General features: G+C 74.2%; 43 protein-coding genes and 1 pseudogene (1 of these 44 running past the window's edge). 20 read left to right on the top strand and 24 right to left on the bottom strand.

From position 1 onward, the window contains the following. Together Saso_RS22630 and Saso_RS22625 are read right to left on the bottom strand one after the other, a co-directional pair. Nucleotides 1–1,225, bottom strand: the 5' portion of a protein-coding gene (locus tag Saso_RS22630; RefSeq protein WP_189928711.1) for a GMC family oxidoreductase. 308 nt of this gene lie to the left of the window's left edge; the window shows 1,225 of its 1,533 coding nt (coding positions 1–1,225); its start codon is at nt 1,223–1,225; its stop codon lies off the left edge, out of view. 100 nt (nt 1,226–1,325) lie between these two features. After that, nucleotides 1,326–2,855, bottom strand: coding sequence for an aldehyde dehydrogenase family protein (locus Saso_RS22625; RefSeq protein ID WP_189928712.1), 1,530 nt, complete (start codon nt 2,853–2,855; stop codon nt 1,326–1,328). Nucleotides 2,856–3,076: 221 nt separating this feature from the next. Between Saso_RS22625 and Saso_RS22620 the strand changes: the two genes are divergently transcribed. Then, complete coding sequence (locus Saso_RS22620; protein ID WP_189928717.1) at nt 3,077–4,006, top strand: helix-turn-helix domain-containing GNAT family N-acetyltransferase; 930 nt, start codon at nt 3,077–3,079, stop codon at nt 4,004–4,006. Here Saso_RS22620 and Saso_RS22615 read toward each other — a convergent pair. Then, nucleotides 3,989–4,939, bottom strand: a complete 951-nt coding sequence (locus Saso_RS22615; protein WP_372442466.1) for a LysR family transcriptional regulator — start codon at nt 4,937–4,939, stop codon at nt 3,989–3,991. The genes Saso_RS22620 and Saso_RS22615 overlap by 18 nt on opposite strands. A gap of 98 nt (nt 4,940–5,037) precedes the next feature. Between Saso_RS22615 and Saso_RS22610 the strand changes: the two genes are divergently transcribed. From Saso_RS22610 to Saso_RS22580, 7 genes are all read left to right on the top strand, one after another. Continuing rightward, nucleotides 5,038–6,438: an MFS transporter gene (locus Saso_RS22610; RefSeq protein WP_189928714.1), complete on the top strand. Its 1,401-nt coding sequence runs from the start codon at nt 5,038–5,040 to the stop codon at nt 6,436–6,438. A 76-nt stretch (nt 6,439–6,514) separates the two neighbouring features. Further along, a complete protein-coding gene (locus tag Saso_RS22605) occupies nt 6,515–7,357 on the top strand; it encodes a helix-turn-helix domain-containing protein (protein ID WP_189928715.1) in 843 nt (280 codons plus the stop codon). Next, a complete protein-coding gene (locus Saso_RS22600; protein ID WP_200746600.1) occupies nt 7,339–7,548 on the top strand; it encodes a DUF397 domain-containing protein in 210 nt (69 codons plus the stop codon). Before Saso_RS22605 ends, Saso_RS22600 begins: the two co-directional genes overlap by 19 nt. Further along, complete coding sequence (locus Saso_RS22595) at nt 7,545–7,910, top strand: CU044_2847 family protein (protein ID WP_189925532.1); 366 nt, start codon at nt 7,545–7,547, stop codon at nt 7,908–7,910. The genes Saso_RS22600 and Saso_RS22595 overlap by 4 nt, the downstream gene beginning before the upstream one ends. A gap of 3 nt (nt 7,911–7,913) precedes the next feature. Next, the gene (locus tag Saso_RS22590; RefSeq protein ID WP_189925085.1) at nt 7,914–10,241 is read left to right on the top strand and encodes a VMAP-C domain-containing protein; all 2,328 of its coding nucleotides are present in this window, start codon (nt 7,914–7,916) and stop codon (nt 10,239–10,241) included. Beyond that, on the top strand, nt 10,238–11,200 hold the full coding sequence (locus Saso_RS22585) for an AAA family ATPase (RefSeq protein WP_189925086.1): 963 nt from the start codon (nt 10,238–10,240) through the stop codon (nt 11,198–11,200). The genes Saso_RS22590 and Saso_RS22585 overlap by 4 nt, the downstream gene beginning before the upstream one ends. A gap of 21 nt (nt 11,201–11,221) precedes the next feature. After that, complete coding sequence (locus Saso_RS22580) at nt 11,222–14,620, top strand: SAV_2336 N-terminal domain-related protein (RefSeq protein WP_189925087.1); 3,399 nt, start codon at nt 11,222–11,224, stop codon at nt 14,618–14,620. A 62-nt stretch (nt 14,621–14,682) separates the two neighbouring features. Here Saso_RS22580 and Saso_RS22575 read toward each other — a convergent pair whose 3' ends face one another. From Saso_RS22575 to Saso_RS22555, 5 genes are all read right to left on the bottom strand, one after another. Beyond that, nucleotides 14,683–15,672, bottom strand: a complete 990-nt coding sequence (locus Saso_RS22575; RefSeq protein ID WP_189925088.1) for a malate dehydrogenase — start codon at nt 15,670–15,672, stop codon at nt 14,683–14,685. 374 nt (nt 15,673–16,046) lie between these two features. Beyond that, nucleotides 16,047–16,979 (bottom strand): helix-turn-helix domain-containing protein, encoded by a 933-nt coding sequence (locus Saso_RS22570; protein ID WP_189925089.1) that lies wholly within the window; start codon nt 16,977–16,979, stop codon nt 16,047–16,049. A gap of 126 nt (nt 16,980–17,105) precedes the next feature. Beyond that, nucleotides 17,106–17,576 carry a helix-turn-helix domain-containing protein gene (locus tag Saso_RS22565; RefSeq protein WP_189925091.1) on the bottom strand — a complete coding sequence of 157 codons (471 nt, stop codon included), beginning with the start codon at nt 17,574–17,576 and terminating at the stop codon, nt 17,106–17,108. Between the two features lie 237 nt (nt 17,577–17,813). Continuing rightward, nucleotides 17,814–18,509: a DUF3017 domain-containing protein gene (locus tag Saso_RS39075; RefSeq protein ID WP_229901415.1), complete on the bottom strand. Its 696-nt coding sequence runs from the start codon at nt 18,507–18,509 to the stop codon at nt 17,814–17,816. Beyond that, entirely contained in the window at nt 18,499–19,353 is an 855-nt protein-coding gene (locus Saso_RS22555; protein WP_189925093.1) for a bifunctional methylenetetrahydrofolate dehydrogenase/methenyltetrahydrofolate cyclohydrolase, read from the bottom strand. The genes Saso_RS39075 and Saso_RS22555 overlap by 11 nt, the downstream gene beginning before the upstream one ends. A 293-nt stretch (nt 19,354–19,646) precedes the next feature. Here Saso_RS22555 and Saso_RS22550 point away from each other — a divergent pair, with 293 nt between their 5' ends. Continuing rightward, nucleotides 19,647–20,261: an RDD family protein gene (locus Saso_RS22550; protein ID WP_189925095.1), complete on the top strand. Its 615-nt coding sequence runs from the start codon at nt 19,647–19,649 to the stop codon at nt 20,259–20,261. Between the two features lie 98 nt (nt 20,262–20,359). Here the strand turns inward: Saso_RS22550 and purH are convergent, their stop codons facing one another. Both purH and purN read right to left on the bottom strand, forming a co-directional pair. Next, a complete protein-coding gene (purH, locus tag Saso_RS22545) occupies nt 20,360–21,943 on the bottom strand; it encodes a bifunctional phosphoribosylaminoimidazolecarboxamide formyltransferase/IMP cyclohydrolase (RefSeq protein ID WP_189925097.1) in 1,584 nt (527 codons plus the stop codon). Next, a complete protein-coding gene (gene purN / locus Saso_RS22540; RefSeq protein ID WP_189925099.1) occupies nt 21,940–22,569 on the bottom strand; it encodes a phosphoribosylglycinamide formyltransferase in 630 nt (209 codons plus the stop codon). The genes purH and purN overlap by 4 nt, the downstream gene beginning before the upstream one ends. Nucleotides 22,570–22,911: 342 nt before the next feature. Between purN and Saso_RS22535 the strand changes: the two genes are divergently transcribed. Then, nucleotides 22,912–23,658 (top strand): hypothetical protein, encoded by a 747-nt coding sequence (locus Saso_RS22535; protein ID WP_189925101.1) that lies wholly within the window; start codon nt 22,912–22,914, stop codon nt 23,656–23,658. Nucleotides 23,659–23,819: 161 nt separating this feature from the next. On the opposite strand, the gene Saso_RS22530 is transcribed toward Saso_RS22535, so the two are convergent. Beyond that, entirely contained in the window at nt 23,820–25,676 is a 1,857-nt protein-coding gene (locus Saso_RS22530; protein WP_203833538.1) for a cell division protein PerM, read from the bottom strand. A gap of 96 nt (nt 25,677–25,772) precedes the next feature. Here Saso_RS22530 and Saso_RS22525 point away from each other — a divergent pair, with 96 nt between their 5' ends. After that, nucleotides 25,773–26,924 carry a helix-turn-helix domain-containing protein gene (locus Saso_RS22525; protein WP_189925105.1) on the top strand — a complete coding sequence of 384 codons (1,152 nt, stop codon included), beginning with the start codon at nt 25,773–25,775 and terminating at the stop codon, nt 26,922–26,924. 88 nt (nt 26,925–27,012) lie between these two features. On the opposite strand, the gene sucD is transcribed toward Saso_RS22525, so the two are convergent. From sucD to Saso_RS22495, 6 genes are all read right to left on the bottom strand, one after another. Next, the gene (gene sucD, locus Saso_RS22520) at nt 27,013–27,900 is read right to left on the bottom strand and encodes a succinate--CoA ligase subunit alpha (protein ID WP_189925107.1); all 888 of its coding nucleotides are present in this window, start codon (nt 27,898–27,900) and stop codon (nt 27,013–27,015) included. 21 nt (nt 27,901–27,921) lie between these two features. Further along, entirely contained in the window at nt 27,922–29,100 is a 1,179-nt protein-coding gene (sucC, locus tag Saso_RS22515) for an ADP-forming succinate--CoA ligase subunit beta (RefSeq protein ID WP_189925109.1), read from the bottom strand. A 690-nt stretch (nt 29,101–29,790) separates the two neighbouring features. Continuing rightward, a complete protein-coding gene (locus tag Saso_RS22510) occupies nt 29,791–30,813 on the bottom strand; it encodes a hypothetical protein (RefSeq protein ID WP_189925111.1) in 1,023 nt (340 codons plus the stop codon). A gap of 65 nt (nt 30,814–30,878) precedes the next feature. Continuing rightward, nucleotides 30,879–32,126: a VWA domain-containing protein gene (locus tag Saso_RS22505; RefSeq protein WP_372442478.1), complete on the bottom strand. Its 1,248-nt coding sequence runs from the start codon at nt 32,124–32,126 to the stop codon at nt 30,879–30,881. Between the two features lie 167 nt (nt 32,127–32,293). Beyond that, on the bottom strand, nt 32,294–34,771 hold the full coding sequence (locus Saso_RS22500; protein ID WP_189925113.1) for a DUF5682 family protein: 2,478 nt from the start codon (nt 34,769–34,771) through the stop codon (nt 32,294–32,296). Between the two features lie 139 nt (nt 34,772–34,910). Then, on the bottom strand, nt 34,911–36,041 hold the full coding sequence (locus Saso_RS22495; RefSeq protein ID WP_189925115.1) for an ATP-binding protein: 1,131 nt from the start codon (nt 36,039–36,041) through the stop codon (nt 34,911–34,913). Between the two features lie 146 nt (nt 36,042–36,187). Here Saso_RS22495 and Saso_RS22490 point away from each other — a divergent pair, with 146 nt between their 5' ends. Both Saso_RS22490 and Saso_RS22485 read left to right on the top strand, forming a co-directional pair. Then, nucleotides 36,188–37,540 carry an SWIM zinc finger family protein gene (locus tag Saso_RS22490; protein ID WP_189925117.1) on the top strand — a complete coding sequence of 451 codons (1,353 nt, stop codon included), beginning with the start codon at nt 36,188–36,190 and terminating at the stop codon, nt 37,538–37,540. A 143-nt stretch (nt 37,541–37,683) separates the two neighbouring features. After that, nucleotides 37,684–39,333 (top strand): DUF5691 domain-containing protein, encoded by a 1,650-nt coding sequence (locus Saso_RS22485; protein ID WP_189925119.1) that lies wholly within the window; start codon nt 37,684–37,686, stop codon nt 39,331–39,333. Nucleotides 39,334–39,566: 233 nt separating this feature from the next. Here Saso_RS22485 and Saso_RS22480 read toward each other — a convergent pair whose 3' ends face one another. Beyond that, a complete protein-coding gene (locus Saso_RS22480) occupies nt 39,567–39,983 on the bottom strand; it encodes a cobalamin B12-binding domain-containing protein (protein ID WP_020132112.1) in 417 nt (138 codons plus the stop codon). Nucleotides 39,984–40,477: 494 nt separating this feature from the next. Between Saso_RS22480 and Saso_RS22475 the strand changes: the two genes are divergently transcribed. Next, the gene (locus Saso_RS22475; protein WP_229901417.1) at nt 40,478–41,485 is read left to right on the top strand and encodes an esterase/lipase family protein; all 1,008 of its coding nucleotides are present in this window, start codon (nt 40,478–40,480) and stop codon (nt 41,483–41,485) included. 261 nt (nt 41,486–41,746) lie between these two features. Continuing rightward, nucleotides 41,747–43,273 (top strand): M23 family metallopeptidase, encoded by a 1,527-nt coding sequence (locus Saso_RS22470; RefSeq protein WP_229901418.1) that lies wholly within the window; start codon nt 41,747–41,749, stop codon nt 43,271–43,273. 60 nt (nt 43,274–43,333) lie between these two features. On the opposite strand, the gene pcrA is transcribed toward Saso_RS22470, so the two are convergent. After that, nucleotides 43,334–45,829: a DNA helicase PcrA gene (pcrA, locus tag Saso_RS22465; RefSeq protein WP_189925121.1), complete on the bottom strand. Its 2,496-nt coding sequence runs from the start codon at nt 45,827–45,829 to the stop codon at nt 43,334–43,336. Nucleotides 45,830–47,679: 1,850 nt separating this feature from the next. Here pcrA and Saso_RS38370 point away from each other — a divergent pair. Together Saso_RS38370 and Saso_RS22455 are read left to right on the top strand one after the other, a co-directional pair. Then, nucleotides 47,680–48,105 (top strand): annotated as a pseudogene (locus Saso_RS38370) (C40 family peptidase); the annotation flags it as partial. Nucleotides 48,106–48,236: 131 nt separating this feature from the next. Continuing rightward, nucleotides 48,237–49,256: a tellurite resistance/C4-dicarboxylate transporter family protein gene (locus Saso_RS22455; RefSeq protein WP_189925123.1), complete on the top strand. Its 1,020-nt coding sequence runs from the start codon at nt 48,237–48,239 to the stop codon at nt 49,254–49,256. Here the strand turns inward: Saso_RS22455 and Saso_RS22450 are convergent. Next, nucleotides 49,234–49,587 carry a hypothetical protein gene (locus tag Saso_RS22450; RefSeq protein ID WP_189925125.1) on the bottom strand — a complete coding sequence of 118 codons (354 nt, stop codon included), beginning with the start codon at nt 49,585–49,587 and terminating at the stop codon, nt 49,234–49,236. The two genes, Saso_RS22455 and Saso_RS22450, sit on opposite strands and share 23 nt — an antisense overlap. 525 nt (nt 49,588–50,112) lie before the next feature. Between Saso_RS22450 and Saso_RS22445 the strand changes: the two genes are divergently transcribed. Then, nucleotides 50,113–51,195: a C40 family peptidase gene (locus tag Saso_RS22445; RefSeq protein ID WP_189925126.1), complete on the top strand. Its 1,083-nt coding sequence runs from the start codon at nt 50,113–50,115 to the stop codon at nt 51,193–51,195. Between the two features lie 14 nt (nt 51,196–51,209). Here the strand turns inward: Saso_RS22445 and Saso_RS22440 are convergent, their stop codons facing one another. After that, a complete protein-coding gene (locus Saso_RS22440; protein WP_189925127.1) occupies nt 51,210–51,956 on the bottom strand; it encodes a LuxR C-terminal-related transcriptional regulator in 747 nt (248 codons plus the stop codon). Beyond that, nucleotides 51,953–53,245, bottom strand: coding sequence for an ATP-binding protein (locus Saso_RS22435; RefSeq protein WP_189925128.1), 1,293 nt, complete (start codon nt 53,243–53,245; stop codon nt 51,953–51,955). The genes Saso_RS22440 and Saso_RS22435 overlap by 4 nt, the downstream gene beginning before the upstream one ends. Before the next feature lie 677 nt (nt 53,246–53,922). Here Saso_RS22435 and Saso_RS22430 point away from each other — a divergent pair. Next, entirely contained in the window at nt 53,923–55,155 is a 1,233-nt protein-coding gene (locus Saso_RS22430) for a PspC domain-containing protein (protein WP_229901434.1), read from the top strand. Further along, nucleotides 55,142–55,390, top strand: coding sequence for a hypothetical protein (locus Saso_RS22425; protein WP_189925129.1), 249 nt, complete (start codon nt 55,142–55,144; stop codon nt 55,388–55,390). Before Saso_RS22430 ends, Saso_RS22425 begins: the two co-directional genes overlap by 14 nt. A gap of 179 nt (nt 55,391–55,569) precedes the next feature. Here the strand turns inward: Saso_RS22425 and Saso_RS22420 are convergent, their stop codons facing one another. Beyond that, on the bottom strand, nt 55,570–56,106 hold the full coding sequence (locus tag Saso_RS22420; RefSeq protein WP_189925130.1) for a DoxX family protein: 537 nt from the start codon (nt 56,104–56,106) through the stop codon (nt 55,570–55,572). 129 nt (nt 56,107–56,235) lie between these two features. Continuing rightward, the gene (locus Saso_RS22415) at nt 56,236–57,525 is read right to left on the bottom strand and encodes a hypothetical protein (RefSeq protein WP_189925131.1); all 1,290 of its coding nucleotides are present in this window, start codon (nt 57,523–57,525) and stop codon (nt 56,236–56,238) included. Nucleotides 57,526–57,671 lie beyond the last annotated feature (146 nt).

Below are 57,671 nucleotides of genomic sequence, written 5' to 3'. Positions count from 1 at the left end.
TCTTCGCGATCTCGCGGGCGATCCTGATCCCGTCGACGAGGGTGCGGGCGTCGTGATCGCCCTCGTCGGTGAAGTAGCGGAAGTCGAGGGCGGGCTTCACGGACGGGTCTGCGCTCTGGAGGTAGAGCCGGCCCCGCGACCTGGGCTTGGGGATGTTCGGGGTCATGGAGACGCCGTACGGCGGGCGTTCGTAGCCCAGGCGTTCCGGGTTGTCCGTGAAGGGGACCTGGTAGAAGTGGAACATCAGGTCCGGTCCCCGGTGGCCGGGGTCGCGGCGCACGAAGAGGCCGGCGTCGGAGTCCATCGCGGAGTTCTCCGGGAGCGGCCCGTGGGTCTCCCAGACGATCACCGACTCGGGGTGGTCGAGGAGGTTCTCGCCGACGCCCGGCAGGTCGTGCGCGACGGGTATGCCGAGCGCGTCCAGGTCGGCCTTCGGGCCGATGCCGGAGTGCAGCAGGAGGCGGGGCGAGTCGACGGCGCCCGCGCACAGCACGACCTCGTGGCGGGCCCGGACGAGGATCTCCTCGCCGTCCTTCGTGCGCACGTGCACCCCCTGCGCGCGGGTGCCGTCCAGCTCCAGCCGGTACGCCCAGGTCTCCAGCAGGATCGTCAGGTTGGGGCGCTCGTCCATCACCGGGTGCAGATAGGCCACCGAGGCGCTCGACCGCTTGTTGGTCTCCGGGTGGTAGGCGAGGTCGAAGAAGCCGACGCCGTCGTCGAAGGGCTTCTGGTTGAAGCCGTCGACGTGGGGCACTCCGGTCGCCTTCTGCGCCGCGTCGACGAAGTCGCGGGCGATGGCGTTGCGGTCCTTCTCGTCCACCGGGACGATGTTGTTCAGCAGCCGCGCGTAGTAGGCCTCCATCGGGACAGCGCCCCAGCCCCGGGCTCCGGCCGCCTCCCACTCGTCGAAGTCGGAGGGCAGCGGCTTGAAGGCGATGAGCGTGTTGTGGGAGGAGCATCCGCCGAGGACGCGCGCCCGGCTGTGCCGGATGTGGGAGTTGCCGCGCGGCTGCTCGGTGGTCGGGTAGTCGTAGTCGAGTTCGCCGCCGAGCAGGCCCATCCAGCGGCGCAGGGTGAGGACGTCGTCGCGGCCGACGTCGCTGGGGCCGCCCTCGATGACGGCGACGGTGGTGTCGGGGTTCTCGGTGAGGCGGGAGGCGATGACGGAACCGGCGGTTCCGCCTCCGATGACGACGTAGTCGTAGACGTGTGTGCTCTCTGGCATGGGGGGTACTCCAGGGGCGTACGAAGTCTTGGACAGCCGGCGGGCCCCGGGGAACGGGCCTGCCCAGGAGGTCGGGCGGACGGCCGGGAGCCGGCCGGGGTCAGCCCGCGAACCAGCGGACGGGGCGTGGCGCGAGGTTCTGGTAGACGTGCTTGGACTCGCGGTACTCGGCGAGTCCGGCGGGGCCGAGTTCGCGGCCCACACCGCTCTTGCCGAACCCGCCCCACTCGGCCTGCGGCAGGTAGGGGTGGAAGTCGTTGATCCAGACGGTGCCGTGCCGCAGCCGGCCCGCGACCCGGCGGGCGCGGCCCGCGTCGGCGGTCCAGACGGCGCCCGCGAGGCCGTACTCGGTGTCGTTGGCGAGAGCCACGGCCTCGTCCTCGGTGCGGAAGGTCTCGACGGTGAGGACCGGTCCGAAGACCTCCTCCCGCACGACCCTCATCTCGCGGTGGCAGCGGTCCAGGACGGTGGGCTCGTAGAAGTAGCCGGACTCCGGTCGCTGCGGGGCGGGTTCGGGACGGCGGCCCCCGCTGCGCAGCACCGCGCCCTCGGCGAGGGCGGACGCCACGTACTCCTCGGTCTTGGCGCGCTGCTGCTCGGAGACGAGCGGCCCGCACTCGACGCCTTCCTCCGTGCCGCGTCCGAGCCTGATCTTCTCGGCCCGGCGGGCGAGTTCGGCGACGAAGCGGTCGCGGACGGACTCCTCGACGATGAGCCGGGAGCCCGCCGAGCAGACCTGGCCGCTGTGGATGAAGGCCGCGTTGAGGGCCTGGTCGACGGCGGTATCGAAGGCCTCGTCGGTGGCGCAGGCGTCGGCGAAGACCACGTTGGGGTTCTTGCCGCCGAGTTCGAGGGCGACCTTCTTGACGGTCGGGGCGGCCGCCTGTGCGACCTTGGTGCCGCTGACCAGGCCACCGGTGAAGGAGACGAGGTCGACGTCGGGGTGCTCGGCGAGCCGTGCGCCCACCGTGGCGCCCGGTCCGGTGACGACGCCCGCGACCCCGGCGGGGAGCCCCGCCTCGAGCAGCAGGTCGATCAGCGCGACCGTCGTCAGCGGGGTGATCTCGCTGGGCTTGACGACGAAGGTGTTACCTGCGGCGAGGGCCGGGGCGATCTTCCAACTCGCCTGGAGCAGCGGGTAGTTCCAGGGGGTGATCAGCGCGCACACGCCGACGGGCTCATGGACGACGACGCTGTGGACGTCGGACGACCCCGCGTCGACCACCCGGCCCGGGGCCTCGGAGGCGACGAGTCCGGCGAAGTACCGGAAGGCGTCGGCGACGCAGTCGATGTCGACCCGGCCCTCCTCGAGCGTCTTGCCCGCGTCCCGGCTCTCCAGCAGACCGAGCCGTTCGCGGTCGCGTACGAGGAGATCGGCGACGCGGTGCAGCACGGCGGCGCGTTCCACGGCGGGGGTGCGCGGCCAGTCGCCCTCGTCGAAGGCGGTCCGGGCGGCGGCGACCGCCAGGTCGGTGTCCTTCTCGTCGCCTTCCGCGACCACCGCGAAGGGCCTGCCGTCCGCGGGGTCGAGGATCTCGCGGGTGGCTCCGGAGCAGGCTTCCAGCCACTCTCCGCCCACATGGATCGTCCGGTGATCTCGCCCTGTCGGGTGTTCCGTCCTGTCGGCCATGATCGGTGTTGCCTTCCGTTCCTGGTCAATCCCCCTGTGTCACCCGTGGATCGGTCTCGGCGACGGCGTCCACATGCCCCCACCCTCGCATTGCATGCGCAATCCATGGCCGAAAGTGCGCCGCATCACTGAAGTTCTGGACACAATGCTACAAAACGTACGTCAGGTCATGAGTGAAGAGGATGGACGCCACGAGAACCTTTGACTAGGGTCAAAGAGTGATGGAGCCCACGCAGTCGCCCCGGTCCGCGCGTCCCGCGGAGCGGGTGGCGGCCGAGCAGGTGGCGGACTTCCGCCGCTTCAACCGCTACTTCACGCGCCGCATCGGCGCCCTGGACGACCACTTCCTCGGCCAGGACCGCCCGCTGGGCGAGGCCCGGCTGCTGTTCGAGATCGGCGACGGCGCCTCCCTGCGCGCACTGCGCGGCCGGCTGGGCCTGGACGCCGGGTATCTGAGCCGGATGGCGAAGTCCCTGGAGGCGCAGGGCATGGTCCGCGTCAGCGTGCACCCCGACGACAACCGGCTGCGCATGGTCGAGCCGACCCCGGCCGGACGCGTCGAACTCCAGGAGCAGAACCGCCGCGCCGACGTGCTCACGGCGGACCTGCTGACCGGTCTCGACGAGGCGCAGCGCGCGGAGCTGACCGCCGCGATGGCCACCGCCCGCCGTCTGCTGCGGCTCGCGGGCATCACCGTCGAGCACGTCGAGGGCGCCGCGCCCGACGCCCGCGCCTGCCTCGCCGCGTACGCCGCCGAGCTCACCGCCCGCTTCGGCGGCTTCACCGCGTCCGACCTGGTCGGCCCGGCGGAGGTCTCCGGCGCGCGGGGCGCGTTCTTCGTGGCGTACGAGGAGGGGCGCGCCGTGGGCTGCGGAGGGCTGCGCACTCTGGAACCCGGCGTCGGCGAGCTCAAGCACGTCTGGGTGCACCCGGACGCCCGCCGCCTCGGTCTCGCGCGGCGGCTCCTCGGCCATCTGGAGCGGGCGGCGGCGGCGCGCGGCCTGAACGTGCTGCGCCTGGACACGAACGCCGAGCTGACCGAGGCGCGGGCGATGTACCGGGTCTGCGGTTACCGGGAGATCCCCGCCTACGGGGACCACACCTACGCCGACCACTGGTTCGAGAAGCGGCTGTCACCGCCCGGCCGCTGACCCCGGCCCGTCGGCCGTCCACCGCGCGGCCATGTCCCGCACGGCGCCCCGCAGCCAGGCGTGCGCCGGGTCGGCGTCGTGGCGCGGGTGCCAGGCCATGCCGAGACTCAGCGGGGGCAGCGGCAGCGGCACCTCGAAGGGGACCAGGCCGAGGCTCTCGGCCAGCGGCCGGCCCCAGGCGGTGTTGAGGCCCACGAGGTCGGTGTCACGGATGACGAAGAGGGAGGCGGGCAGCGAGCCCACGGCCCCCACCACCCGCCGCCGCAGACCGAGTTCGGCGAGCGCGGCGTCGACCGGCCCGTGCAGCCGGCCGCGCCTCGACACCATGATGTGGTCGGCCTCGCGGGCGTACCGCTCGGGCGTCAACTCGCCCTCCAGCAAAGGGTGTCCGGCGCGGGCCACCCCCACCATGCGGTCCTCGTGCAGCGGTTCGCGGTGCACCTCGGGGGCGGTCGAGTCGATGACCCCCACCTCCAGGTCCGCGGTGCCCTCGCGCAGGAACGGCGCGTCGATGTGGCTCTCGCTCAGGAAGCGCAGGCGGACACCGGGGGCCTCGGCGGCGGCGCGCGCGTAGAGGTACGGGCCGTGGGCGGCCGCGATGGCGTCGTGCCCGAGGATGGTGAAGGTGCGGGTCACCGTCCTGAGGTCGGTGGCCCCGGCCGGCGCGAACAGGGTCCGCGCCCGCTCCACGACCGCGCCCACCTCGGCCCGCACGGCGAGGGCGCGCGGCGTCGGCACCATCCGCCGCCCGGCCCGCACCAGGACCGGATCCCCGAGCGCCTTGCGGATCCTGCCGAGGGTGCGGCTCATCGCCGGTTCCGACAGGTGCAGGCGCCTCGCGGCCCCCTGCACGCTCTGCTCCTCCAGCAGCACGTCCAGCGCCACCAGAAGGTTCAGGTCCACCCCCGGCGGTCCGCCCGCGGATTGCGTCACACGCACTCACCCCTTGCAAAGGTTGCACTGGAAAGCAGGTCGGGACCGAGCCTACGGTGAAAGGGCATCCCACCCCGACGAGCTCCCCTGGAGGAGCCGTGCCCTCGCACGCCCTGAAACGGTCCACCCTCCTCGCGCTGTGCGCCTGCGTGCTGGTCGCGCAGAGCATGGTCGCCGCCATCAACCTCCTCATCCCGCAACTGGCCTCGTCGTCCCTGCACCCCTCCCCCACCGAGATCCTGTGGACCGTCGACGCCTACGTCATCGCCTTCGCCGGTCTGCTGGTCCCGGCGGGCGCGCTCGGCGACCGGTACGGCCGCAAGGGCGCCCTGCTCACCGGCCTCGCCCTGTTCGCCGCGGGCGCCGCCACCAGCGCCTTCGCACCCGACCCGGCCGTGCTGATCGCGGGCCGGGGCGTCTCGGGGGCGGGCGCGGCCCTGATCACCCCGGCGACCATGTCGATCCTCGTCCACCTCGCGGGGCCGCGGCACAGGGCCCAGGCCATGGCGTCCTGGACGCTCGCCCTGGGCCTCGGCGGCCTCGCGGGCAACCTGGGCGGCGGCCTGGTCGGCCAGTTCCTCACCTGGCGGGCGCTGTTCGGCGCGATGGTCCCGCTGGCGGCCCTGCTGGCACTCGCCGTGGCACTGACCACCCCGCGCACCGACCGCTCCCCGCACGGCAACCCCGACCCGCTGGGCACCCTGCTCCTGACCTCCGGGCTGGTCGCGGTCCTCTTCGGCATCATCGAGGGGCCCGGCCACGGCTGGGGATCCCCGCGCATCCTGGGCGCGTTCGGCGCGGGCGCCCTCCTGATCGCCCTCTTCACCGCCCTGGCCCTGCGCTCCCCCGCCCCCCTCTTCGACCCCCGCGTGTTCCGCTCCCCCCGGCTGCGCGCGACCAGCCTCGGCCTGACCACCGGGTTCTTCGGCCTGTTCGCCCTGTTCTTCGTGAACTCGCAGTACCTGCAAGAGGTGAAGGGCTACGAGCCCGCCGTCACCGGCCTCGCGATCGTCCCGCTGATCACCGGCATGGCCGTCGTCCCGAAACTGGCCGCCCGCTGGTCGGCGCACCCGCGCCCGGTCATCGGCGGCGGCCTCGCCCTCGTCGGCCTGGGTCTGCTCGGCGCGTCCACCGTGGACGCCGGTACGCCCTACGCGGTCTACGCCTGCTGGCTGCTGGTCATCTCGGCGGGCACGGGCCTGTCGATGCCCGCTCTCACCCTGGGTGCCGTCACCTCGCTGCCCCACCATCAGGCGGGCCTCGGCTCCGGTCTCGGCACCTCGGCCCGCGAGATCGGCGCGGCCCTGGGCGTCGCGGTGACCGGCACGGTCCTCGCCGGACACACCGGCTTCACGGCCGGCATGGGCCCGGCCCTGCGCACCGTCGCCGTGCTCGTCCTCGCCGCGACCGCCCTCGTCGTGACCGGCCTGCGCGAAGCGTCCCGGCCCGCCCCCACGACGACGGACGCGCGGCCCCCCGTGCGGGAGCCGGCGGCCTGACCCGGCCGAACGCCTGACCCGGACGAGGAGCCTGGACTACGCTGCGTGTCCAGGGCGTCACGGGGAGGAGTACGTCATGCCGTCGCGACGAGCGGTCACCGGGCGGAGCCAGGAACCGCGCCGCCGGTTCGCCGAGGAGCTGCGGCTGCTGCGCGGCGCACGCGGGGAGAGCCTGCGCCGGCTCGGCGAGCGGCTCGGCTGGGACCCGTCCACCTTCGGCAAGATGGAGAGCGGCGAGTCACTGGGCAGCCCCGAGATCGTCGAGGCGCTCGACCAGCACTACGGCACGCCGGGCCTGCTGCTGACCCTGTGGGAACTGGCCCTGGCGGACCCGAGCCAGTTCCGCGAGCAGTACCGGCGGTACATGGTGCTGGAGGCGGAGGCGGTGAGCTTGTGGCATTACGCCGTGAGCACCGTCCATGGCCTGTTGCAGACCCCGGGTTACGCCCGTGAGGTGCTCACCTTGGGTGGGCTCGTGGGGACGGAACTGAACCAGCAGGTCGAAGCCCGCACCGGACGGCGGAAGTTGCTGGAAGGAGAGGACGCACCACCGTTCCGGGCCATCCTCTCCGAGGCGGTGCTGCGGACCTCCCTGCGGGACCCGCGGGAGTGGCGGCAACAACTGGAGTACCTGCTGGCGGCATCCGAGCGCTCGGCCATCACGCTCCAGGTACTGCCCCACAGCGCCGGCCTGTACGGGCTGGTCAGCACCGACATGATGTTCCTGCGGCTGCTGGACGGCAGCACGGTCGCGTACGCCGAGAACGCCCACCGGGGTGAACTCATCGAGGAAACAGGGGCAGTTGAGAGACTGCTGCGGCGCTACGATGCGATGCGTGACCTGGCGTTTTCCCCGGCCGATTCACGGAAGTTCATGATGCGGATGTTGGAGGAAGTGCCGTGCGAGCCATCGATCTGAGCAACGTCACGTGGCGCAAGTCCAGCTACAGCAACCCGGATGGCGGCGCGTGCCTGGAGGTCGCCGAAGGCACCCCCTTCGTCCCCGTGCGGGACAGCAAGGCGCCCGAACGGGGGGCGCTGGTGTTCGACGAGGCGGTCTGGTCCGTGTTCGTCTCGTCGATCACAATGGCGGCGTGGCCGAACCGATGAGCGCGGTGACCGAGTTGGACGACGGCACGCCCGTCAGGTTCGTCCTGACGCCCGCCGCCCCCGTTCCGGACGGCAGTGCCGACCTCCCCGAGGGCATGGGCAGAGCAGTCCCCGTGGCCACCGGCGGCGCCGCCGTGGCCAGCTTCGCGGCGGGGGCGCTGCGCAACGCGCTCAGACCGCTCGGGCCGCTGCTGCAAGAGGTGCACGACGTCGTCTCGGCCGTGCCGGACCCGCCGGCCGAGCTGAGCGTCACCTTCGGCGTGCAGATCGGGCAGGACCTGAAGCTCGGGATCGTGGGCGGGAGCGGTCAGGCGCACCTCACGGTGACCGCCGGCTGGAGACCGGCCCCCGGCACGGAGTGACCCATGGGCTGGTTCAGGGCCATGGGGACGCCCGGCGACGCGGAGGCGGGATCACGCGTGGTCTCCGTGCGCCGGCCGGCGGACGGCAGGACGGCGGGCGCGGCGGTCGTGCTCGGCATCGACACGGTCCTGACCTGTGCGCACGTGGTCAACGACGCCCTGGGCAGGTCGCTCTTCGAGACCCGGACACCGAGGCTGGACGACGTGCTCGTCGCGCTGGACGGGCCGTCGCGGACCACGCGGTACCCGGCGCGCGTGGTGCACTGGATCGCCCCGCGCGCCCTGGACGGCGGGGCGGTCCGGGACGGCGACGGCGAGTGGCTGGGCGATCTCGCGGTGCTCCGGATCGAGGCACCGCTCGGCAGCGTCCCCGCACCCGCTCCCCGCAGGGCCATGACGCCCGGGCAGAAGGTGCGGGCCTGGCACGGCAGCGGGCACGGCGCGACCTTCGCGGACCTGGAGGTCGCCGCGCTGGACGGCCCGATCGGCTACCTGGACGGCAAGAGCACCGGGATGGCCGTGGGCCCCGGCTACAGCGGGGGTCCCCTCTGGTCGGAGGAGGACGGGGCCGTCGTAGGACTCGTCGCCGCCCACTTCATGCCCCCGTGCGGTCCGGACGGGGCCCGTCTGCCGCCCGACCCGCAGCATCTGATCCGGCGCAGCTGGGGCATCCCCTGGCAGCGGGTCGAGGCGGAACTGCGTCCGCTCGGCGCCCTCGGCCCGGACGACGCGTGCGGTCCGGGAGCCCGGCCGGGCGCGGACGGCGAGGGCGCCGAGTCCGACGACCCCGCGCACGGCATGCTGGTCACGGCGCTCAGGAACGCCCTCGCGTCGCCGTACACGCTGGGCGACACCGCCCGTCAGCTCGCGCACGAGTGCGGGCTCGCGCCGGGCAGCCCGGTGACCCCGCCCACCGTCGAGGAGTTCGCGGACTTCCTGGTCGGCCATCCGCGCGCGCTGCCCGCGCTGGTGGAGATCCTGCGGCCCAGGGACCCGAGGTCCGCCGACCGGGTGCTGGTCGCCGGACGGCTCACGGACACCCCCCTGCTGCTCGCGCCGCGCGAACACCGGCGGCTGCACCAGGTGCTGCGCCGGATCGACAGGCCCGTCCTCGCACGGTTCCCCGAGGCGGTGCGCGAGGCGACGAAACGGGTCGCGGTACCGGCCGACGCGGACAGCCTGGACCTCGTCCTCGACCGCCTGGAGACCCTGCCCGGCGACGGCCACTCCGACGACGGCGGCCCCCGGGTCCCGGCGCTGCTGCGGGTCGTCGAGTACGTCGCCGCCCTGTGTCCGCAGCCCCGCAAGGCCGACCTGAGGCTGTGGTCGGACGCGGTGGCCGTACGGCTCGGCATCCCGCCGGCGGCGCTGCGCGAGCGGCGCTCCGACGCCGGGGACTGGGCCCGGATGCTGCGCGGCGGGTCGCGGCGGGTGCGGGTCCTGGCCCGGGTGACGCGGGCCGGGAGCGGGCGGCACCGGCTGCGCGTGTGGTGCGACGAGGGCACCGGGCCGCGGCAGATGACGGTCGACAGCTCGGCCACGTACTCGGCGTCGGGGGCGGCGCGCGAGCTGCTGCGCGTCCTGGAGTCCCTCGCGCCGTCGGTGACCGACGGGGCCAGGCCGCTGGTCGAGGTCCTCGTGGACCGCGGCGACCTCAACCTCCCGGTGGACGAATGGGCCGCGCAGGCGCCCGGCGAGGTCGTGCCGGGGGTGCTCGGGGTGGAGTTCCCGCTGGTGGTGCACTGCCCGGAACTGCTGCGCCGGCACGAGCGGTTCCTCCCGGACTGGCGCGAGCGGTGGAGGCAGCTCGACTCCGGGGAGACGCTGGTCGTGTCGGACCCGGCCCAGGACCCGCACCAGATCTACTACGAGCTCATGGGCCGACTGGACACCGTGCGCGTCTCCGTCGACGTCCCCGCGGGCCCGCGCGAGACCATCGTCGAGATCTGCCTGGCCGTGGGCATACCGGTGGTCGTGTGGGACCGCGGGAACGGCGCCGGCGAGACGTCGTCCCCGGCCGCGGCGGCCCCCTCCGCCCCCTCGCCGGGGTCGCCCTCGGCGTCCTCTCCGGGGTCCTCCTCGGCGGCGGTGTCATCCTCGGCGGCCTCCACCGCGTCTCCCTCTTCGGCCCCCTCCTCCACGCCGTCCCACGTCGTACGGCACATGGCGGAGGTCGCCACCCGTGAACTGCCCGACGGGGTCCGTGTCTACCGGGCCAACGCCAGGGGGACCCGCGCCCCCGAGTTCCCCGGCCGCCCGGTCCTCGCCTGGGCGGACGCCGACCGCACGGTGCCCCGGCTGCACCTGACCGAGCCCCAGGAGAGCCCATGACCTCCGCACAGGACCCCGAGGCGGGCGCCGGCTGGCGCCTCTTCCGCGGTGACGGTGTCCCGCGGGCCGTCGCCCTGCCCTCGGCACCGCCGTGGCGCCGCTTCAGCCCGACACCGGCCGTCCGCCCCGAACTGCCCTACCTGATCGAGCCGCAGCACGCCGACGTGGTCAACGCCGCACTGCATCTGCGCCGCCCGCTGCTGGTCACCGGCCCGGCCGGCACCGGCAAGTCCTCGCTGGCCCGTGCCGTGGCGCACGAACTGCGGCTCGGCGAACTGCTGCGCTGGTCCATCAACAGCCGGTCGACCGTGCGCGAGGCGCTCTACCAGTACGACGCGATCGGACGGCTGCGCGAGACCACCCTCAGCCGGGACCGGGGCGAACGCGAGCCGTCCATAGGGACGTTCATCCGGCTCGGCGCGCTCGGCACCGCGCTGGTGCCCTCCGCGACCCCCCGCGCCCTGCTCATCGACGAGATGGACAAGGGCGACGTCGACCTGCCCAACGACCTGCTCACCGTGTTCGAGGAGGGGTACTTCGACATCCCCGAACTGACCCGGCTGCCCGAGGACATGGCCGAGGTCGAGGTGCAGACCGCCGATCACCGGGGCACGGTGACCGTGCGCCGGGGCCGGGTCCAGTGCGCCGAGTTCCCGGTGGCCGTCATCACCAGCAACGGTGAACGCGACTTCCCGCCCGCCTTCCTGCGCCGCTGCGTCCGGCTCGACCTGCCGGTGCCCGACGAGGCACGGCTGCGGGCCATCGTCAGCGCGCACCTCGGCGAGGAGGCGCTGCGCGAGGCCGACGACCTGATCGACGCGTTCCTGCGCCGCCGGGCGCCCGGCGAACTCGCCACCGACCAGCTGCTCAACGCCGTGTTCCTGCGCACCGGAGGGGTCGACCTCGACGCGGAGGGCCTCCTGGACGCCGTACTGCACCAGCTCACCGGCGCGATGTGAGACGACCGTGAGGGGGATGCGGTGAGCGGGGGTTCGGTGAGCGGGGGTGAGAGCCGGGCCGGGGGCACGCCCGGGGCCGGGGAGGCGGGCGCGCGGCTCGCGAAGGCCCTGCGGGTGCTGCGGGCCGTCGGACACGAACTGGACGCCGACCAGGTGCTCGACGTGCTGTGGCTGGCCCGGACGCTGCCCGCCGCAGCCGCCACCGCGCTCGCCCCGCCCTCCCCCGCCGGGCGACCGGAGGACACCGGACCGCCCGCGCCCGGAGCCGGTGAGCCCGCTCCGCAGCCGCCCGCACCGGACCCCGGCGACCCGGACCTGCCGGACCTCACCGCCCCCGCCCTCCACGGGTCGGCCCGCCCCGCGCCCCCGCCGGTGCCGGACATCCGGCTGCGCCAGGGCGGCGAGCCCGACCGGGCGATGCCCGTGCGGATCCCCGAGAACAAGGCCCTGGCGGCCGAACTGGCGCTGGGCCGCGCGCTGCGGCCGCTGCGCCGCCGCCACCCCAGCCCGCACCGCCTGGAGATCGACGAGGAACGCACCGCCGCCGAACTCGCCGAGACACGGCTGTCCGACGTGGTGCAACGGCCCGTGCAGGAGCGGTGGCTGCATCTGGTGCTGCTCGTCGACGACGGCCTGTCGATGCTGCTGTGGCACCGGCTCGGCGCCGAACTGCGCACCCTCCTCGAACGTCTCGGCGCCTTCGCCACCAGCCGCGTCCTGGGCCTCGACACCCGCAGCGCACGGCAGCCCCGGCTGCACGCGCGGCCCTTCCGGCACGACAGCACACCCGTGCCCCTCAGCGCCGTCAGCGACCCGTCCGGACACACCCTGGTCCTCGTCGTCAGCGACGGCATGGGCGCCTCCTGGCGCAGTGGCGCCCTGCACCGGCTGCTGTCGCAGTGGGCCTCCCGCGGACCCACCGCCGTCCTGCACACCCTGCCGCCCGACCTGTGGGAGGGGTCCGGCATCCGCGCCGAACGCTGGCAGGCCACCACCCGGCGCATCGGCGGCGCCAACACGTCCTGGGACATCACCGACCCGGTCCTCCCGGCCGAGCTCGCCGCCTTCGACGGCGTACCGGTGCCGGTCCTGGAACCGACGGCGGCCTCCCTGCGCGGCTGGGCCCACCTCCTCGCCTCCCCCGGCACCACGGCCCCGCTGTCCCTGCTTGCGCGGCCGGGGCCCGGCGCGGGCGGCCCCTCCCCGGGCCCGGGCGACGCCCAGCACTTCCGCGACGCCGCCACCCCGGAGGCGTACCGGCTCGCGGCGCACCTCGCGGCCGTGTCGCCGCTGACCGTGCCGGTCATGCGGCTCGTGCAGACGGCCGTCCCGTGGCGGGCGCGGACCTCCCACCTCGCGGAGGTCTTCCTCGGCGGGCTGATGCGGCCGCACCCGGCGCCGGTGCCGGGTCCGCTGCCCGCCAAGCACCAGGTCTTCGACTTCACCGACACCTCCCGGCTGGTGCTCCTGGACGCCGTCCCGCAGGCCGAGCTGCTCAGGACCAGCCGGAGCATCGGACGCCGTCTGGAACAGCTCGCCGGGCACTCGCCGGACTTCCCCGCCTGGCTCGCCCACCCGGACGGCACGGCCCGCCTCCCGGGCAGCAGCCGCCCGTTCACCCGTGTCGAACGGCGGCTGCTCACCCGCTTCGGGGTGTCCTTCGAACGCGAGGCCCAGGGGCTGGGGGCGGGGCGCGGCGCGAACGCCGAATCGCCGGACGGCTGGACCTCGCTGCTGGAGGACGACCCCCGGCGCCTCGGACCGTACCGGCTGCTGCGGCGCCGGCGGCTGCGGCGGACCGTGGAGTACGACGCCGTCGACGCGCGGGGCGCGCACGCCCTGGTCCGCACCCCGCGCCCCGACCACCCGGCCGGGGACGCCCTCGCGGCCGAGGCGGAGGCGCTGCGCCGGCTGGGCGGCCAGTACGCCCCCGCGCTGCTCTCCACCGGGCTCGGGGACCGGCCGCCCTGGCTGGCGGTCGCCCCGGTCGGCGAGGGCCCGCAGCAGCCCGGCGCGCCCCGGCTCGCGGAGATCTTCAACGCAGCCCACGCGGAGGGCCGCGCCCCCTTCGACAAGATCACCGCGCTGGTCGTCGGCTGGCACCTCGCCGGCGCACTGGCCCTGTGCCACCTGCACGGGATCGTCCTCGCGGACCTCAACGCCGAGCACATCCACGTGCTGCGCAGGTCGGTCGTCCTCGCGGACCTCTCCGACTGCGCCGTGGACGGCGGTTACGCGGGGACGGGACCGCCGCCGACCCCCGAGGACAACGTGCGCGCGCTGGGCGAGCTGCTCCAGATCGTCAGCAGCAAGGCGGGCTGGGAGCTGCCGGGCCGCCCCGAGGGCATGCACCTGTGGCAGGGCGACACCTGGCGGCAGCTGCGGCGGCGCGTCCTGCGGTGCCTGTCACCGGACCCGGCCGAGCGGCCCACCGCCGCCGAGGTCGCCGACGTGCTGGCCCGCTACATCGCCCAGTCCCGGGTCACCCGCACCGTCCCCCCGGCCGCCGCGGTCAACGCCCTGCCCACCGAACGCGTCCCGCTCGCCCTGCCGCCGGCCGGACCCGGAGCGCCGTCGGGCCCCGGTCTGCCCGGGCCCCTGCGGCCGCCGCGCTTCGGCACCGCCCGCCGCGAGGCGGAGGCCCGGCTGGCCCGGCTGCGGGCGCCGCTGAGCCACGGCAGGCGCCTCACGGTCGTCGGCGCCTACCACTACAGCGGGCGGGCCACCACGACCATGGTGCTCGGTTCGCTGCTCGCCTCGGTCCGCGGCGAACCCGTCCTCGCGCTCGACGGCGCCGCCCACGAGGGGGCCCTGGGACGCTTCCTGACGGACCGCAACCCGGCCACCGTGCGCGACCTCGCGGGACTCTCCGCCGATCCGTCCTACGACGAGGTCCGCGCCCTCACCACCCGGCTGCCGTCCGGGCTGGAGGTGGCCGCGCACCCGTCCGGTCACGCGAACCCCAACCTGGTGCACGCCCAGGCCTACGAACACGTGCTGGCCCGGACGGAGCCGTTCTACTCCTTCGTGCTCACCGACTGGGCCCCGCAGCGGCTCGACGACTCGGCGGACGCCGTACTGGACCTGACCGACCGGCTGATCCTGTGCTGCGGCACCGCCGACTGGTTCCTCACCGCCGCCCGCCAGGTCCTGGAGCGGCTGCGCGCCGCCCGCCGCTGGCGGCTGGCCGACGAGGCGATCGTCGTCGTCACCGAGGTCGAGGGGCCGTCCGCCCGGCGGGTGCCGGCCGGTCTGGCGACCCGTGTCGGGGTGAGCGTGAACCAGGTGGTCGCGGTCCCCTACGACCGGGCGCTGAGCTCCTCGCGTTTCCAGGAGCGGGAGTTGAGCGGGCTGCGGACGCCGACCCTGAACATGTTCGTCGACCTCGCGGAGCGGGTCGTGCGGACCCGGACGCACTGATCCCCGGGCCGCGGAGGCGGCCCGGGGATCAGTGGTGACGCGGGATCAGCGGTGACGCGGGATCAGATGAGGCCGAGGGCGCGGACCGCCTCGCGCTCCTCCGCCAGCTCCTGCACCGACGCGTCGATGCGGGCGCGGGAGAACTCGTTGATGTCCAGGCCCTGGACGATCTCGTACGCGCCGTCCTTGGTGGTGACCGGGAAGGAGGAGATGAGGCCCTCCGGGACGCCGTAGGAGCCGTCCGAGGGGATGCCCATGGAGGCCCAGTCGCCGTCCGCCGTGCCGTTGACCCAGGTGTACACGTGGTCGATGGCCGCGTTGGCGGCGGAGGCCGCGGAGGACGCGCCGCGCGCCTCGATGATGGCCGCACCGCGCTTGGCGACGGTCGGGATGAAGTCCTCGGCCAGCCACTTCTCGTCGTTGACGGTCTCGGCGGCGTTCTTGCCGGCGATCGTGGCGTGGAAGATGTCCGGGTACTGGGTGGCGGAGTGGTTGCCCCAGATGGTCAGGCGCTTGATGTCGGCGACCGTCGAACCCGTCTTCTTCGCGAGCTGCGTCAGCGCGCGGTTGTGGTCCAGGCGGGTCATCGCGGTGAAGCGCTCGGCCGGTACGTCCGGGGCGGCGGCCTGGGCGATCAGGGCGTTGGTGTTGGCCGGGTTGCCGACGACGAGGACCTTGATGTCGTCCGCGGCGTGGTCGTTGATGGCCTTGCCCTGCGGCTTGAAGATGCCGCCGTTGGCCTCGAGGAGGTCACCGCGCTCCATGCCCTTGGTGCGCGGGCGGGCGCCGACGAGGAGGGCGACGTTGGCGCCGTCGAAGGCGACGTTCGGGTCGTCGCTGATGTCGATGCCCTGGAGCAGCGGGAACGCGCAGTCGTCGAGCTCCATGGCGGTGCCCTCGGCGGCCTTCAGCGCGGGGGTGATCTCCAGCAGGCGCAGCTTGACCGGCACGTCCGCGCCGAGCAGCTGGCCGGAGGCGATGCGGAAGAGCAGGGCGTAACCGATCTGGCCGGCCGCGCCGGTGACGGTGACGTTCACGGGAGTGCGGGTCATGGCGTTCTCCGTATGACAGCTGTCGGTGGGGCGTCCCTGCCCCGGGTGGGACGTACAAATGATCGATCTCTTGGTATCAAGAGATCCGACCAGCGGTCAGGCTATCGCGCCTCCGGGACCGCGGACGGCCGGGGCTGTGTGGCCCACCCCACAGAGTGCCCCCGGCGCCGGGTCCCGCCACCGGAGTCCGCGCGGAAAGCGGCGACCGCCGGTCCGGGAGAGGTGGAACCGGGCGGCCGCCGTCGGGGGGAACCGGGTCGTGCCGGCATCCCGTGGGGGTACGTTGCGCGTTCCCCCGGTGGAGGCGGGTATTCCTGTGCGCGCGCTTTTCCCCCGCCGGTGCGGGTCCCGGGCCCCGCACCGGCGGCCGTCGGTCAGGGCGTGCACCCCTGCTCCCCGGAGGCCAGGACCGCGCACGCCGTCGCGTCCGCCGCGGCGCGCACCGCCACCATCGGGGTGTACGCGAGGGTGTCCGAGGCCGCCGTGACCGTGCCGGTCTCCCGCACGGAACCCACGGTCACCCGCACCGAGTCGCCCGGCACGGCCCCGGTGATCCGGCCCCATGCCGCCCCGCACGTACCGCTGAACCGCACCTCGACCACCGTGGTCCCCACGGTCGCGGTCTTCGCCGTCACGGCGCGGGAGTCGGCACAGCCCGTCTCCTCCGCGTCCCGGCCCGTGCACGCGGAGCCCGTGCACAGCACTCCGGAGGGCGGGGGCGCGCTCGGAGCGGCCGGCCCGGGCGAGGACGGCGCGCCGCCGCCCCCCGTCCGCTGCGGACCCCCTCCTCCTCCGCCGCCGAGCAAAAAGACTCCTCCCGCGACGACCGCCGCCACGCCCACGAGACCCGCGAGCAGCATCGGCGTCCGCCCGGAGCCGGGCCCGGGACCGGCCGCGCGGCCCCGCCCCGTGCGTCGCGGCTCCCCGGGCGGCGGGCCGAACTCCCCCGGGCCGGACTCCCCCGGATCGGACTCCCCCGGGGCGCCCCGCGCCGGGGTGACCGGGACGGCCCCTGTGGCCTGCTCGTGCCGCGCCCCGGCGCGGTTGCGGGCCCGCTCCGCCAGCTCCCACATGGTCGTCAGTCGGTCGACGGGCGTGCCCGTGACCTCGGCCAGCGCCACGACCGCGCCCTTGGGAGCGAGCAGCCTGCCGTCGAGGTACCGCTCCCAGGACGGCCTGCCGTACCCCGTGCGCTCGGCCAGCTCCGCGACCCCCAGCCCCGAACGCTCCACGGTCCGCCGCAGCTGCTCGACGAACTCCGCCACCCTCGGGTCGAGCCCGTCCGGCAGCGCCCTCCGACGTGGCATCGGTCCCCTCCCCTCCCTCCGCCCATTCCCCCACGGCCATGCCGGTCCGGTGCCGGGAGGGCCCGGACCCGTGCCCCGTGATCCGTCCCCCGGACGCCGGGCGTGCACCCGCCCGGCGCACCCGCCTCACCCGAAGACGATCGCTCCTCCCACCGCGGTGCACAGCAGGACCAGCAGGAGCACGACCGCGCAGAGCAGGAGACGTCCGGCCGGCCGGTGCGGGGCCGGTGCGGCGGCCTCCTGACGGTCCCACCAGGGAACCGTCGGATCCTCCCGGTACGCCTCGCCCCGGAAGTCCTCGGCAGGACTCACCGGCGCCGGCCGGGGCCAGGCCTCCACGGCCAGTTCCCAGCGCACGAAGTGCCGTTCGGCCTCCGCGCCGAACAGCCCCGCCACCCTGCACAGCGCGGCGACGGCGTGCCGCGGCGGCGGCTGAACGGCGTTGAGATAGCGCTGCCAGGAGGACTTGCTGTACGCGGTGCGCGCACCGAGCGCGGCCAGGCTGAGGCCCGTGGCGTCCTTGAGCTGCCGCAGCTGCTCGACGAAGTGCCGGACCTCCGACGGCAGCCCGTCCGGCAGCGGCTGCCACGCGCCCATCGCGCCCACCTTTCCCTCGGTCCGTTGGGGGGACGACGCACGGCGGCCGGACGGTTCCCGCGGCGGGGACGGCTGTGGCGGGGCGCGCACACCGTGGCGGAACGGTCACTTCCGTGCCACAGCGGAAGGACAGCTGTTGAAGGGGCGGTTCGCGAGGGTGGAACGTGGAGCGCGTCGGCGGCCCGTCCTCCTCGGGGGATGAGGACGGGCCGCCGTACCGCCGTGTGCCGCGTGGGCTCAGCTGCTGACGGTGAAGTGCAGGGTGTCCTTCAGGAACGGGATCTGGAGCCACGGGTTGGGCTGCACCATCAGCGCCAGCAGGACGATCGCGGCGCCCAGCACGGTGTAGGTCACGATGTCCGTGAAGCGGGAGCGGACGGCGAGCATGCCGACGCCGGGCAGCAGCCAGCGCAGCACCGCGCCGACCAGCAGTCCGACACCGATCAGGATCGTGCCGATCCGGAACACGTCGAGCGCGGTCACCAGCAGGCCGAGCGCCACGATGCCCAGGACGAGGATGATCGGCCACTGCCGGGCGGCCAGCGCGTCGCCGGGCGCGGCCCGTCCGCCGCCCTCCGGACGCGCGGTGTCCCGGGTGAACAGCGGGAAACGGCGCGTCGCCCGACGCGGCACCCCGTCCACATCGGGCGCACTGATCGGATCCCGCACCTCGATGTCGTCGACGTCATCGACGTCGCCGGAACCGTCCCCGGCACCATCGGCACCATCGGCACCGCCGCCGGGTCCGGTGCGACCGTCACGTTCGACTCGGTCGCCGGCATCTGCGGCGGATGCCGTGTCGTCGTCGGCGTGGTGGGTGCGACCGGTGCGTTCGCTGCCGTCCGCGGGGGGTGGCGTGGTGGCGCCGGAGCCGTCCGTCCCCGTGGGGTCGACGGTCTCGTCGGTGCGGCCGGCGGTGCTGTCAGTCGACACTGCGCTCAGCCGCCTCCACCACGTTGACGAGCAGCTGGGCGCGGGTCATCGGGCCGACGCCGCCGGGGTTCGGGGAGATCCAGCCCGCCACCTCGCGCACGTCCGGGTGGACGTCGCCCACGATCTTCCCCTCAGCGCTGCGCGAGACGCCCACGTCCAGGACGGCGGCGCCCGGCTTGACGTCCTCGGCCCTGATCAGATGGGCGGAGCCCGCCGCCGCGACGACGATGTCGGCCCGCTTCAGATGCGCCGAGAGGTCCCGTGTGCCGGTGTGGCACTGGGTCACCGTGGCGTTCTCGCTGCGCCGCGTCAGCAGCAGCGGCATCGAGCGGCCGATGGTGACGCCCCGCCCGACGACCACGACCTCGGCGCCCTTGGTCTCGACGCCGTACTCGCGCAGCAGCGTGAGCACGCCGTTGGGGGTGCAGGGCAGCGGGGCCGGCTCGTTGAGGACCAGCCGTCCGAGGTTCGTCGGATGCAGGCCGTCGGCGTCCTTGGCCGGGTCCATGAGCTCCAGGATCCGGTTCTCGTCGATGCCCCTGGGCAGCGGGAGCTGGACGATGTACCCGGTGCAGGCCGGGTCGTCGTTCAGCTCGCGGACGACCGCCTCGATCTCCTCCTGCGTCGCCGTGGCGGGCAGCTCGCGCTGGATGGAGGCGATACCGACCTCGGCGCAGTCACGGTGCTTGCCGGCGACGTACTTCTGGCTGCCGGGATCGGTGCCGACGAGGATCGTGCCGAGTCCGGGCGTCACACCCTTCTCCCTCAGCGCCGCCACCCGGGCGGTCAGATCGGACTTGATCGCGGCTGCGGTGGCCTTGCCATCGAGAATCTGGGCGGTCATGCGACCCATCCTCCCGGATGACGGCCCCCCGGTTCCAATCCGGATGAACCCGGTCAGCGCCGGACCCGTTTCCGGCCACTTTCCCCGGCGGTCCCGGCCGGCGGTTTCGGCCAAGATCGGCAAGGTTGCACTTGCACAAAGCCTGCGGAAAGCGGCTGGACAGGACCATGCCCGGCCAAGAAGCATAGGATTCCGCAGTATGCGGTCGGTGTTGGGGGGCAAACCGCTCATGTGAAGACGTTCCTCCGCGCACTCCGCCTCGTCCCCGCTTTGTGCAACGGAGGAAATCCACCATGAGTTTCGGCCCGCCCAACGACCCCTACGGTCAGCCGCAGCACCCCCAGCAGGGTCAGCCCGGATACGGCTACCCCCAGCAGGGCCAGCCCGGTTACGGCCAGCAGGCGCCGCAGGGCGTTCCCCCGCAGGGGTACGGCCAGCCGCAGCACCCGGGTTACCCGCAGCAGCCGGGCTACCCCCAGCAGGGCTACGGCTACCCCCAGCAGCCCGGCTACGGCGCCCAGCCGCCGTACGCGAACTGGGGCCAGCGCTTCCTCGGGACGCTCGTCGACATGCTGGTCTTCGCGGTCCCGTACGCCCTCGTCATCATCGGCAAGGACACCCCGGCCCTGATGCTGGTCGGCGCCCTCGCCCTGATAGGCCTCGCCATCTGGCAGCTGATCCAGGAGGGCCGCACCGGCCAGACGGTCGGCAAGAAGGCGCTGGGCATCCGCCTGGTGCGCGAGTCCGACGGGCAGCCGCTCGGCGTCGGCATGGCGTTCGTCCGCCGCCTGGCCCACTTCCTGGACAGCCTGGCGTGCTACCTGGGCTGGCTGTGGCCGGCGTGGGACGCCAAGAAGCAGACGTTCGCCGACAAGGTGTGCAGCTCCATCGTGATCCGCACCCACTGACGCGCGCGCCGTACGGCGCAGGAACGCGGATGAACGGACGACGGCCCCGGCCCCCCTGTCGCAGGGGGGCCGGGGCCGCGTCGGCCGCTGGGCGCGGATCAGTGGAAGAAGTGACGCGTCCCCGTGAAGTACATCGTCACGCCCGCCTTCTTCGCGGCCTCGACGACCAGCTCGTCACGGACCGAACCGCCGGGCTGCACCACGGCCTTGACGCCGGCCTCGACCAGCACCTCCAGCCCGTCCGGGAAGGGGAAGAAGGCGTCGGAGGCGGCGTACGAGCCGCGCGCCCGCTCCTCGCCCGCCCGCTCGACGGCCAGCTTCGCCGAGTCGACCCGGTTGACCTGTCCCATGCCGACGCCGACCGAGGCGCCGTCCTTGGCGAGCAGGATGGCGTTGGACTTGACGGCCCGGCAGGCCCGCCAGGCGAAGGCAAGCTCGGCCAGCTCGGCCGCGTCGAGCGCCTCGCCGGTCGCCAGCGTCCAGTTGGCCGGGTCGTCGCCCTCGGCCTGGAGCCGGTCGGTGACCTGGAGCAGCGCCCCACCGTCGACGGGCTTGAGCTCGACGGCGCCCCCGGGACCCTGCGGCGCCCTGAGCACCCGGATGTTCTTCTTCTTGGTGAGGGCCTCCAGGGCCCCCTCCTCATAACCGGGCGCGACGATGACCTCGGTGAAGATCTCCGCGACCTGCTCCGCCATCTCCTTGCTGACCGGCCGGTTGACGGCGATGACGCCGCCGAACGCCGACAGCGGGTCACAGGCGTGCGCCCTGCGGTGCGCCTCGGCGACGTCCGCGCCGACGGCGATCCCGCAGGGGTTGGCGTGCTTGATGATCGCGACGGCCGGCTCGGCGTGGTCGTACGCGGCACGGTGCGCGGCGTCCGTGTCCGTGTAGTTGTTGTACGACATCTCCTTGCCGTGCAGCTGCTCGGCCTCGGCGAGACCGCCACCGCTGCCGTCGACGTAGAGCGCGGCGGGCTGGTGCGGGTTCTCGCCGTAGCGCAGGGTGCTCTTGCGCTCCCAGGTGCCGCCCAGGAAGTCGGGGAACCGCGACTCGTCCACGGGCGCGTAGCTGGACGCGAACCAGGAGGCCACGGCCACGTCGTAGGCGGCGGTGTGCTGGAACGCCTCCGCGGCGAGCCGCTTGCGGGCGGCCAGGTCGAACCCGCCGCCCTGTACGGCCGCGAGGACGTCGCCGTACCGCGCCGGGCTGGTGACGACGGCCACCGACGGGTGGTTCTTGGCGGCGGCGCGCACCATGGACGGGCCGCCGATGTCGATCTGCTCGACGCACTCGTCCTCGGAGGCCCCCGAGGCGACCGTCTCCCGGAACGGGTAGAGGTTGACGACGACGAGGTCGAACGGCGCGACCCCCAGCTCGTCCAGCTGCTGCCGGTGGCTGTCGAGGCGCAGGTCGGCGAGGATGCCGGCGTGGACCTTGGGGTGCAGGGTCTTGACCCGGCCGTCCAGGCACTCGGGGAAGCCGGTGAGCTCCTCCACCTTGGTGACGGGGACGCCGGCGGCGGCGATACGGGAGGCGGTCGACCCGGTGGAGACGAGCTCGACGCCGTTCTCGTGCAGCCCGCGCGCGAGCTCTTCCAGACCGGTCTTGTCGTAGACGCTGACGAGCGCGCGACGGATGCCCCGCTTGCCGCTCTCTGCCGTGACAGTGCTGTCGGCGGTCACTGGATAACTACCTTTCGTCCCTCAATGCGATAGCCGTTGCGGGCGAGCCGCCCCACGACCTCGACGAGCAGCCTTCGCTCGACTTCCTTGATGCGCTCGTGCAGAGCGCTCTCGTCGTCCTCGTCCCGGACCTCGACCACGCCCTGGGCGATGATCGGGCCGGTGTCGACGCCGTCGTCGACGAAGTGGACGGTGCAGCCGGTGACCCGGGCGCCGTACGCGAGCGCGTCCCGCACACCGTGGGCCCCGGGAAAGCTGGGCAGCAGGGCGGGGTGCGTGTTGACGAACCGTCCGCCGAACCGCGCCAGGAACTCCTTCCCCACGATCTTCATGAACCCGGCGGAGACGACGAGGTCCGGCTCGTGGCCGGCCACGGCCTCGGCGAGGGCGGCGTCCCACTCCGCGCGGCTGCCGTAGTCCTTGACCTTGCGCACGAACGTGGGGATCCCCGCGCGCTCGGCACGGGCGAGGCCCTCGACGCCCTCACGATCGGCTCCGACGGCCACGATCTCGGCGCCGTAGGCCCCGGCACCGGCGGTCGCGATGGCGTCGAGGAGCGCCTGGAGATTCGTACCGGATCCGGAGACCAGCACGACGAGGCGCTTGGCCACGGGCTTGGCGGCCACGGTGGGGCCCTTTCTCGGGGGAGCGTCTGTCCGGCCGGTTTATACATTCGTACGAATGCTTCGCGCCCCGGGATACGGGGAAGTCTACGAAGCGGCCGACCGTCAGCAACGATACCGGCACACCGGGCGGCCCCCACGGGACGGGGGCGTGGCCGGAAGGTAGCGTCTGGGGCGACAGGGGCCGGGAACGCGGTGGCGACGCGGTGCGTTCTCCAAGTGACGGCCCAGCAGGGAAGTACCAGCTCCATACCGGTCGACACCGGCCAGACCCGGGCTCGACGCCAAGCTCACGAAGATCACCCGGACCCACCGTCCTGATCAGTAGGGGAAGACGCTCACTTGATGCCGGACCGCAGTCTGCGACTCCTCACGCTCCCCCCGCAGTCACCACAGGGAGGGGAGCGCGGCGCCGTGCTGCTGCGAGAGCGCCCAGCCTCTCCCCCCGACGCCCCCTCGGGCGACAACACGCCCCCCGAGGACGACAACCCCTTCGCACCCCCGCCCGAGGGCACCCCGGACCGGCCCTGGCAGCCCCGGCACCCGGTCGACGGCGGACCCGAGGGCGGACAGGCCCCCTGGGGCGGCCAGTGGAGCGACCGGCAGCCCGGCCGCTCCCCCGGCGGCTTCGGCGAGCGCCCCGGCGGCAACCCCGAGGGCGGCGGCCCCGGCACCGACCCCGGCAAGCGCTGGGACCCCACGGACCCCGCCCAGCGCCGGGCCCGCTACGCCCTGCTCTGCGGCATGTGGGCGTTCTTCTTCGCGCTCTTCGGCTGGCCCTACGTGGCCCTGCTGCTCGGCGCGCTGGCCCTGAACTGGGGCATCGGCGCCCTGCGCGCCAAGCCGCGCACCCCGGCCCCGGACGCCCCGCCGACCGCGGAGCCCGCCGGCCGCCCGCAGCGCACCGCGGCCGTCACCGGCCTGGTCACCGCGTCCCTGGCCCTGGCCCTGGTCGCCGCGAGCTTCACCGCGCAGCTGGTCTACCGCGACTACTACACCTGCACGAACGACGCCCTCACCAACGAGGCGAAACAATCGTGCAGCGACCTGCTCCCGAAGGAACTCAAAACAATCCTGGGCGCCAACACCTGACCCAGACGGGGGGCGCCTGGGGGCTCTTCCACCCCGGCCGGGGCTCTTCCAGCCTGTCCGGCGATTGAGGACGAGGCCCGGCCAGGGCCGAACCGGGGGTCCGGGGGCAGCGCCCCCGGGGACGGGAAGGGAAGGGGCGGCGGGGGCGAAACCTCCCGGGCTCACCGCCCCACCGAGCCCCCCTCACCCTCCCCCGCCTCCCGCAACGCAGCCCACCGAACCTCCCTAGCCGCGTCCGCATGCCACAGGCCCCCCGGCCCCTCTTCCGGCTCCTCCGGGGAAACAGGAACCACGGACTCGACAGAGGCACCGGGCTCATCGGAGGCCCCCGGATCCACCGGGGGCACCACGGGCAAGGCAGGCACCGCAGGTGCAACAGGCACGGCGGGCACGGCGGGCACCGGATCCACGCCGGGCGGAACAATCGCCGAGGACACCACAGGCGCGGCAGGCCCATCCGGCGCCGACACCCCACCAGCGACCGCAGGTCGAGACTGCTCACGCACCTCCACCGGCCCCACCGGCCCCACCGGCCCCACCGGCGAGAAGTCGTACAGCTCAGCCTCTCCCGCACCCCCCACGCCCCCCACCCCACCCCGCCGCACCCTCGCCCCCGCCTCCCGAACCCCTCGCTCCCGGCACCGCCACCCCCGCACCACCACGGCCACCGGCACCCCGACCCCCACGGTCCACAACGCCACCGCACCAGCCACCTGCCACCACACGGGCCCGAACCGCGCCAGCGCGGAGACCCCCAACGGCCCGCCGGACAGCCCCGCGAGACCCCCCGTCAGAACCGCGCACCCCACCCCCGCCGACACCACGACCCCCACGGTCCTCCGCACCGACCAGGCACCCCGCACGGACGGGACGGCGGCGCCCCGGGGCCCAGGTCCGGACCCGAGGCGGGGACTGGGGCCAGGACCAGGACCACGGCCGGGCCCCGCCGCCCGGGCCACGAAGACACCCACCGTCACTCCCGCGACCACCGGCACCACCCCGGCCGCCCAGCCCCACGGCGCCCCGCCCCCCGCCCCCGGCACCGGCACCGCCGCCAGCAGCGGAAACGGCGGCAGCAGGGGCGCCGGGTCGGCCGAGAGCGGCGCCACCACGTGCCCCGTGCCGAGCACGAACCCCGGCCCGACGGCGTACGCCACCCCCCACACCGCCGCGTTCGGCACCAGCGCCACGCACAGCAGCAGCACCGCGAACCGCCCCGACCACCCCTCCGTCAGCTGAAGGAACGCCTCCCGGGCCGCCCCCAGGTGCCACACCGAGGACACCGCGACCAGCAGCGCCCCGCCGCCGAACAGCGCGACCGCGCCGGCCCCCGCCGCCCGCCCCGCGGCTTCGAGCCGCTCCCGGCCCTCCGCACCGGCGAAGAGCCGCCGCACACCGCGCGGGAGCACCGGGAGCACCGGCAACACGCCGTCCACGGACTCACGGGGCCCGCCGTGGGCCGACCACACCCCGGCCCCGGCGGCGAGCACGGCGACCGCCGGTACGCAGACCGCCGTCCACCCCCACGAGGGCCGCAGCGCGCCGCCCGCGGCGTACCAGGCGGCGCCCGACCCGACGGCGAGGTAGCCGAGGACGACGCCCGTCCACGCCGTGCGCGGACTCACGAACAGCGCGCCCCCGTCCCCGACGCCGTCCTCGTCCGCCGCGTCGCGCCCCGCACGCCACACCAGCCACACCGGCAGGGCGAGCAGCAGGAGCGGTGTGACGCCGACGGGCGCGGGCACGCCGGACAGCGTGTCCACCCGCACGAGTTCCGCGCCGTGGGCCAGCAGCCACAGCGCGGCGGCGACGTGCAGCGCGCCGCCGGGCCCGCTGTCGGGATACGGCGAGCTGATCCACAGCACCATCACGAGCACGGCGAACGAGGCGAGCCCGAGCCCGGCCGCGAGCGCCCCGCCCAGGAGGCCGGCGGCCAGCCCGGAGGATCGGTCACGCATCCGGCCGAGCAGGGGCGACAACGACAGTCGGCGAGCGGTCATCTGGGTCACGTCCGTCATGCTCCCAACGACACGCGCTTTCCCGTCGTAACAGGCGAACCACCGCTGTGTCGCTCAATATACGTTTATGTACTTTTTCGGGCGAAGAGGCCTCCTGTGACGCGGTCCCCTGCCCCGCTCCCCTCCCCGGAGCGACGCCGACACCTGCGCGAGGCGGCCTCGTTGACGCAGGCTCAGGTCGCCCGGCGGATCGGTGTCACCCGGGGCACGGTGCGCGCGTGGGAGTCCGGCCGCACGACCCCGCGCGGCCCCGGACGGGAGGCGTACGCGGATCTGCTGACCTCACTGACCAGGACAGTCGCGACAGTCAAGACGGCCAAGGCGGCCAAGGCGGCCAAGACAGTCAAGGCGGACAAGGTGACGAACACCCAGGAGACGGCGCCTCCCACCCGGATGACGGTGTCCCCGCACGAGCAACCGGCCCCGCCCGCGGCGACGGCCGCCCCCGTCGGCCTGACCCCCGCTCAGGCCTTCGACGCGCTCTACGCGTTCTGCGCCCCCGCCCTCGTACGGCAGACCTACCTTCTCTCCGGCCGCCGTGAACTCGCCCGCGAGTCGGTCGAGCGGGCCTTCCAACTGGCCTGGCAGCGCTGGCCCGAGGTGGCGGTGGACCCCGATCCGGCGGGCTGGGTGCGGGCGACGGCGTACGAGTACGCGCTCTCCCCCTGGCACCGGTTCCGCCCCCGCTACCGCCACCCGGAGCCGCCCCCGGCCGACGCGTCCGACCGGGCGCTGCTGGACACCCTGCTGACCCTCCCGGCGCCGTACCGCCGGACGCTCCTCCTCTACGACGGTGTCGGCCTCGACCTCCCGGAGACCGCGGCCGAGACGGAGGCGAGCACCCCCGCGGCGGCCGGCCGGCTGCTGCACGCCCGCGCGGCGGTCGCGGCGCGCCTGCCCGGGCTGGCGAAGCCCGCGGAGCTGCACCGGCGGCTGGCGGAGGTGGCGTCCGCCCAGCGGCTGCGCGCCGCCGGGCCGCCGGCCGTACGGGCGGGCGGCGAACGGCGGGCGCGCTTTTGGACCAGGGCGGCGATCGCGGTCACCGTGGCGATCATCGGCGCGACCGCGCTGACGGTACGGACCGCCCCCACCCGGTACGAGCCCCCGGTCCCCGCCGGGGAGACGGTCCAGGGGGTCCCCCGCCGGGCGGCGCCGGGCACCTTGTCGGGCAAGGAGCTGAAACTGCGCGCGAAGCTGCGGTCCGGGATCCAGCACGGGCCGCAGCGGCTGATCCCGCTGCCCGGGTGAGCCGCCCGGGCCCGAAGACGCCGGTGGGCCCGCCCCCACGAGGGGAGCGGGCCCACCGGCGACCTGCCGGCACCCGGCCGGCCCGGGATCAGCCGGCCGCGAGGATCTCGCGGGCCAGCTTCGCCGTCTCGGTCGGCGTCTTGCCGACCTTGACGCCGGCGGCCTCGAGGGCCTCCTTCTTCGCCTGGGCGGTGCCGGAGGAACCGGAGACGATGGCACCGGCGTGGCCCATGGTCTTGCCCTCGGGCGCCGTGAAGCCCGCGACGTAGCCGACGACCGGCTTCTTCACGTTCTCCTTGATGAAGGCCGCGGCCCGCTCCTCGGCGTCGCCGCCGATCTCGCCGATCATGACGATCAGGTCGGTGTCGGGGTCGGCCTCGAACGCGGCGAGCGCGTCGATGTGCGTCGTGCCGATGACCGGGTCGCCACCGATACCGACGGCGGACGAGAAGCCGATGTCACGCAGCTCGTACATCATCTGGTAGGTCAGTGTGCCGGACTTCGAGACCAGGCCGATGCGGCCCGGCTTGGTGATGTCGCCCGGGATGATGCCGGCGTTCGACTGACCCGGGGTGATGAGACCGGGGCAGTTCGGGCCGATGATCCGGGTCTTGTCGCCCTTGGACACGGCGTACGCGTAGAACGCGGCCGAGTCGTGGACGGCGATGCCCTCGGTGATGACGACCGCGAGGGGGATCTCGGCGTCGATCGCCTCGACGACGGCGGCCTTCGCGAAGGCCGGCGGCACGAAGAGGACGGACACGTTGGCGCCCGTCTTCTCGATCGCCTCGGCGACCGTGCCGAAGACCGGGATCTCGTTGCCGTCGATGTCGACGGACGTGCCCGCCTTGCGGGGGTTCACGCCACCGACGATGTTGGTGCCGTCCGCCAGCATGAGCTTGGTGTGCTTCATGCCCGTGGCACCGGTCATGCCCTGGACGATGACCTTGCTGTCCTTGTTGAGGAAGATAGCCATGGCTGTTTAGTCCCTCGTCCCTTACTTCGCAGCCGCGAGCTCGGCGGCCTTGTCGGCCGCGCCGTCCATGGTGTCCACGCGCTGGACCAGCGGGTGGTTGGCGTCGGAGAGGATCTTGCGACCCAGCTCGGCGTTGTTGCCGTCGAGACGGACGACCAGCGGCTTGGTGACTTCCTCACCCTTGTCCGCGAGCAGCTGGAGCGCCTGGACGATGCCGTTGGCGACCTCGTCACAGGCGGTGATGCCACCGAAGACGTTGACGAAGACGGACTTGACGTCCGGGTCGCCGAGGATGATCTCCAGGCCGTTCGCCATGACGGCGGCGGAGGCGCCACCGCCGATGTCGAGGAAGTTGGCGGGCTTGACCCCACCGTGCGCCTCACCGGCGTACGCGACGACGTCCAGGGTGCTCATGACGAGACCCGCGCCGTTGCCGATGATGCCGACCTCGCCGTCGAGCTTGACGTAGTTGAGGTTCTTCGCCTTGGCGGCGGCCTCGAGCGGGTTCGCCGACGCGTGGTCGACGAACTCCTCGTGTCCCGGCTGACGGAACTCGGCGTTCTCGTCCAGCGAGACCTTGCCGTCGAGGGCGATGACGTCGCCGGAGGCGACCTTCGCCAGCGGGTTGACCTCGACGAGGAGGGCGTCCTCCTCGATGAAGGTCTTCCACAGCGTCACGAGGACGTCGGCGACCTTCTCCGCGACCTCAGCCGGGAACTTCGCGGCCGCGACGATCTCGCGGGCCTTCTCGGGGGTCACACCCTCGTTGGCGTCGATCGGCGTCTTGGCGACGGCCTCCGGACGGGTGGCCGCCACCTCCTCGATCTCCATGCCGCCCTCGACGGACGCGATGGAGAGGAAGGTGCGGTTGGCACGGTCGAGGAGGAAGGAGACGTAGTACTCCTCCAGGATCTCCGGGGCCGTCTCGGCGATCATCACCTTGTGGACCGTGTGGCCCTTGATGTCCATGCCGAGGATGTTGGTCGCGTGCTCCACGGCCTCGTCGGCCGTGGCGGCGAGCTTCACGCCGCCGGCCTTGCCGCGGCCGCCGACCTTCACCTGGGCCTTGACGACGGACTTGCCACCGAGACGCTCGGTGGCTGCGCGGGCCGCCTCAGGCGTGTCGATGACTTCACCGGCCAGCACCGGTACATCGTGCTTGGCGAAGAGGTCCCTCGCCTGGTACTCGAACAGGTCCACGCGCTTCCGTCCCTATCAGTGATCTCGCGGTTCGTTGTCTGCGTGGGCGTGCCGCGAGGGCAACGTGACGTCCGACCGTGTCTGTCACAAGGGAGGCGCACACGGTGTCCGAGCGCGCGGCATGTCCGTCTCGCAGGTTATCGCTGCTTGCAGGAGGCCCCTAAATCGAGGGTCACACCTGAGCGGTGATACCTGTCACATGATGCCGGGCTCACTGACACCCCGTGCCGGATGTGAGCCGGGAGGAGGGCCACGGGGAAGGGCCCCACCGGGTTGGGGTTGGCCCGGTGGGGCCCTCTGAACAGCCCCTTCAGGGCTCGGGGCGGACGATTCCCTTCCCTCGACGGGAATCGCCCGGCCCCTGCCACGAGGCTCCGGCCGGACGGACCGACGGCTTTCGGCCGTCCGGGGGCCTACGGCCTCGTGGAGTCAACCGGTCAGTGCGAGAAGCACTGCCGAAGTATGCGAGGCGGACTGCATGTGACGCGGTGCGCGCCCGCGCGGTTCACGGGACGCACGGTGCTCACGGGACGCACGGTGCTCACGGGACTGCGTAAGTGGCACGCGGTGCGTGGGACGGGGGCGGACGGAGGGGCGGGTGCGGGCCGGAGCGGGGCCGGGGACCCCTGGCGGGGTGGCGGGGCTCGGGCGGAAGGGGCGCCCGCAGCGGGCCGCCGTTTCCGGCGGTGGCTAGCCGGGGAAGACCGGGACGTCGTGACGCCGGTCGCGCGTCCCGGTCACGTCGCGGCGCACCGCACCGCCGGGGACCAGCCGCGGCGGCACGGGGAGAGACGCGGTGACGGCGTGCGCGTCGCCGTGCCGGGACACACCGCCGTCGAGAACCGGGACGCCGTTCAGCACGGCGTCGCGGCCACCGGCGGGGGCTCGGCGCACCGGTCCGGGAACCTGCCTGCGGGCCTGACCGACGTGCACGGGCGCGACACGGTCGCCGTCACGGGCCGCGTGCCCGCCGCCCTGCCCGCCGCCGAGGCCGACCGGCCCGTACGACTCCGTCCCGGCGACCGCGTCCACCACCGTCACGACGTCGGTGTCGGCACCGGCAGCAGCCGTCCGGCCCCCGGGCGCCCCCACGACCGGTACCGGCAGCGTCCGCGCGGGCGCCGCCGGAATCACCGGAAGGGCGGGCAGCTCAGCGAGAACGGGCGGAACCGGAAGCGCGGGCCGAGCGGGAAGGCCGGGCAGGGTCGGGAGAGCGGGCAGGGTCGGGAGGGCAGGCAGGCTCGGAAGGGCGGGCAGGCTCGGGAGAGCGGGTGCGGGAAGGGTGGGCAGCGCCGGGAGGTCGGGCAGGTCCGAGAGGACGGGCAGCCCGGAAAGGCGGGGCACGTCGGCCGGCGCGTCGGTCACCTCGGCCGGCCCGGGCCGGCTCCCGGAAGGACCCGTGGCCTCGGACAGCTCGGTGACACCGGGAGCCTTCGCGGCGGCCGACTGCCCGGTGACGCCGGAGAGCGCGGTGGTGACCAGGGGCCCGGCGGCGGCTCCGGGATCGGCGGTGGCCGGGGCGGCCGGGTGCGGGAGACGTACGGTCGCCGTGGCCGGGGCCGGCGGTCCCCCCGCCGCGTGCGCCTGTTCACCGCAGAGGAACCCGGCCGCGAACAACCCGGCCACCAGCAGCCCGAGTTGCAGCACACGCCGCCCGGCCGCGCCGCGCAGGACGCGCAGAGCGGCGGCAGGCAGGGCCGTGGGCCAGGTCAAGGGGGGCGCTTCCTCCCGTGCGGCGGCAACGTGCCCCGATCCTCGCATGCGTGCCCGGCGTCGCGTCAGGCGGTGTCCGGCACGGGCAGGGGCCGCTTCTCGATCGCCGCCGCCATCACCTCGGGGAACAGATCCGGTGTGCAGGCGAACGCCGGTGCGCCCAGCGCCGCGAGCGCTGCGGCGTGGTCCCGGTCGTAGGCGGGAGCCCCCTCGTCCGACAGCGCGAGCAGCGCGACGAACTGCACGCCGGACGCCTTCATCGCCGCGACGCGTTTCAGCATCTCGTCGCGTATGCCTCCCTCGTAGAGGTCGCTGATGAGCACCACCACCGTCTCCGCGGGCCGGGTGATCTGCTCCTGGCAGTAGGCGAGCGCCCGGTTGATGTCCGTGCCGCCGCCGAGCCGGGTACCGAACAGGACGTCCACCGGGTCCTCGATCCGGTCGGTGAGATCGGCGACTGTCGTGTCGAAGACGACGAGCCGGGTGCTGATCGACCGCATCGACGCCAGCACCGCCCCGAAGACCGACGCGTACACCACCGACGGCGCCATCGACCCCGACTGGTCGATGCAGAGGATGACTTCCTTCTTCACGGACCGCGACGCCCGCCCGTACCCGACGAGCCGCTCCGGCACGAGCGTCCCGTGCTCGGGCAGGTAGTGCCGGAGGTTGGCGGCGATCGTGCGGTTCCAGTCGATGTCACGGTGGCGCGGGCGGGTGACGCGCGTGCCGCGGTCGAGGGCTCCGGTCAGGGCGGCCCGGGTGCGGGCGGCGAGCCGCTTCTCCAGGTCCTCGACGACCTTGCGGACCACGGCCCGGGCCGTCTCCCTGGTGGTCTCGGGCATCGCCTGGCCGAGCGAGAGCAGCGTGCCGACGAGGTGCACGTCGGCCTCCACCGCCTCCAGCATCTCCGGCTCCAGCAGCAGCGCGGACAGCCCGAGCCGTTCGATGGCGTCGCGCTGCATGACCTGCACGACGGAGGAGGGGAAGTACGTGCGGATGTCACCGAGCCAGCGGGCCACGGACGGCGCCGACGCCCCCAGTCCCGCCGAGCGCGAGCGGTCCCGGCCGCCCTTCCGCGCCGCGTTCTCCTGCCCGTAGAGCGCGGTGAGCGCCCCGTCCATCGCGGCGTCGCGGCCGGAGAGCGCGTGGCCGGTGCCGTCCGCCGTGTCGCCCCCGAGCACCAGCCGCCAGCGCCGAAGCCGCTCCTGCCCCGCGTCACCCCCCTCGGCCCCGGTCGCCTCCGCCACGGCCGCCTCGGCCGCTGGCACCTCCGCCACGGACGCCTCGGCCGCGGTCTCTTCGGCCCCGATCACCTCCGCCCCGGTCGCTTCCGCCGCGGGCGCCACCACCCGGGTCGCCTGCACCGCAGACTCCGCCGCCGAGGTCGCCGCCGCCACGGCCGCCGTCACCCCGCCCGTCCCCTCCCCGGTCGTCCCCTCTCCGGTCCTCTCCCCTGTGGTCCCGGCTCCGGTCGTCGTCATGTGCCCACCCCCGTGAGTGCGTCGTCGTCGGTGGTCGTGCCGAGATCCAGGCCCAGCAGCAGCCGCACCACCGGCAGGACGGCGTCCGCGCGCCCCGCGTCGAGCCCGGCCGCGAACCCGGGTCTCCCCGGGCCGGCGCCCGGCCCGTCGCCCGGTGTGCCAGGGCCGCGCCGGACCAGTTCGCCGAGTGTTCTGCGCACCCCCGCCTCGTACGCCGAGAACGTCCGCCGCAGCAGCGGCAGGACATCGGTGAACGCCTCCGCCGGGACGCCCGTGAGCCATCCGTCGACCAGGGCGAGCAGCCGTTCGTCGTGCACGAGGAGCAGCCCGCTGCCCGCCCCGCCTCCGGCGAAGCCCTCGATCCAGGCGGCCGCGTCCGGCGGCGGGGTCCCCCGCGACAGGGCGAGCCCCATCAGCCGCGCCGCCTCGTCCCCGCTCAGCTCCCCCTCGTCCAGCAGCAGCCGCACCGCCCGCCCCCGTACGACCCCCGCGACGCTGTCCCGCGCGCCGAGCACCCGCAGCACCCCGCGCCAGCGCTCGCGCAGCCCGCCGCCCCCGGCCGGGGGCGCCGCCGTCTCCTCCAGCATCGCCACCGCGCCGTGCACCGCGTCCATCTGTCGCCGCATCTCGTCGGCGGCGTCCGCGTCGAGCGAGGCGCAGGCCGGGGGGAGACCGACGAAGATCCGTTCGGCGAGACCCGTGGCCACCTCCGCCAGCGCGCCGGTGCCGGTGCCGCGTACATCGCCGTACCGGAGCGCACGGACGAGGGCGGGCAGGGCCCTGGCCAGATGTCCGACGTCCGTGTCCAGGGCCGCCCGGTCGGCGAGGACCCGCATCACCGTCGGGAGGGCGTCAGGCAGCCCGGCCCGCAGGCAGTGCTCGGCGAGCCCGGTCACCTCCGCGAGGCCGCGCGCGCCGATGGCGTCCGCCTCCGCCTTCGCGGTGGCCGCGGCGAGGACCGTCGTGCCCCACACCCCGGCCTCGGCGGTGCGCACCGCAAGTTCCGGCTCCCACCGCAGCCGCCAGGTCTCCCGGAAGGTCCCCGTGCTGCCGGGTGAGGCGGCCGGCTCGCCCCAGCCGACGCGCAGCAGCCGCAGCCGGTGCAGCAGTCTGCTGCGCTCGGCGTCGTTCTCCTTGCGCAGGTCGAGCGCCAGCTCGCGCTCCTCCGCCTCCGGCCTGAGCCGCAGTCGGCGCTGAAGCCGGTCGAGGTCGCGCTGCAACGGCACGGCGGGGGCGGTGGCGGGCACCTCGCCCAGCACGTCCCCGACGACCAGCCGGTCGTGGATCAGGGCCAGCGGCACGTCCGAGCCCTCGCACAGCACCGCGCGCACGGCGTCGGTCGTCTCGCTCAGCCCGGGCAGCGGCCGGCCGCGCAGCGCGGCGAGCGTCCCGGCGAGCCGGACCGCCTCGATGACGTGCGCCGAGGACACGATCCGGTCCTGCGCGCGCAGCAGGACCGCGACCTTCGTCAGCCAGCGCTCGACCGGCCGGTCCGGCGCACCGAACAGGTGGGCGTACCAGCCCGGCGAGTCGATGCCCGCCCCGTATCCCCCGGCCCGGGCCAGCCTGCGGTGCGTCCACGGCACCCAGGTCATGTCGGCCCTGACCTTGGGCAGCCCCTTGAGCAGCGTGCGGTCGGCGGCGGCGGAGGACTTGCGGCGCAGTGCGGGCACGTGCCACGCCCCGCACACCACGGCGACCGCGTCCGCCCCGAACTCCCGTTGCGCCAGCCGCATCCGGCCGCGCATGTACGCCTCCCGCACCAGGTCCCGGTGGTCGCCGCCCGCTGTCGCGTCGCTGTCGCAGGCCTGCCGCAGCGCGCTCATGGCCTCCTCGAGCGCGGCGAACGGGGCGAACGGGTCCTTCGGTCCCGCCGACCGGTGCTCGACGACGTCCTCCCACCAGCGCTCGGCGTCGTCGTACCCGGCGATCGCGGCCAGTGCGCCGAGCGGATCCCCGCGCACCCCGTCCCCGGCTACAGCCCCCTCCTCGTGCTCCTCGTACGCGTGCCCGTCCCCGGCCCCCCGCCGGTCCTCGGTGCCCGGCTCGCCCTCGGTCCCCCGCCCGCCGCCGGTGTCCCGGGTCCCGGCGCGCCTCTGCGGGTCCTCGCTCTCCCAGGCCAGGGTGTGGGTGGCCGGCAGGTCGATGAAGCGGGCCGGGACGCCGTGCTCCAGGGACCAGCGCAGCGCGACCCACTCGGGCGAGAACTCGGCCAGCGGCCAGAAGACCGAACGGCCGGGCTCGTCGACGGCGTGCGCCAGCAGCGCGACCGGCGGCCTCATGTCCTCGTCGGCGGCCAGCGGGATCAGCGCGTCGGCCTCGGGCGGTCCCTCGATCAGCACGGCCCGCGGCCGGGCGGCGTCCAGCGCCGCCCGTACCGCCCGCGCCGAACCCGGCCCGTGGTGACGCACACCGAGCAGCAACGGCCGTTCCGCCCCCGCGTCGCGGCCGTCACCGCCCTCGGCGCCTGTCATCCCGTCCACCCGCGCCTGCGGGGCCACCTCGTGTCCTCGTCCACCGTCACCCTCCACGCTCCCCGGGCCCGCGCCCGGATTCCCCTGCTCCCCTTGGCCGTGCTCGTCGTGCTCGTCGGGTCCGTCGCGCCCGCGCCGTTCACGCGCTCACCTCCCGGCAGGCCCGGTAGAAGTCCGTCCAGCCCGCCCGCTCCCGGACGACCGCCTCCAGGTACTCCTGCCAGACCACACGGTCGGCCGCGGGGTCGCGGACGACGGCGCCGAGGATGCCCGCGGCCACGTCCGCGGACCGCAGCACGCCGTCCCCGAAGTGCGCGGCCAGGGCGAGACCGCCGGTGACGACGGAGATGGCCTCGGCGGTGGACAGCGTGCCGCTCGGCGACTTCACCCGCGTACGGCCGTCGGCGGTGACTCCGGACCGCAGTTCCCGGAAGACCGTCACCACCCGGCGGATCTCGTCGATCCCGTCGGGCGCGGCCGGCAGGTCGAGGGAGCGCCCGATCTGGTCCACGCGCCGGGCGACGATGTCGACCTCGGCCTCGACGCTCTCCGGCAGCGGCAGCACCACCGTGTTGAACCGGCGGCGCAGCGCGCTGGACAGCTCGTTCACCCCGCGGTCGCGGTCGTTGGCGGTGGCGATGAGGCTGAAGCCGCGGACCGCCTGCACCTCCTGTCCGAGCTCCGGTATCGGCAGCGTCTTCTCCGACAGGACGGTGATGAGGGAGTCCTGCACGTCGGCCGGGATGCGGGTCAGCTCCTCCACCCGGACCGTCGCCCCCCGTGTCATGGCGCGCATGACGGGGCTGGGCACCAGCGCGCCCCGGCTCGGACCGTCGGCGAGCAGCTGCGCGTAGTTCCAGCCGTAGCGGATCGCTTCCTCCGGGGTGCCCGCGGTGCCCTGCACCAGCAGCGTCGAGTCACCGCAGACCGCCGCGGCCAGGTGCTCGGAGACCCAGGTCTTGGCGGTGCCCGGGACGCCGAGCAGGAGCAGCGCGCGGTCGGTGGCGAGGGTGGACACCGCGACCTCGACGAGGCGGCGCGGGCCCACGTACTTCGGTGAGATCACCGTGCCGTCCGGCAGGACGCCGCCGAGGAGATAGGTGGCGACGGCCCACGGCGACAGCTTCCAGCGGGCCGGTCGCGGGTGGTCGTCCTGCGCGGCCAGCGCGGCGAGTTCACCGGCGAAGGCGTCCTCGGCGTGCGGACGCAACGCCTCTGCGGACGGCTTCCCGATGGGTGGGGCGGATGGTGGATCTACGGACACGGACATGGCTGAGGTCCCCTCCGGCTCGGCCGGTTCTGCATCTGGTGTCCACCGTGCACCACGCCACTGACAATGCGATCCGACCTGCGCAAACGCTGTCCCGGCCGGGGACGGCGGACCGATTGTCAGTGGGGGGACCTACCTTCGATGGCATGACTCAGCAGGGGGTGCGCTGGACCGCGGACCAGGTGCTGGCACTGGCGCCTGACTCCACGTCACGCAAAGCGGGAAGCAAACTCGGCGCGGCCGGTCCGTGGTCCGGGACGGGCAGTTCGCCGGAGGGAGCGGTGTGGGGGCTGTGCGAGGGCGGCGGGGGCGCGTCGTACCGGACGGTCGTCGACACGGCGGGCGGCGCGGGTCCGGCGTACGAGTGCAGCTGTCCGAGTCGCAAGTCCCCCTGCAAGCACGCGCTCGGTCTGCTGCTGCTCTGGTCGGGCGGCGAGGGGGCGCCGCCGGCGGGGCGGGCCCCGGACTGGGCCGAGCGGTGGCTCGCGGGGCGCGGGCGCACGGCAGAGGAACGGGCGGCGGGCCGGGCGGGTTCCGCGTCCGGCCCGGCCGATCCGGAGGGGGCGCGGCGCCGGGCGGAGCGGCGCGCCGAGCGGATCACGGCGGGGGCGACGGAACTGGAGGAGCGGCTGGCCGATCTCCTGCGCTCGGGTCTGGCCACGGCCGAACGGTCGGGACACGGGCTGTGGGAGGAGACGGCGGCCCGCATGGTCGACGCGCAGGCTCCCGGACTGGCCGCACGCGTGCGGGAGTTGGGGTCGGTCCCGGCGTCCGGGCCGGGCTGGCCGGCGCGGCTGCTGGAGGAGTGCGCGCTGCTCCACCTTCTCGACCGGGGCTGGCTGCACCGTGAGCGGCTGCCGGACGGCCTGGCCGCGACGGTCCGCGCCCGCGTCGGCCTCCCCTCCTCACCGGTGGGTCCGCCGGTGAGGGACCACTGGCTGGTGCTCGCCCAGTACGACACGCCCGACCAGAAACTGACGACCCGCCGTATCTGGCTGTACGGCACGGAGTCGGGCCGCACCGCGCTCCTGCTCTCCTACGGCGCCGCGGGACGCGCACCGGAGCTCACCCTGCCCGTCGGCCTCGCCCTGGACGCCGAACTGACCGCACACGCGGGCGCCGGGCAGCGACGGGCCTCGCTCGGTGAGCAGTTCGCCCCTCCCGCGCCCACCGACACCCGCCCCGCGGGCGTGACCACTACCGAGGCGGCCGCCCGCTACGGCGAGGCCCTGGTCCACGACCCCTGGCAGGAATCGGTACCCGTGACGCTGGCCGCCGTCGTACCGACCCCGGCGGGCGACTCCTGGCAACTGGCGGACGCCGAGGGCGACACGGCGCTGCCGTTCACTCCGGCGGCGGCCTCCCGCCCCGGCCTGTGGCGTCTGGTCGCGCTCTCGGGCGGCGCGCCCGTCCGGGTGTTCGGCGAGTGCGGCCACCGCGGCTTCACCCCGCTGACCGCCTGGCCGGCGGGCGAGGGAGCGGCGGTACGCCTGTGCTGAACTCCCCGCGGACACCCGGCGCGTACACCCCCGATAACGGCCCCGGCCCCGGCCGCCCTCGACCGTCCGCGGCCGCTGCGACTGCGACTGCGACTGCGACTGCGACTGCGTCAGTAACAGCGACAGCGACAGAAGGGAGCCCCATGAACACCGCCGACCCGTCGAGCCCCGCGCCGCTCTGGGAGGAGCTGGTCGGCGCGGCCCTGCTCGGCACGGACCGCCGTACGCCCGCGGGCACGGCGCCGGGCCGCACCGCGCCCGCCGCCCTGCTGGACGCGGCGGCCGCCGAGACCGTACGCCGACGCGCCGGCCTGCGACCGGGTCCGGCGGCGCCTCTGCCCGAACCCGCCGCCGAGGACCCGCGCCCGGCCCTGCCCGCCGCGGCGGCCCGCCGGCTGCACCTCCTGCTGGCCGGCCGGCCCGGCGCGGGCGGGGGCGGCCGCAGAGGGACGGCCCCCGACCTCATGGAGCTGCTGCCGCAGTGGCTGACAGCGGTGAACGCCCGGGGCTTCGCCGCGCCCGCCGAGTCGCTGCCCGCTCTGCTCGAAGCGGCACGCGGGCGTACGGACCTGCGCCTGGCGGCACTGGAGTTCGCGGGACCGCGTGCCCTGTGGCTGGCCCGACTGAACCCGGACTGGCGGTTCGCGCTGCGTGCGACACCCGGCGGGGGCGGCACCCTGCCGGGCCCCGCGGACACCCGGCGCGTCGAGGCGCTGTGGCGCGAGGGCCTGTTCGCCGAGCGGGTCGCCCTCCTGGCGTCGATCCGCTTCCGCGACGCCGACGCGGCCCGCGAGCTGCTCGCCGCCACCTGGCCGACGGAACGCGCCGAGGACCGGCTGATGTTCCTCGACTCGCTGCGCACGGGCCTGAACGCACGGGACGAGCCCTTCCTGGAGCAGGCGCTGGCGGACCGGAGCCGCAATGTGCGGGCCACCGCCGCGGAACTGCTCTCGGCGCTGCCGGACTCGGCGCTCGCCGCGCGGATGGCGGTGCGGGCGGGCGCCTGCGTGGCGGTCGACCACACCGGCGACACTCCGACGCTCCTCGTGGAGGCGCCTCACGAGTGCGACGCGGGGATGGAACGCGACGGCGTGTCGGCCAAGGCGCCGCCCGGCCGGGGGGAACGGTCCTGGTGGTTCGGCCAGCTGGTCGAGGCGGCCCCGCTCGCCATCTGGCCGGCGCGCCTGGGCGGCCGCGGGCCCGAGCGGATCGTGGCGTTGCCGGTGGCCGACGACTGGCTGGGCGAACTGCACGCGGCCTGGTGCCGGGCCGCCGTACGGCAGCGCGACGCGGACTGGTCGCGGGCGCTGCTCGGGCCGCCGTCCGCACCCGGTGCGGGCGGGCCGGGGGCGGTCTCCCTCGCCGAGCGGGCCAAGCTGCTGGGCACCCTGCCGGTGGCCGAACGGGCCGAGTGGGTCGCCGGTTTCATCGCCGCCCACGGTCTGTCGGAGGCGTTCCAGCTGCTCGGCGTCTGCGCCGTGCCGTGGGCCACGCCGCTCGGCCGTTCCGTCGTCGACGCGCTCAACATCGCTCGGGACGCGGGCAGTTACCCCTGGAGTTTCAGCGGGGTCATGGGCCTGGCCGAACGGTGCCTCGACCCCGCGGAGGCGAACCGGCTCGACGCCCTCCTGGCCGTCCCGGACGAACCGGAGGACGCCTCACCGGGAGCGGGCGGCTACTGGGCGGAGGCGTTCCAGCGGCTGGGCAGAACCCTGCGGCTGCGGGCGGTGATGACGGAGGAACTGGGGCCGCGGGAACCGGCGGCGGGCGAGCCCGAGGAGGGGCCCCCGTGAGCAGCGCAGCGGGTGTCGGCCGGGTCAGGTGTCCCCGAGGAAGCGCCGAACCCGCAGGGCAGGGCCGACCCGCAGGGCACCGCGAGCCCGCCACAGGCGCCGCACCGGCGAGACCGCCGGACGCTCGGCAACCGGACGGGCGGCGGCCGGAGACGCGGCCACCGGACGCTCGGCGCCCGCACCGCGTGCGATCAGGCGCAGTCGGGCGCGCGGTCGGGCGAGGTCGCGTGCGGTCAGGCTCCGGCGGGCTGCCGTACGTTCGCCCGGACCCAGTCCACGATCGAGGCGGTGGTCGCCCCCGGGGTGAAGATCTCGGCGACACCCTTCTCCTTGAGCGGCGCGATGTCCGCCTCCGGGATGATGCCCCCGCCGAAGACCAGGATGTCCGCCGCGTCCCGCTCCTTCAGGAGCTCGATCACGGCGGCGAAGAGCGTGTTGTGCGCCCCGGACAGGATCGACAGACCGATCGCGTCGGCGTCCTCCTGGATCGCCGTGCCGACGATCTGCTCGGGCGTCTGGTGCAGCCCGGTGTAGATGACTTCCATACCGGCGTCGCGCAGCGCCCGCGCGATCACCTTGGCCCCGCGATCGTGGCCGTCGAGTCCCGGCTTGGCCACCACCACGCGGATCGGACCGGCTGCCACACCCATCACTGCCTCCATGAAGCGACTACGTCCATCCTCTACGGCACGGACACCCCGTGCCACACCGCCCGGGGAAGTGAACGAACGTTATCGCCAACATCCCGCAACCGGCAGTTTCGCGGTGTCGACCGAGGGGGAAATCACACGAAGGGACATACACATCGCGCACGGCCCCCTCGCCGAGGGGAACAGGCGCACCGGGAGCCGCACGAGGTCGCCGTACCCTCGCGCCACAGCCGCTGGCGTGGCGGTACTGCGCATCGGAAGGCACGATGGGCACGTAGGACAGGTAAGGCACGACAGCGGGAGCCTCGTCGCCACACCGGCGGGGATCCTCGTCCGTCATCGGTGCAACGGGTGTCACACAAGCCGTACACGCCCCGCACACCGGCCTCGCCCGCCCCACTCCCGCCGTGCCCGATCGACCTCCTCCGACCGCGACTTCCACGAGGGCACACGGGGGACAGAGACGTCCTCAGCGTGCCGACAGGAGGTCGGCCATGAAGGTCACCCGGGCACTACAGCCCCTTCTTCCGCTGTGTCAGCGACTGCTGCCCGACATGCGGACCCTTCCGGGCATCCTGAACCTCTCCAGCCTCCCGAGCCTGCCGAACCTCCCCGGTCTTCCGGGTCTGCCCGGTCTTCCGGGACGGCTGGCCGGACTGTCCCTGGCCCTCCTCAAGGCGACCGCCCTGGACCTCGCGATCCTCGCGGGCCACATGCTGCTCTACCCCTCCGGCATCGTCCAGGAGCGCCGCGCAGCGGTCCGCCCGGCGCTGCCCGGCGCGGCCGGCGCCGAGGACCCGCCGCAGCTGCCGACCCAGGCGCCGCCCCCGGTCGTCCTGCTGCACGGGTTCATCGACAACCGTTCCGTGTTCGTCCTGCTGCGCCGCAGTCTGGCCCAGCACGGCAGGCACCGCATGGAGTCCCTCAACTACTCGCCGCTCACCTGTGACATCCGCACGGCGGCCGAACTGCTCGGGCGGCACATAGAGGAGATCTGCGAGCGCACCGGCAGTTCGCAGGTCGACGTCGTCGGACACAGCCTCGGCGGGCTGATCGCCCGCTACTACGTGCAGCGCCTGGGCGGGGACGGCCGCGTCCGGATCCTGGTCACCCTGGGCACTCCGCACGCCGGCACCCGGGTGGCGCCGCTGGCGAACGCGCACCCGATCGTGCGCCAGATGCGCCCCGGCTCCGAGGTGATCGAGGAGCTGTCCCGGCCGGCGCCCGGCTGCCGCACGCAGTTCGTCAGCTTCTGGAGCGACCTCGACCATCTGATGGACCCGCTGGAGTCGGCCTGCGTCGACCACCCCGACCTGCTGGCGCAGAACGTCCGGGTCACCGGTATCGGCCACCTCGCCCTGCCCGTGCACCCGGCCGTCGCCACCGGGATACGGCAGGCCCTCGACACGGAGCCTTCGGACGCGTCCTCGGGCACACGGACCGGCGCCCGCCGGGGTACCGCCCGCACCGGCCCCCGGACCGACGGCCTCACCGTCGCCTGACCGCATCACAGACGGAATCAACGGCGAAATCAGAGTCGGAATCCGAGTCGGGATCAGCGGCAGAAACAGCGGCAGAATCAGCAGCGAATTAGAACGCTATTCGAACGTAGGGCCAAACCCGCGTCCGCCGTTCCCCGAAACACGGCCGAATGCCCCTTTCCCCCGGGCACGAAACCTGGAGAAGATTGTCGTGCCCGCGTACTGCCGGGTACAGTCGCCGCACTGCTCTGGCAGCCCCTGTTGTCGGCGAAAGAGAAGTTGGTGAACGACCGTCACCCGTCGGGGATCATGACCACCCCGACCCCGGCTTCCGACGCCGATCCGGCGCACTACGCGTCGTACAGCACCCAGGAAGCCCCGTACGACGGCTTCACCGCGTACCACGGCTACGAGACCGGCGCGTACGACGCCACCCCTCACGCCACCGGGCACTTCATGCCGGCCGACCCGCACCACGGCGGGTTCCCGGGCGACGGCACGAACGTCGCCACCGGTTACGGCACCGCCCAGTGGGGCGCCGACGACCACGGCTTCCCCGACACGGGCGCTCACCAGACCCTGAACTACGACGGCTACGCGGCCCAGCACCACGCCGCCGCGTACGACACCGGCGCCTACGACACCACCGCCTGGTCCGCCGACCACCAGCAGCTGTCCGCCGTCCCGCAGCAGGGGTCGGCACCGGACACGAGCGGCCAGTGGGACGCGAGCGCGTGGCTCCAGCCCGACCAGGGCGCGACCCCCGCCGACCCCACCCAGCAGTGGGAATGGGGCACGCAGACCTTCGACACCGGCGCCTACGACGCGACGCAGTGGAACTCCGACGGCGGCGAGGCCACCGGGACGGGCGTCGACGAGTACGAGCAGCAGGCCGAGGTCCCGTTCGACCAGCTGGCCACCGCCACCTTCGAACAGGTCCACCACGACGAAACCGACACGGCCGAGGGCGAGTTGCCCGACGAAGCCCCGCTGCCCCTCCTCGACGGCCAGGAGGAGACCTCCGCCCCGGCCTTCGTCCCGGGCGGACGGGCGGCCGCCCGTGGCGCGAACCGCTCCCGGCGCCGGACGCCCGCGAAACGCTCCGCACTGCTGACCGTCGCCGTGCCCTCGGCCTGTGTCATGGGGGTCGCGGGCATCGCGGCGGCCTCCGTCGGCACGCTGCCCGGCGGTGACGACAAGGACACCGCGGCCTCCGCCTCGGACGCGCAGCCCGTGAAGCCGGTCGCCGCCAACAACAAGCTGGACGCCCAGCTCGAAACCCTCAGCGCCGGCGCCGACGACTTCGCCGACCGGGCCAGCCGCACGCAGGAACGCATCGACCTCAAGGCGCAGCAGGAGGCCGAGCAGAAGAAGGCGGCGGCCGAGGCGGCCCGCAAGGAACGGCAGCGCCCCAAGTACGCCCTTCCGGTCGCGCAGCACGGACTCAGCGCCTACTTCGGCCAGGCCGGCATCAACTGGATGTCCCAGCACACCGGTATCGACTTCCCGGTCTCCTACGGGACGACCGTGATGGCGGCGACCGACGGCACCGTACGGACGCAGTGGAACAGCGCCTACGGAAACATGCTGATCATCACGGCCAAGGACGGCACGGAGACCTGGTACTGCCACCTCTCCAGCTACCGGGTGTCCTCCGGTACGACGGTGAAGGCCGGCGAACCGGTCGCGTACTCCGGGAACTCCGGCAACTCCACCGGCCCGCACCTGCACTTCGAGGTGCGGCCCGCGGGAGGCTCCGCGATCGACCCGCTGCCGTGGCTGCGCAGCCACGGACTCAACCCGACGTAGCAGTCCTTCACGCACACCGGATCCGGGCCCCCGTCGTCGCGGCGGGGGCCTGCCCGCGTGTCAGAGCTTCTCGACCGGCGCGTACCGCAGCAGCAGCCGCTTGGGCTTGACGTCGCCGAAGTCGACCGTGGCCTCCGCGTTGGCGCCGGTGCCCTTCACCCCGACGACCGTGCCGAGTCCGAACTGGTCGTGGGTGACGCGGTCGCCGACGGCCAGCGTGACCACCGGCTTCTCGGCGCCGCGGCGGGTCGCGAAGCCCGAGGCGCCCGAGGCCGAGGAACGCGAGCGGGACGAGGACAGCGAGGCTGCCACGCCGGAGACGGGTCCGGCGGACACGGGGGCGGCCGCTCCTGTCCGCTTCCAGTCCACGTGCGCCGCCGGGATCTCCTCCAGGAACCGGGAGGGCGGGTTGTAGGAGGGCTGCCCCCACGCGCTGCGCAGCGCGGACCGTGTCAGATAGAGCCGCTCACGCGCGCGCGTGATGCCGACGTAGGCCAGCCGGCGCTCCTCCTCGAGCTCCTTGGTCTGGCCGAGGGCGCGCATGTGCGGGAAGACGCCGTCCTCCATGCCCGTGAGGAAGACGACCGGGAACTCGAGGCCCTTGGCGGTGTGCAGGGTCATCAGGGTGATGACTCCCGAGCCGTCCTCCTCGTCGGGGATCTGGTCGGAGTCGGCCACCAGGGCGACCCGCTCCAGGAACGCCGAGAGGCCGGCCGGCGCCGCGGCCTCGCCCTCCGCCTCGCCGGTCTCCTGCTCGAACTCCAGGGCCACGGCGGCGAGTTCCTGGAGGTTCTCGATGCGGGTCTCGTCCTGCGGGTCGGTGGAGGCCTGCAACTCGGCGAGGTAGCCGGTGCGTTCGAGCACCGCTTCCAGGACCGTCGCCGGAGGGGCGCCCGACTCGACGATCGTGCGGAGCTCCTCCATCAGCGCGTTGAACCGCTTCACGGCGTTCGTCGACCGCGAGGCCATGCCGTACGCCTCGTCGACACGCTTGAGGGCCTGCGGGAAGCTGATCTTCTCGCGCTGGGAGAGGGCGTCGATCATGGCTTCGGCACGGTCGCCGATGCCCCGCTTGGGCACGTTGAGGATCCGGCGCAGCGGCACCGAGTCCTCGGGGTTGGCCAGCACGCGCAGGTAGGCCAGGACGTCCCGGACCTCCTTGCGCTCGTAGAAGCGGACCCCGCCGACGACCTTGTAGGGCAGCCCGACCCGGATGAAGATCTCCTCGAAGACCCGGGACTGGGCGTTGGTGCGGTAGAAGACGGCGACGTCGCCCGCCTTCGCGTCGCCCGCGTCCGTCAGCCGGTCTATCTCCTCGGCGACGAACTGCGCCTCGTCGTGCTCGGTGTCGGCGACGTAGCCGGTGATGCGCGCGCCCGCGCCCGCGTTGGTCCACAGGTTCTTGGGCCGGCGGGACTCGTTGCGCTCGATGACCGCGTTGGCGGCGGACAGGATCGTCTGCGTGGAGCGGTAGTTCTGCTCCAGCAGGATCGTCGTCGCGTCCGGGTAGTCCTCCTCGAACTGGAGGATGTTGCGGATCGTCGCGCCGCGGAAGGCGTAGATCGACTGGTCGGCGTCACCGACCACGCAGAGTTCGGCGGGCGGCAGGTCGTACTCGCCCGGGGGGACGTCGACGGGGTGCTCGGAGGTCCCCACCAGCTCGCGCACCAGGGCGTACTGGGCGTGGTTGGTGTCCTGGTACTCGTCGACCAGGACGTGCCGGAACCGGCGGCGGTAGTGCTCGGCGACGTCGGGGAAGGCGCGCAGCAGGTTGACCGTCGTCATGATCAGGTCGTCGAAGTCCAGGGCGTTCGCCTCGCGCAGCCGCGACTGGTACATGGCGTAGGCCTGGGCGAGGGTCTTCTCGAAGCCGTCGGCGGCTTGGGCGGCGAAGTCCTCCTCGTCGATCAGCTCGTTCTTCAGGTTGCTGATCTTGGCGCTGAAGGACTTCGGCGGGTAGCGCTTGGGGTCGAGGTCCAGGTCCCGGCAGACCAGGGCCATCAGGCGCTTGGAGTCGGCCGCGTCGTAGATCGAGAACGACGACGTGAAGCCGAGCTTCTTGCTCTCCCGGCGCAGGATGCGCACGCACGCGCTGTGGAAGGTCATCACCCACATCGCGTGGGCACGCGGGCCGACGAGCTGCTCGACGCGCTCCTTCATCTCGCCCGCGGCCTTGTTGGTGAAGGTGATCGCGAGGATCTGCCCGGGATGCACGTGCCGCTCGGCCAGCAGGTGGGCGATGCGGTGGGTGAGCACGCGGGTCTTGCCGGAGCCGGCGCCCGCGACGATGAGCAGCGGGGTGCCCGCGTGGGCCACGGCGGCGCGCTGGTTGTCGTTCAGCCCCTCGAGCAGCGCCGCGGCGTCCAGCACGGGGCGGGGGGCGCCGCCGCGGTAGTGGGTGTCCCGGTCCGGGGGCACGTCGAACTTCCCGCCGAACAGGTCGTCCGGGACCGACTCCGGTCCGTGGTCGTCCTCGGGCGGCGGCGGGGGCTCCTCCTCATGGGCACGGGGGCCCTGGAGGTCCGCCAGGAAGCTGTCGTCAAAGAGGCTGCTCATCGCTCTCCGAGTCTAGGGGGCACCACCGACAACCGGCCGCCGTCCCGGAACATCTCCCCCTCACCCTCCGGGAGACGCCTGTCACCAAGCGCGACGGGAGGGGCTCCGGCGCCCAAACCTCACCTCAGGTCACGAAAACGTATCGGGCATATCGCCCAGCAACCTTCACACGGGCCACACGAGTTGGCTACCGTGCCGAAAGGGCCGTACGACCCCCGACCGGCGAACCCCGCCGGACCGTGCGGCCTCCGCCCGGTCCGCCGCGTCCGCTCACGCCGGCCGGATCCGGGAACCCGCCGAACCAGGACGGACCGGCCCCGACCCCCTCCGCGGGGCGGGCCGCGGGACGACTTCCCAAAAGTGGTGGCCGGCACCCTCCCCGAGTGCCCGGGCCGCCCGGAGGGACCCCGCCGCCGACCCGGTGGGCGGAGCGTTGGAAGGAGTCGCCTCCCTTGGCGTCGCAGCACCGCAAGCCACGTTCCCCGGGCACGCGCGTGGCGGGCATCCGCACCCCCGGCCTCGCCACCGCCGCCTTCACGTCCGTGGCCCTGCTCTCCCAGACGGCGAACGCCGCTCCGTCGGACGACGGCACGCCGAGTCTGGAGGAGGTCGAGAAGAAGGTCGACGACCTCTACCGCCGGGCGGAGTCGGCGACCGAGAAGTCCAGCACCGCCAGGGAGAGGGCCCCCAGGCAGCGCAGGCAGGCCGACGGCGTCCCGGACGACGTGGCGCAGCGCGCCCGCGGGCGCGAGGAGACGCGCGAGAGGCCCGGCTCCGCCGCCGCGGCCCGGTACCGCACCGGCGCCTCCGCGCCCGAGAAGGCGGCCTCCCTGCTCGCGACCGCCCCCCGGGGCTACTTCGACCAGGACCAGCTGATGAGCCGGCTGAGCGAGCGCCGCAGGAACGCGGCCGACGGCCAGGTCACCGAGCGGTCCTCGGCGGCCGGGCGCCGCCAGGAGGCCGGCGGGAGCGCGGCGGCGCCCACCGACGCGCCGAACGACCTGAGGACCGCCAAGGCCGCCGTGCAGAAGAAGCTCGGGGACGCGCGCGAACTGCTGTCCTCGCTGACCGCCCGGGAGAACGCGCGCCTCGCGGCGGTCGAGCGGCAGCGCCGGGAGGAAGCGGCGGCGGAACTCGCCCGGCAGCAGGCCGCGGCGCACCCCGCGGAACATCTGGAGACCGGCGCCGGACCGGCCGGCGCCCCCTCGCCGACGGGCCCGGACGCCTGGCCGTCCACCACGACAGCCACCGGGACGTTCGACTGGCCCGCCACGGCGACGACGACGGCAGCGGCGGACCCGGGCGGTCGGCCGACGGCGGCGACCGCCACGGCGACGGGGCCGGACGGCCGGCCGACCGCAGCGGCGACCGGCGAGCGGGACGGCCGGCCGACCACGGCGCAGGCCACGGCGACGGGCGACTGGCCGGGCACAGCGGCAGCCACGGAGCCGGCCGTCCGGTCGGACAACACCGCGACGGCGACACACCCACAACCGAACGGCTGGTCCGACACCGCGACGGGGGCAACCCCGGGGCCGGACGGTTGGTCGGCAGCGACGGCCACGGAGCGGGGCACCTGGTCGGCCACCGCGACCGCCACGCCGCAGGACGGCTGGTCCGACACCACGGGGGCAGCCCCGGGGCCGGACGGCTGGTCGGCAGCGACGGCCACGGAGCGGGGCACCTGGTCGGCCACCGCGACCGCCACGCCGCAGGACGGCTGGTCCGACACCACGGGGGCAGCCCCGGGGCCGGACGGCTGGTCGGCCACAGCGACGGCCACGGCGACGGGCGACCGGCCGGGCATCGCGGCCGCTGCGGTGACGGACACCTGGTCGGGAACGACGGCAGCCGCCGCGGAGGCGGACGCCTGGTCGGCCGCGACCGGCGGCACCCCGTCGGCGGACCACGCGTACGTCACCAAGGCCGAGAAGGCCCTCGCCTTCGCCCGCGCGCAGATCGGCAAGCCCTGCGTCTGGGGCGCGGCGGGCCCCGGTTCCTACGACTGCTCGGGCCTCGCCCAGGCCGCCTGGAGGGCTGCCGGCGTCATCCTCCCGCGCACCGCGCACGACCAGGCGACGGCGGGCACCACGGTCCCCCTCGCCGACGCCCGCCCCGGCGACCTGCTCTTCTTCCACGACGACGAAGGTCACGTCGGGGTCCACAGCGGCAACGGCATGATGATCCACGCCCCGGGACCGGGCTCGTACGTGCGCGAGGAGCCGGTGCACCACGACGGCGCGTCGGCCGTCCGCAGCGTGCTGCGCCCTGCCTGACCACCCGGGCGCAGCGGTCAGCGGTCATCCGTCAGCGGTCATCGCTCAGCGGTCACCCCGGGACGGATTTCCGCGACCACGCGCGCGTGCCCCGCTCCCCGCGGCGGGCCGTGCTCCTTAGCATCGGCCGCATGCCAGGCTCCCCCGCTTCCCCGCCCCCGGCACGTTCCTACGGCTCCGCGCTGCTCGTGTGGTGGTCGCGGCGGCCGCCGGCGGCGGGGGCCGCCGTCATGGCGACCGGCATCCTGTCGATCGGTCTGCACCTGACGGGACACGGGACGCTGGCCCGCGTCGCCCTGGTGATGACGGCCGTCGCCTGGCTGGCGCTGGCGGCGGACTTCGCCGTCCGGCTGACGCGCAGGCGCGAGCAGTGGCTGACGGAGGCGCGCTCGCCGGAGGCGCCGGCCGCCGTGGCGGCGACGACCGTCCTCGGCACCGGTCTGGCCACGCTCGGCCGGCCCACCCCCGCCGAAGCCCTGCTGGCGCTGGGGGCGGTGCTGTGGCCCGTGCTGCTGGTGACCGCCGGACGGCGGCTGCACCGGGGCATGCCGGGAACGGTGTTCCTGTGCTGTGTGGCCACCCAGGGGCTCGCCGTGCTGGGCGCGGTCCTCGCCCGCGCGGAGTCGGCCGCCTGGCTCGCGCACACGGCGCTCGTGCTGTTCTGGCTGGGGCTCGTGCTGTACGGCGTCGCCCTGGCCCTCTTCGATCCGCGGCAGGTGGCCGAGGGCGCCGGGGACCAGTGGGTGGCGGGCGGCGCGGCGGCGATCTCCGCGCTGGCGGGGGCCCGGCTCCTCGCGGCCGACGACGGGACCGTGTACCTGTGGAACGCGGACGACACCGGCGTGCTGCGCACGGTGACCGTCGCGATGCTGGTGCTCGCGCTGGCCGGGTACGCCGTGCTGCTCGTCGCCGAGGTGCGGTGGCCGAGAGCGCGCTACGACACGCGCCGCTGGGCGACGGTGTTCCCGATGGGGATGACGGCGGTGGCGGCCCTGTCCGTCGCCTCCGCGGTCGACGTGCCGTCGCTGAAGGGCCCGGGGCAGGTGCTGCTGTGGGTCGCGGTGGCGGCGTGGCCGGTCGTCGCCGCGGGCGCGCTGCTCACGGCCCTGGCGTCCGTCGGGGCGTCCGTCAGGTCCAGAGCACCGCGATGAAGATGTTGGCCACGGTGAGCAGCCCCACGAGGGCGAACAGCGGCTTCTCCACCGTCTCGTCGTCCCGCTTCACGTAGACCAGGCCGAGAATCACGATCAGGAGCGCCAGCTTCACCCCGATCTTGATGTTGTCGACGGGCTGGTCGTCCGCCTGGTTGAGACCGACCAGGATCACCCCGGTCACCAGCATCGTCGCCGCGCCGTGGAGCATGGCCGGGACGAAGCGGGCGGTGCCCCGGCCCATCGCCTTGAGCTGGGTGAGGAAGCCGCCCAGGAGCGCGGCGATGCCGATGATGTGCAGACCGACGAAGAGATGGATGAGTACGTCCATGAGCCGGATGCTAATCAGCGGCCCGGCAGCCCTCCGACACCGGCCCTCCCCCGGCCCTCCACCGAGCCCGTCACCGCGCCCGTCACCGCGCCCGTCACCCGGCCCTCCCCTCCTGGCGGCCGGGCCCGCATATATGCGCCTCATAGCACCCGGGCGCTCCGCCGATTCCCGGAACCGGCGGTTCGGTCAGCGCGCCGCGTCAACCCGACGGACCGCATCGGGATTTCCGCACACATGCGATCACGCCCCGGCCCTCTCGTGTCACTTCCGTACTTCGCGTTACCCAACCGTCACAGCCGGGCCTAGCGTCCTCCCCCAGGTGACCGGCTCCCCACCGCCGCCCGGGCCAGGGGCGGCAGTCGGCCACCACCGCCGAGAAGTCCGGCGGCGTCCCGCTTCCCCAGTGCGGGCCGCCGCCGGACACGCCGGCCACCGCCAGGCGCCGTCCGTCCGCTCCCGCCGACGGTCGCCCGGCGGGCGGCACGGACGGACGCGGCGGACGTACGAAAGGACGTGCAGTCCCACGTGGCAGCGCACCGCAAGCCCCGACAGCGCTCGCTCGGCGGCCGGTCGGCCCGCACGGCGTTCACCCTCGCTCTCGCGGGCGCCGCGACGGCGACGGCCTTCGACGGAACCGGACAGGCCGAGCCCAACCTGACCCCGGCGCAGGTCAAGGCGAAGGTGGCCAAGCTCTACCAGGAAGCGGAGCAGGCCACCGAGAAGTACAACGGCGCCAGGGAGAAGGCGACGGCCGCCGAGGGACGACTGCGGACCTTGCAGGACGAGGCCGCCCGCAAGGAGGAGAAGCTCGGCACGGCCCGGGAGGCGCTGGGTTCGATGGCCGCGGCGCAGTACCGCGAGGGCGGCCTCGACCCCGCCGTGCAGCTGGCCCTCTCCGACGACCCCGACCGGTACCTCGACGGCGCCGCCTTCGCCGAACGCGCCGGGGACCGCCAGTCCGCCGCCGTCTCCCGGGTGCGCGGACAGCTGCGGGAGATCGAGCGGCTGCGCGGCGCCGCACGCGTCGAACTGACCTCGCTGAAGGCCCGCCAGGCCGAGCTGAGGACGTACAAGAGGACGGTCACCAGCAAACTGGAGGCCGCGCGCCGCCTGCTCTCCCGGCTGACCGCACCGGAGCGCTCGGCGATCGGCGAGGCGGCCGGCGGTACGGACGCCCGTACCTCCCGTGCCTCACGCGCCTCGACGGACGGCCGCGACGGTCTCCCGGCGCCGGGCTCCGCCACCGCCGAGGCCCCCGACTCGCGCGCGGCCCAGGCCGTCGCCTACGCCTACTCCAAGCTCGGCAGCCCCTATGTGTGGGGCGCGACCGGCCCCGACGCCTTCGACTGCTCGGGCCTCATCCTGGCCTCCTACCGCTCCGCGGGCGTCTCCCTGCCCCGCACCACCTACGCCCAGATCGGTGCGGGACAGCGCGTCTCCCGCTCCGAACTCCTCCCGGGCGACCTGGTGTTCTTCTACTCCGGCATCTCCCACGTCGGCCTCTACATCGGCGACGGCCGGATGATCCACGCGCCGAACCCCTCGGCCCCGGTGCGCGTGGCACCGATCGACGAGATGCCCTTCGCGGGCGCCACCCGCGTGGTGTGAGGCCGACCGCCCCCTCACACCAGGCGTCGGGCCGTCGCCCAGCGGGTCAGCTCGTGGCGGTTGGAGAGCTGGAGCTTGCGCAGCACCGCCGAGACATGCGACTCGACCGTCTTCACGGAGATGAAGAGCTGCTTGGCGATCTCCTTGTAGGCGTAACCGCGCGCGATGAGCCGCAGGACCTCACGCTCGCGCTGGGTGAGCCGGTCGAGGTCCTCGTCGACCGGCGGGGCGTCGGTCGAGGCGAAGGCGTCCAGGACGAACCCGGCGAGCCGCGGCGAGAACACGGCGTCGCCCTCCTGCACCCGGAAGACGGAGTTCACCAGGTCGGTGCCGGTGATCGTCTTGGTGACATAGCCGCGGGCACCGCCGCGGATCACCCCGATCACGTCCTCCGCCGCGTCCGACACGGACAGCGCGAGGAAACGCACCGGCTGCTCGGCGTCGGCCATCAACGGGGCGCAGCGACGCAGCACTTCGACGCCACCGCCGCCCGGGAGATGGACGTCGAGGAGCACGACCTCGGGCCGGGTCGCGGTGATCACGGTGACCGCCTGGTCGACGTCCGCCGCCTCCCCGACCACCTCGACCCCGGTCTCCTCGGTCCGGCCGATCTCGGCCTGCACTCCCGTACGGAACATGCGGTGGTCGTCGACCAGGACCACGCGCACATGACGCCCGCCCGTGCCGTCGCCGGAGGACTGCGCCGCCCCGGCCCCCTCCGCCGGTCCCGCCGTGCCGTTCGTGTCGGTCGGGTCGCTCATGACGTCTTCTCCGCCCTCTCCATCTCCAGCTCGACCTCCGTGCCGCCGTCCGGGACGGCACGCAGCCGCGCCGTGCCGCCGTGGCGCTCCATACGGCCGATGATCGATTCTCTGACGCCCATGCGGTCGGCGGGTATCGAGTCCAGGTCGAAGCCCGGTCCGCGGTCCCGGACGGACACGAAGACCGTCCTGCCCTCGACTTCGGCGTAGACCTGCACGGCGCCGCCGTCGCCACCGTACTTGGCCGCGTTCACCATCGCCTCACGCGCGGCCTGCATCTGCGCGCCGACCCGTTCGTCGAGGGGGCAGTCACCGACGACCACGACCTCCAGGGGGACACCGTGCTTGTCCTCCACCTCGGCGGCGTTGCGCCGCACCGCCTCGGCGACCGTGGCCGGCTCGTCGGCCTCCTCCTTGCCGGTGCCCTCGGGTCTGTAGAGCCAGGTGCGCAGGTCCCGCTCCTGGGCGCGGGCGAGGCGGCGCACCTCCCCCGCGTTCTCCGCGTTGCGCTGGATCAGGGTCAGGGTGTGCAGCACTGAGTCGTGGACGTGGGCGGCGACCTCCGCGCGCTCCTGGGCCCTGATGCGCATCAGGCGCTCCTCGGAGAGGTCCTGGGTCATGCGGACCAGGTAGGGCCCGGCGAGGAGGGTGATGCCGACGAGGACGGCGAGGGCGGCCTGGAGCACGGAGCCGAGGTGCGCGGCGGAGCCCTGGAGGACGAAGATGCCGGAGACACCGGCCGTGACCAGCAGGACACCGGCGCCCGCCCGCAGCAGCGTGAGCGTACGGCGTCTTCGGCCGACCTCGACCCAGCGCGCCCGCCGCGCGTTGTCCGCCTGGCGCCAGACGAGGGCGACACCCGCGCCGACGAGGACGGCGGGCAGCAGATACGCCTTGGCGCCGCTGCCCAGATTCACATTGCCCACGAAGACCATGGCCACGACGACCATCAGGAGCAGCGCGACGATCTGCCCCTTGTCCGGTTTGCGGGCGACGAGCCGGCGACGGCCGTCGGGCGCGGTCTCGGTGCCGACGAGCGCGGGCGGCTTCTGGCCGCCGACACCGCCGACCCCCAGCGGCACGAAGAACCAGAAGGCGGCGTAGAGCAGGGCGCCGAGGCCGTCCGCCATGAACAGGCCCGCGAAGACGAGCCGCACCCACACCACGGGCAGCCCGAGATGCCCGGCGAGCCCCCGCGCCACGCCACCCAGCCAGCGTCCGTCACTGCTGCGGTAGAGCTTGCGCGGCGGCCGCGGTTCGGCGAGGGGCATGGCTGCGGCTTCCGGCATGCCAACGATGGTCACACGGGCGCCGGTCCGGGGCATCAGGGTTCGCCCCCGAGACGCCCCTGATCTCCACGGCCGGCCTCGTCCGAACGCCTCCCTGCCCCGGGGTCGGGGCCGATATCAGGGTCCGACCAGGGTTGTTCCGACTGCCGCGGGGGCGCCTCTCCCGCCACTATGGACTCATGACAGATCACCAGCACGCCTCGGACGCCGTGCCCGACGGGGGCACGGCGTCCGGCGCGACCGCACCGACCTTCGGCGCCGGGGGCGCCGCGGGCGCGGAGCCTCGCGCGCACGAGCGGGCGGGCGCGCACGAAGAACAGGGAGGGCGCACGGCACGGGCCCCGTCCGGGAGCGGGCCGGAGCCGCGGGACAGGACGACCGTCGAAGCGGCCACCGAGGCGGCGACGGCGGCGGCCGCCGCGGCCCGCACCGGCTCGAGCGCCGAGGACGGTCCCCCGGCCGACGGCGGTGCGGGAGCCGGCGCAGCTGCCGGAGCCGGCGCCGGTGCCGGCGCCGGTGGTGCGGCGGGCGGCGGGGGGTCCGGCGGGAGCCGGGGCCCCGGAGGTGCCGGGCCGCGCTCCGGGGACGGTCACGGTCCCGGGGACCCCCGGGCACCGCAGGAGACGGATGCGGTCGGGCCTCCGCCCAGGTTCCGGCGCGACCGGCAGCACAAGACGCTGGCCGGCGTGTGCGCGGGCCTGGGGCGGCAGTACGACATGGACCCGGTGATCTTCCGGATCACCCTCGCCGTGCTCTCCGCGACCGGCGGCATCGGCCTCATCTTCTACGGGTTCGCCTGGCTCTTCGTCCCCTACGCCGACGACGAGCAGAACGAGGTGCGCAAACTGCTGACCGGCCGGGTCGACGGCCAGGCCCTGGCGGCCGTGCTGTTCGCCCTGGTCGGCTGCGGGGTGTTCCTCTCGATGCTGAACAACGGCAGCGTGCTGACGTTCGCCGTCGTCGTCTCCTTCCTCCTCGCCGGTGCCGCCTACTGGTCCCGGCACCGGGACGCCTCGGACCCCGACCCGCTGGCCGCCCAGGCCGTGGCGGACGCTCCGCCGGAGGCCCAGGCACCGCCCGTACCTTCCGCCTACCCCTCCTGGTGGCGCGACCCCATCGTCAAGGACGGCACGCACGACGGCGGCACGGGCTACCTGTGGGGCCCGTGGGACGCCCGGGACAGGGGCTTCTTCTCGGCCATCGAGGTCGACCTCGTCGGCCACCCGCACCGGCCCGAGGACATACGCACCCCGCGCCCGCGGTACACCGGACCGCGCGGCCCGCGCTGGATCGGCGGCTGGCTCTTCCTGCTCGCCCTGCTCGCGGGTGCTCTCGTCACCCGGCTCACCTGGGACGACCACCCGCTCGGCACCAGTCTCCAGGCCGGTCTGGCGGCCGCGCTGATCGTGCTCGGCACCGGCATCGCGGTCAGCTCGTTCCTGGGGCGGACCGGCGCCGGGTCGGTGTTCCTGGCGATCGTCACGGCGGGTCTGCTGGCCGGAACTGCGGTGCTGCCCAAGGACATCGGCACACGCTGGACCGACACGGTGTGGCAGCCGGCCACCGTCACGGCGGTGCGGGCGGCGTACGACCTGGGCACCGGGGACGGCACGCTGGACCTGTCCCGGATCGACGTCGCGAAGGGACGGACCGTGCGCACCAACGCCGAGGTGGGGGCGGGCCGGCTGCGGGTGATCGTGCCGCCGGACGTGACCGTGAAGGTGAGGATCGACGTGGGGCTGGGAGACATCCAGCTGCCGGGCGACGACAAGAAGGACGTGGACGTGCAGCCGGGCAAGCACAAGGAGGTGACCCTGTCGCCGGTCTCGGGAGGCAAGGACGCGGGGATCATCGACCTCGACCTCCAGGTCGGCGTCGGACAGGCGGAGGTGGCCCGTGCTGCGTCATGAGTTCCGGCCCGGCAGGCTCGTCGCCGGCGCCTTCTTCGTCCTCGCGGGAGTGATCTACGCGGGCGACGCGGGCGGCTTGTGGGAGACGCCGTGGTTCGTCGTGATCCCGGTCGTCATGGCGGGGCTCTGCCTGGCGGGCACCGCGGGTCTGGTGGCCAGGGGCGTACGCAGACGACGAAGCCCGGCCCCCCGGACCGCCACCCCGTACCCGACCGGCCCGGACACAACCCCCTGACCCGGGGACTCCGGCCCCGGGCTCCCAGGAGGCCCGGTGCAGAGCCCCAACCCGCACCCGCCCCCGTACAGGGCTTCCAGCGCTACCCGCGCAGGGACTCCCGGCGTGGGCCCCGGCCGGGCTCTCCCCGAACCGGATTCGGCCGGGCGTCGAACCGGACCCGGCAGGCGTCGGCCGTCCTACCGGGCCAGGGCACCTGCCCGTTGGCGTCGCCTGGAGCGCCACACGGCGTCGAGAGAGAGGACCGGCGCGCCGGCGAGGACGAGCGGCAGCCAGGCCATGAGGTAGGCGAGGTCGTTCCCGTAGTAGTACGGGTCGGAGCCCCAGCTGACCGTCAGCCACAGGCTCAGTGAGATCAGCGCGCCGCCGAGTGCGGCGAGCCGGGTGAGGAGACCGATCAAGGTGCCGATCCCGACGGCGAGTTCGCCGAAGGCCATGGCGTAGCCGAAGCCGACCGGGCTCTTCAGAGCCATGTCGACCAGGGCCGGGATGGCCGAGGAGTCCCGGACGGCGCGCATGGTGTCGCCGATCGAGCCCGCGCCGCTGTCCTTCAGGAAAGCGCCGTCGGTGAGTTTGTCCAGGCCGGCGTAGATGAAGGTGACACCGAGGAAGATCCGCAGAGGGAGGAGGGCGTACCGGGTGGCGGTGTCCCGCCAGTCGCGGCCGCCGCCGTCGAGGTAAGGGGGGTAGGTGTCCGTCCGCATACTGTGAGTCATCGCCCGTAGCCGCCTCTCGCCCGCAGTGGTGGGACCCCTCACCAGACCATACGGACGAAATGGGGGGTGCGCTCAACTGTTTCCACGACCGCGGGGAACCACCGGTTCACTTCACCGGAGCGATTCACTTCAGTCGGTGACGTCGATCGCGTAGCGGTTGGTCTCGGCCCCGGCCGCGGTGACGACCTGCACGTCCACCCGGCCCGGCTCCACGTCCGCCGGGACGGGGACGGTGAGGACGGCGTCGGTGGGGTTGCTGAATCCGCCGGTGACGGGCACGAGGGGGACGTGGACATGGACGGGCCCGATGCGCACGACCATGCGGGAGAGCCGGTCGGCGGTCTGGGCGCCGGGCGGGACGAAGCCGGCGCCGCGGATCTCGATGTCGTCACCGGTACGGATCGGCGCGTCGAGGTCGCCGGCCTCCCGGGCGCGGACGACGGAGAGGATGACGGGGCGGCCGCCCTCCGCGTACTTGCCGGCCAGGTAGGTCGCGGCCGAGACCAGCACCACGACCGCCAGGCCCCAGGGCAGGTCGGGCAGCTGGTCGGGGCGGCGGGCCAGGCGGACGGCGGCGAAGACCAGGGCGACGGCGCCGATCACGACGTACTGGATGTCGGCGAAGGTGCCGCGGCCGGCGTCGTCGGTGAGCAGGTCGGCCGCCCGGGGGCGGGAGGCGCGGACCTTCTGGAGCCGCTGCGCGAGGACGCGCACGCCGACCACCCGGCGCACCAGCACGGCGATCCCGCAGACCACGGCGAGGACGGTCACCACGCCGGCGCCGCGGGAGAGGTCGAGTCCGGAGAGCAGCGCGTCGCGTTCGGCGTGGCCGGAGGCGGCGGCGAGCCGGCCCACCAGGACCAGCACCGCGTAGGCCACGAGCAGCACCCAGGCGGCGGCGACCGCGCGGGAGGTGGACAGCCGGTTGTCCTCGCCGATCACCGGGGCCAGCGCTCCGCCGCGCGCCCGGTGGAACCAGGAGGCGGTGGTCAGCGCGCCGGCGACGACGAGTGCGGCGAGGAGTCCGGCGGTCCGGGCGTCGCTCCAGCCCGCGCCGACGGCGGTCAGGGCCTGGACGACCAGCAGGGCGACGACGGCCGCCCACACGGTGGCCGCCGTGCGCAGCCAGAGGCGGGTGAGCCAGGCCTCGCCCTCGGCGCGGCCGCGTTCGGCGACGAGTTCCGCGGACTGGGTGAGCTCCTCGGAGACCCACTGGCGGGAGGCCGAGACGGAGTGGGCGACGGCGGCCGGCAGACCGTGCCCGGCGGCGAAGCCGTCCCGTTGCAGCAGGAACTCGGCCTCCGCCCGCCGGTGTCCCGCGCGGGCCCCGTGCGGGCAGTCCCCGCAGGTGCAGCCGCCGTCGTGCGCACCCGCTCCCCGGGGCGCCTCCGTGCCCTGTCTCGCCTCCTGCACCGCCATGTCCGACGCCCCGCCTTCCCCACGACCCGATCGGATGGCGGCACTCGGGGGCCCCGGTGTGGACCCCGGCCGCCGCCTGTGAACAACTCCCCCGCGATGACAGCGAATTGTGCCCTACGTGACACCCTCGGTGTCCGGCAGGTCTG

The sequence above is a fragment of the Streptomyces asoensis genome (assembly GCF_016860545.1).
GTDB lineage: Bacteria > Actinomycetota > Actinomycetes > Streptomycetales > Streptomycetaceae > Streptomyces > Streptomyces asoensis.
The sequence above is the reverse complement of the archived record's forward strand: the minus strand, read 5'-3'. Positions and strand labels throughout refer to the sequence as shown.

What these genes read in the sequence shown, in the direction of transcription:
- Saso_RS22550 (WP_189925095.1), top strand. Translation starts at nt 19,647, where the DNA reads ATGAGTTTCGGCCCGCCCAACGACCCCTACGGTCAGCCGCAGCACCCC.
- Saso_RS22435 (WP_189925128.1), bottom strand. Translation starts at nt 53,245, where the DNA reads ATGCCGGAAGCCGCAGCCATGCCCCTCGCCGAACCGCGGCCGCCGCGC.
- Saso_RS22475 (WP_229901417.1), top strand. Translation starts at nt 40,478, where the DNA reads ATGAAGGTCACCCGGGCACTACAGCCCCTTCTTCCGCTGTGTCAGCGA.
- Saso_RS22530 (WP_203833538.1), bottom strand. Translation starts at nt 25,676, where the DNA reads ATGACGGACGTGACCCAGATGACCGCTCGCCGACTGTCGTTGTCGCCC.
- Saso_RS22595 (WP_189925532.1), top strand. Translation starts at nt 7,545, where the DNA reads ATGAGCGCGGTGACCGAGTTGGACGACGGCACGCCCGTCAGGTTCGTC.
- sucD (WP_189925107.1), bottom strand. Translation starts at nt 27,900, where the DNA reads ATGGCTATCTTCCTCAACAAGGACAGCAAGGTCATCGTCCAGGGCATG.
- Saso_RS22440 (WP_189925127.1), bottom strand. Translation starts at nt 51,956, where the DNA reads ATGAGCGACCCGACCGACACGAACGGCACGGCGGGACCGGCGGAGGGG.
- Saso_RS22590 (WP_189925085.1), top strand. Translation starts at nt 7,914, where the DNA reads ATGGGCTGGTTCAGGGCCATGGGGACGCCCGGCGACGCGGAGGCGGGA.
- Saso_RS22480 (WP_020132112.1), bottom strand. Translation starts at nt 39,983, where the DNA reads ATGGGTGTGGCAGCCGGTCCGATCCGCGTGGTGGTGGCCAAGCCGGGA.
- Saso_RS22575 (WP_189925088.1), bottom strand. Translation starts at nt 15,672, where the DNA reads ATGACCCGCACTCCCGTGAACGTCACCGTCACCGGCGCGGCCGGCCAG.
- pcrA (WP_189925121.1), bottom strand. Translation starts at nt 45,829, where the DNA reads ATGAGCAGCCTCTTTGACGACAGCTTCCTGGCGGACCTCCAGGGCCCC.
- Saso_RS22455 (WP_189925123.1), top strand. Translation starts at nt 48,237, where the DNA reads ATGCCAGGCTCCCCCGCTTCCCCGCCCCCGGCACGTTCCTACGGCTCC.
- Saso_RS22625 (WP_189928712.1), bottom strand. Translation starts at nt 2,855, where the DNA reads ATGGCCGACAGGACGGAACACCCGACAGGGCGAGATCACCGGACGATC.
- Saso_RS22450 (WP_189925125.1), bottom strand. Translation starts at nt 49,587, where the DNA reads ATGGACGTACTCATCCATCTCTTCGTCGGTCTGCACATCATCGGCATC.
- Saso_RS22420 (WP_189925130.1), bottom strand. Translation starts at nt 56,106, where the DNA reads ATGACTCACAGTATGCGGACGGACACCTACCCCCCTTACCTCGACGGC.
- Saso_RS22500 (WP_189925113.1), bottom strand. Translation starts at nt 34,771, where the DNA reads ATGACAGGCGCCGAGGGCGGTGACGGCCGCGACGCGGGGGCGGAACGG.
- Saso_RS22565 (WP_189925091.1), bottom strand. Translation starts at nt 17,576, where the DNA reads ATGGGCGCGTGGCAGCCGCTGCCGGACGGGCTGCCGTCGGAGGTCCGG.
- Saso_RS22570 (WP_189925089.1), bottom strand. Translation starts at nt 16,979, where the DNA reads ATGCCACGTCGGAGGGCGCTGCCGGACGGGCTCGACCCGAGGGTGGCG.
- Saso_RS22490 (WP_189925117.1), top strand. Translation starts at nt 36,188, where the DNA reads ATGACTCAGCAGGGGGTGCGCTGGACCGCGGACCAGGTGCTGGCACTG.
- Saso_RS22585 (WP_189925086.1), top strand. Translation starts at nt 10,238, where the DNA reads ATGACCTCCGCACAGGACCCCGAGGCGGGCGCCGGCTGGCGCCTCTTC.
- Saso_RS22620 (WP_189928717.1), top strand. Translation starts at nt 3,077, where the DNA reads ATGGAGCCCACGCAGTCGCCCCGGTCCGCGCGTCCCGCGGAGCGGGTG.
- Saso_RS22495 (WP_189925115.1), bottom strand. Translation starts at nt 36,041, where the DNA reads ATGTCCGTGTCCGTAGATCCACCATCCGCCCCACCCATCGGGAAGCCG.
- Saso_RS22605 (WP_189928715.1), top strand. Translation starts at nt 6,515, where the DNA reads ATGCCGTCGCGACGAGCGGTCACCGGGCGGAGCCAGGAACCGCGCCGC.
- Saso_RS22555 (WP_189925093.1), bottom strand. Translation starts at nt 19,353, where the DNA reads ATGACCGCCCAGATTCTCGATGGCAAGGCCACCGCAGCCGCGATCAAG.
- Saso_RS22485 (WP_189925119.1), top strand. Translation starts at nt 37,684, where the DNA reads ATGAACACCGCCGACCCGTCGAGCCCCGCGCCGCTCTGGGAGGAGCTG.
- Saso_RS22415 (WP_189925131.1), bottom strand. Translation starts at nt 57,525, where the DNA reads ATGGCGGTGCAGGAGGCGAGACAGGGCACGGAGGCGCCCCGGGGAGCG.
- Saso_RS22535 (WP_189925101.1), top strand. Translation starts at nt 22,912, where the DNA reads ATGCCGGACCGCAGTCTGCGACTCCTCACGCTCCCCCCGCAGTCACCA.